This is a genomic window from Mesorhizobium sp. WSM4312, from assembly GCF_002294875.1.
Classification (GTDB): Bacteria; Pseudomonadota; Alphaproteobacteria; order Rhizobiales; family Rhizobiaceae; genus Mesorhizobium.
This window is the reverse complement of record NZ_NSFU01000005.1, coordinates 281,794-336,358: the sequence shown is the minus strand read 5'-3', so window position 1 is coordinate 336,358 and position 54,565 is coordinate 281,794. Positions and strand designations below refer to the sequence as shown.

At 64.1% G+C, this 54,565-nt stretch carries 57 protein-coding genes, 1 other RNA gene and 1 pseudogene (2 of these 59 running past the window's edge); 29 read left to right on the top strand and 30 right to left on the bottom strand.

Going from position 1 to position 54,565, the window contains the following annotated elements:
• Positions 1-245, bottom strand: partial view of a dihydrofolate reductase gene (locus tag CK228_RS10495; protein ID WP_095774005.1) — the 5' portion only. The gene continues 274 nt to the left of window position 1, outside the view; the window shows 245 of its 519 coding nt (coding positions 1-245); it begins with the start codon at positions 243-245; its stop codon lies off the left edge, out of view.
• Complete coding sequence (locus CK228_RS10490; RefSeq protein WP_095787789.1) at positions 245-1,261, bottom strand: DUF4424 domain-containing protein; 1,017 nt, start codon at positions 1,259-1,261, stop codon at positions 245-247. Before CK228_RS10490 ends, CK228_RS10495 begins: the two co-directional genes overlap by 1 nt.
• Positions 1,262-1,409: 148 nt before the next feature.
• On the opposite strand from CK228_RS10490, the gene cobF reads away from it, so the two are divergent.
• Positions 1,410-2,174 carry a precorrin-6A synthase (deacetylating) gene (gene cobF / locus CK228_RS10485; protein WP_095787788.1) on the top strand — a complete coding sequence of 255 codons (765 nt, stop codon included), beginning with the start codon at positions 1,410-1,412 and terminating at the stop codon, positions 2,172-2,174.
• 129 nt (positions 2,175-2,303) lie between these two features.
• On the opposite strand, the gene CK228_RS10480 is transcribed toward cobF, so the two are convergent.
• The 4 genes from CK228_RS10480 to modA all read right to left on the bottom strand — a co-directional run bounded on the left by CK228_RS10480 (position 2,304) and on the right by modA (position 5,365).
• Positions 2,304-2,645, bottom strand: a complete 342-nt coding sequence (locus CK228_RS10480) for a winged helix-turn-helix domain-containing protein (protein WP_010910183.1) — start codon at positions 2,643-2,645, stop codon at positions 2,304-2,306.
• A 91-nt stretch (positions 2,646-2,736) separates the two neighbouring features.
• Positions 2,737-3,849 carry a molybdenum ABC transporter ATP-binding protein gene (modC, locus tag CK228_RS10475; protein WP_095774001.1) on the bottom strand — a complete coding sequence of 371 codons (1,113 nt, stop codon included), beginning with the start codon at positions 3,847-3,849 and terminating at the stop codon, positions 2,737-2,739.
• Complete coding sequence (modB, locus tag CK228_RS10470) at positions 3,846-4,550, bottom strand: molybdate ABC transporter permease subunit (protein WP_095787787.1); 705 nt, start codon at positions 4,548-4,550, stop codon at positions 3,846-3,848. The genes modC and modB overlap by 4 nt, the downstream gene beginning before the upstream one ends.
• 20 nt (positions 4,551-4,570) lie before the next feature.
• Complete coding sequence (gene modA, locus CK228_RS10465; protein WP_095787786.1) at positions 4,571-5,365, bottom strand: molybdate ABC transporter substrate-binding protein; 795 nt, start codon at positions 5,363-5,365, stop codon at positions 4,571-4,573.
• A gap of 210 nt (positions 5,366-5,575) precedes the next feature.
• On the opposite strand from modA, the gene CK228_RS10460 reads away from it, so the two are divergent.
• Positions 5,576-5,785 (top strand): molybdopterin-binding protein, encoded by a 210-nt coding sequence (locus CK228_RS10460; RefSeq protein ID WP_095774042.1) that lies wholly within the window; start codon positions 5,576-5,578, stop codon positions 5,783-5,785.
• Between the two features lie 66 nt (positions 5,786-5,851).
• Here the strand turns inward: CK228_RS10460 and CK228_RS10455 are convergent, their stop codons facing one another.
• Together CK228_RS10455 and CK228_RS10450 are read right to left on the bottom strand one after the other, a co-directional pair.
• Complete coding sequence (locus tag CK228_RS10455; RefSeq protein WP_095773998.1) at positions 5,852-6,646, bottom strand: thymidylate synthase; 795 nt, start codon at positions 6,644-6,646, stop codon at positions 5,852-5,854.
• A 157-nt stretch (positions 6,647-6,803) separates the two neighbouring features.
• Positions 6,804-7,115: a DUF2853 family protein gene (locus tag CK228_RS10450; RefSeq protein WP_095773997.1), complete on the bottom strand. Its 312-nt coding sequence runs from the start codon at positions 7,113-7,115 to the stop codon at positions 6,804-6,806.
• A 169-nt stretch (positions 7,116-7,284) separates the two neighbouring features.
• Here CK228_RS10450 and ssrA point away from each other — a divergent pair.
• Positions 7,285-7,645, top strand: a transfer-messenger RNA (tmRNA) gene (gene ssrA, locus CK228_RS10445).
• A 110-nt stretch (positions 7,646-7,755) separates the two neighbouring features.
• Entirely contained in the window at positions 7,756-8,307 is a 552-nt protein-coding gene (locus CK228_RS10440; RefSeq protein WP_095787785.1) for an AAA family ATPase, read from the top strand.
• 45 nt (positions 8,308-8,352) lie between these two features.
• On the opposite strand, the gene CK228_RS10435 is transcribed toward CK228_RS10440, so the two are convergent.
• The gene (locus tag CK228_RS10435) at positions 8,353-9,558 is read right to left on the bottom strand and encodes a multidrug effflux MFS transporter (RefSeq protein ID WP_019859029.1); all 1,206 of its coding nucleotides are present in this window, start codon (positions 9,556-9,558) and stop codon (positions 8,353-8,355) included.
• A 187-nt stretch (positions 9,559-9,745) separates the two neighbouring features.
• Here CK228_RS10435 and CK228_RS10430 point away from each other — a divergent pair, with 187 nt between their 5' ends.
• The 4 genes from CK228_RS10430 to CK228_RS10415 all read left to right on the top strand — a co-directional run bounded on the left by CK228_RS10430 (position 9,746) and on the right by CK228_RS10415 (position 11,581).
• Positions 9,746-10,435 carry a TetR/AcrR family transcriptional regulator gene (locus tag CK228_RS10430; protein WP_095787784.1) on the top strand — a complete coding sequence of 230 codons (690 nt, stop codon included), beginning with the start codon at positions 9,746-9,748 and terminating at the stop codon, positions 10,433-10,435.
• Between the two features lie 146 nt (positions 10,436-10,581).
• Positions 10,582-11,118 (top strand): SspB family protein, encoded by a 537-nt coding sequence (locus CK228_RS10425; RefSeq protein WP_010910193.1) that lies wholly within the window; start codon positions 10,582-10,584, stop codon positions 11,116-11,118.
• A 16-nt stretch (positions 11,119-11,134) separates the two neighbouring features.
• On the top strand, positions 11,135-11,329 hold the full coding sequence (locus CK228_RS10420) for a DUF4169 family protein (RefSeq protein ID WP_019859033.1): 195 nt from the start codon (positions 11,135-11,137) through the stop codon (positions 11,327-11,329).
• Between the two features lie 24 nt (positions 11,330-11,353).
• A complete protein-coding gene (locus CK228_RS10415) occupies positions 11,354-11,581 on the top strand; it encodes a ribbon-helix-helix domain-containing protein (protein ID WP_095773992.1) in 228 nt (75 codons plus the stop codon).
• On the opposite strand, the gene CK228_RS10410 is transcribed toward CK228_RS10415, so the two are convergent.
• Positions 11,578-13,374 carry a chloride channel protein gene (locus CK228_RS10410; RefSeq protein ID WP_095787783.1) on the bottom strand — a complete coding sequence of 599 codons (1,797 nt, stop codon included), beginning with the start codon at positions 13,372-13,374 and terminating at the stop codon, positions 11,578-11,580. The genes CK228_RS10415 and CK228_RS10410 overlap by 4 nt on opposite strands.
• Before the next feature lie 150 nt (positions 13,375-13,524).
• Between CK228_RS10410 and CK228_RS10405 the strand changes: the two genes are divergently transcribed.
• From CK228_RS10405 to CK228_RS10395, 3 genes are all read left to right on the top strand, one after another.
• On the top strand, positions 13,525-13,962 hold the full coding sequence (locus tag CK228_RS10405) for a helix-turn-helix domain-containing protein (protein ID WP_095774041.1): 438 nt from the start codon (positions 13,525-13,527) through the stop codon (positions 13,960-13,962).
• Between the two features lie 127 nt (positions 13,963-14,089).
• Positions 14,090-14,395, top strand: coding sequence for a hypothetical protein (locus CK228_RS10400; protein ID WP_095773990.1), 306 nt, complete (start codon positions 14,090-14,092; stop codon positions 14,393-14,395).
• 31 nt (positions 14,396-14,426) lie between these two features.
• Positions 14,427-15,314, top strand: coding sequence for an RNA polymerase sigma factor (locus CK228_RS10395; RefSeq protein WP_095787782.1), 888 nt, complete (start codon positions 14,427-14,429; stop codon positions 15,312-15,314).
• Positions 15,315-15,356: 42 nt separating this feature from the next.
• On the opposite strand, the gene CK228_RS10390 is transcribed toward CK228_RS10395, so the two are convergent.
• Positions 15,357-19,331 (bottom strand): AsmA-like C-terminal region-containing protein, encoded by a 3,975-nt coding sequence (locus CK228_RS10390; RefSeq protein ID WP_095787781.1) that lies wholly within the window; start codon positions 19,329-19,331, stop codon positions 15,357-15,359.
• 133 nt (positions 19,332-19,464) lie between these two features.
• Here CK228_RS10390 and CK228_RS10385 point away from each other — a divergent pair, with 133 nt between their 5' ends.
• Positions 19,465-20,451 (top strand): Dyp-type peroxidase, encoded by a 987-nt coding sequence (locus CK228_RS10385; protein WP_095787780.1) that lies wholly within the window; start codon positions 19,465-19,467, stop codon positions 20,449-20,451.
• Between the two features lie 30 nt (positions 20,452-20,481).
• Here CK228_RS10385 and CK228_RS10380 read toward each other — a convergent pair whose 3' ends face one another.
• Positions 20,482-21,003: a hypothetical protein gene (locus tag CK228_RS10380; protein WP_095787779.1), complete on the bottom strand. Its 522-nt coding sequence runs from the start codon at positions 21,001-21,003 to the stop codon at positions 20,482-20,484.
• Here CK228_RS10380 and CK228_RS34660 point away from each other — a divergent pair.
• Positions 21,002-21,652, top strand: a complete 651-nt coding sequence (locus tag CK228_RS34660) for an Imm26 family immunity protein (RefSeq protein ID WP_179295868.1) — start codon at positions 21,002-21,004, stop codon at positions 21,650-21,652. The genes CK228_RS10380 and CK228_RS34660 overlap by 2 nt on opposite strands.
• A gap of 49 nt (positions 21,653-21,701) precedes the next feature.
• Here CK228_RS34660 and CK228_RS10370 read toward each other — a convergent pair whose 3' ends face one another.
• Positions 21,702-23,117, bottom strand: a complete 1,416-nt coding sequence (locus tag CK228_RS10370) for an FAD-linked oxidase C-terminal domain-containing protein (RefSeq protein ID WP_095787777.1) — start codon at positions 23,115-23,117, stop codon at positions 21,702-21,704.
• 162 nt (positions 23,118-23,279) lie between these two features.
• On the opposite strand from CK228_RS10370, the gene CK228_RS10365 reads away from it, so the two are divergent.
• Positions 23,280-23,759, top strand: coding sequence for a thioesterase family protein (locus tag CK228_RS10365; protein ID WP_095773984.1), 480 nt, complete (start codon positions 23,280-23,282; stop codon positions 23,757-23,759).
• Positions 23,760-24,005: 246 nt separating this feature from the next.
• Positions 24,006-24,203: a hypothetical protein gene (locus CK228_RS10360; RefSeq protein WP_010910205.1), complete on the top strand. Its 198-nt coding sequence runs from the start codon at positions 24,006-24,008 to the stop codon at positions 24,201-24,203.
• Between the two features lie 50 nt (positions 24,204-24,253).
• Here the strand turns inward: CK228_RS10360 and CK228_RS10355 are convergent, their stop codons facing one another.
• Positions 24,254-24,733, bottom strand: coding sequence for an Lrp/AsnC family transcriptional regulator (locus CK228_RS10355; RefSeq protein WP_095787837.1), 480 nt, complete (start codon positions 24,731-24,733; stop codon positions 24,254-24,256).
• A gap of 89 nt (positions 24,734-24,822) precedes the next feature.
• On the opposite strand from CK228_RS10355, the gene CK228_RS10350 reads away from it, so the two are divergent.
• Positions 24,823-25,734, top strand: a complete 912-nt coding sequence (locus tag CK228_RS10350; RefSeq protein WP_095787776.1) for a DMT family transporter — start codon at positions 24,823-24,825, stop codon at positions 25,732-25,734.
• Between the two features lie 10 nt (positions 25,735-25,744).
• Here CK228_RS10350 and CK228_RS10345 read toward each other — a convergent pair whose 3' ends face one another.
• Positions 25,745-26,593, bottom strand: a complete 849-nt coding sequence (locus tag CK228_RS10345; protein ID WP_095787836.1) for a dienelactone hydrolase family protein — start codon at positions 26,591-26,593, stop codon at positions 25,745-25,747.
• Between the two features lie 286 nt (positions 26,594-26,879).
• On the opposite strand from CK228_RS10345, the gene CK228_RS35220 reads away from it, so the two are divergent.
• Complete coding sequence (locus CK228_RS35220) at positions 26,880-27,029, top strand: hypothetical protein (RefSeq protein ID WP_179295855.1); 150 nt, start codon at positions 26,880-26,882, stop codon at positions 27,027-27,029.
• A gap of 9 nt (positions 27,030-27,038) precedes the next feature.
• A complete protein-coding gene (locus CK228_RS10335) occupies positions 27,039-27,476 on the top strand; it encodes a hypothetical protein (protein WP_095787774.1) in 438 nt (145 codons plus the stop codon).
• 162 nt (positions 27,477-27,638) lie between these two features.
• Here the strand turns inward: CK228_RS10335 and CK228_RS10330 are convergent, their stop codons facing one another.
• On the bottom strand, positions 27,639-29,957 hold the full coding sequence (locus CK228_RS10330) for a glucose/quinate/shikimate family membrane-bound PQQ-dependent dehydrogenase (RefSeq protein WP_095787773.1): 2,319 nt from the start codon (positions 29,955-29,957) through the stop codon (positions 27,639-27,641).
• On the opposite strand from CK228_RS10330, the gene CK228_RS10325 reads away from it, so the two are divergent.
• The 3 genes from CK228_RS10325 (at position 29,944) to CK228_RS10315 (ending at position 34,024) form a co-directional block, all read left to right on the top strand.
• Positions 29,944-30,987 (top strand): DUF2059 domain-containing protein, encoded by a 1,044-nt coding sequence (locus CK228_RS10325; protein ID WP_245438003.1) that lies wholly within the window; start codon positions 29,944-29,946, stop codon positions 30,985-30,987. The two genes, CK228_RS10330 and CK228_RS10325, sit on opposite strands and share 14 nt — an antisense overlap.
• Before the next feature lie 5 nt (positions 30,988-30,992).
• Positions 30,993-31,241 (top strand): hypothetical protein, encoded by a 249-nt coding sequence (locus tag CK228_RS10320; protein ID WP_095787771.1) that lies wholly within the window; start codon positions 30,993-30,995, stop codon positions 31,239-31,241.
• A 122-nt stretch (positions 31,242-31,363) separates the two neighbouring features.
• The gene (locus tag CK228_RS10315; RefSeq protein WP_095787770.1) at positions 31,364-34,024 is read left to right on the top strand and encodes a UvrD-helicase domain-containing protein; all 2,661 of its coding nucleotides are present in this window, start codon (positions 31,364-31,366) and stop codon (positions 34,022-34,024) included.
• 51 nt (positions 34,025-34,075) lie between these two features.
• Here the strand turns inward: CK228_RS10315 and CK228_RS10310 are convergent, their stop codons facing one another.
• From CK228_RS10310 to CK228_RS10290, 5 genes are all read right to left on the bottom strand, one after another.
• The gene (locus CK228_RS10310; RefSeq protein ID WP_095787769.1) at positions 34,076-35,122 is read right to left on the bottom strand and encodes an ABC transporter permease; all 1,047 of its coding nucleotides are present in this window, start codon (positions 35,120-35,122) and stop codon (positions 34,076-34,078) included.
• Complete coding sequence (locus tag CK228_RS10305; RefSeq protein ID WP_095774037.1) at positions 35,119-35,916, bottom strand: ATP-binding cassette domain-containing protein; 798 nt, start codon at positions 35,914-35,916, stop codon at positions 35,119-35,121. Before CK228_RS10305 ends, CK228_RS10310 begins: the two co-directional genes overlap by 4 nt.
• Before the next feature lie 85 nt (positions 35,917-36,001).
• A complete protein-coding gene (locus CK228_RS10300; protein WP_095773975.1) occupies positions 36,002-37,009 on the bottom strand; it encodes a substrate-binding domain-containing protein in 1,008 nt (335 codons plus the stop codon).
• A gap of 93 nt (positions 37,010-37,102) precedes the next feature.
• Positions 37,103-38,011 (bottom strand): sugar phosphate isomerase/epimerase, encoded by a 909-nt coding sequence (locus tag CK228_RS10295; RefSeq protein ID WP_095773974.1) that lies wholly within the window; start codon positions 38,009-38,011, stop codon positions 37,103-37,105.
• Positions 38,008-39,039 carry a Gfo/Idh/MocA family oxidoreductase gene (locus tag CK228_RS10290; protein ID WP_095787768.1) on the bottom strand — a complete coding sequence of 344 codons (1,032 nt, stop codon included), beginning with the start codon at positions 39,037-39,039 and terminating at the stop codon, positions 38,008-38,010. The genes CK228_RS10295 and CK228_RS10290 overlap by 4 nt, the downstream gene beginning before the upstream one ends.
• A 194-nt stretch (positions 39,040-39,233) precedes the next feature.
• On the opposite strand from CK228_RS10290, the gene CK228_RS10285 reads away from it, so the two are divergent.
• Entirely contained in the window at positions 39,234-40,259 is a 1,026-nt protein-coding gene (locus tag CK228_RS10285; RefSeq protein ID WP_095773972.1) for a LacI family DNA-binding transcriptional regulator, read from the top strand.
• 18 nt (positions 40,260-40,277) lie between these two features.
• Here CK228_RS10285 and CK228_RS10280 read toward each other — a convergent pair whose 3' ends face one another.
• The 3 genes and pseudogenes from CK228_RS10280 to CK228_RS10270 form a co-directional block, all read right to left on the bottom strand.
• A complete protein-coding gene (locus CK228_RS10280; RefSeq protein ID WP_095787767.1) occupies positions 40,278-40,592 on the bottom strand; it encodes a hypothetical protein in 315 nt (104 codons plus the stop codon).
• A 205-nt stretch (positions 40,593-40,797) separates the two neighbouring features.
• Positions 40,798-42,345: a trimethylamine methyltransferase family protein gene (locus CK228_RS10275; RefSeq protein ID WP_095787766.1), complete on the bottom strand. Its 1,548-nt coding sequence runs from the start codon at positions 42,343-42,345 to the stop codon at positions 40,798-40,800.
• Between the two features lie 11 nt (positions 42,346-42,356).
• Positions 42,357-42,587: pseudogene (locus tag CK228_RS10270) on the bottom strand (glycine cleavage T C-terminal barrel domain-containing protein); the annotation flags it as partial.
• A gap of 326 nt (positions 42,588-42,913) precedes the next feature.
• On the opposite strand from CK228_RS10270, the gene CK228_RS10265 reads away from it, so the two are divergent.
• Entirely contained in the window at positions 42,914-44,383 is a 1,470-nt protein-coding gene (locus CK228_RS10265; protein WP_095787765.1) for an esterase-like activity of phytase family protein, read from the top strand.
• A 74-nt stretch (positions 44,384-44,457) separates the two neighbouring features.
• Here CK228_RS10265 and CK228_RS10260 read toward each other — a convergent pair whose 3' ends face one another.
• Entirely contained in the window at positions 44,458-45,249 is a 792-nt protein-coding gene (locus CK228_RS10260) for a L,D-transpeptidase (protein WP_095787764.1), read from the bottom strand.
• A 244-nt stretch (positions 45,250-45,493) separates the two neighbouring features.
• Here CK228_RS10260 and CK228_RS10255 point away from each other — a divergent pair, with 244 nt between their 5' ends.
• Positions 45,494-46,966: an MATE family efflux transporter gene (locus CK228_RS10255; RefSeq protein ID WP_095787763.1), complete on the top strand. Its 1,473-nt coding sequence runs from the start codon at positions 45,494-45,496 to the stop codon at positions 46,964-46,966.
• A 3-nt stretch (positions 46,967-46,969) separates the two neighbouring features.
• Here CK228_RS10255 and CK228_RS10250 read toward each other — a convergent pair whose 3' ends face one another.
• Positions 46,970-48,178: an MFS transporter gene (locus CK228_RS10250; protein WP_095787762.1), complete on the bottom strand. Its 1,209-nt coding sequence runs from the start codon at positions 48,176-48,178 to the stop codon at positions 46,970-46,972.
• Between the two features lie 145 nt (positions 48,179-48,323).
• Between CK228_RS10250 and CK228_RS10245 the strand changes: the two genes are divergently transcribed.
• Positions 48,324-48,899 carry a TMEM175 family protein gene (locus tag CK228_RS10245; protein ID WP_095773966.1) on the top strand — a complete coding sequence of 192 codons (576 nt, stop codon included), beginning with the start codon at positions 48,324-48,326 and terminating at the stop codon, positions 48,897-48,899.
• 15 nt (positions 48,900-48,914) lie between these two features.
• Here the strand turns inward: CK228_RS10245 and CK228_RS10240 are convergent, their stop codons facing one another.
• The gene (locus CK228_RS10240; RefSeq protein WP_095787761.1) at positions 48,915-49,196 is read right to left on the bottom strand and encodes a hypothetical protein; all 282 of its coding nucleotides are present in this window, start codon (positions 49,194-49,196) and stop codon (positions 48,915-48,917) included.
• 134 nt (positions 49,197-49,330) lie between these two features.
• Between CK228_RS10240 and CK228_RS10235 the strand changes: the two genes are divergently transcribed.
• Positions 49,331-50,197, top strand: coding sequence for an SDR family NAD(P)-dependent oxidoreductase (locus CK228_RS10235; RefSeq protein ID WP_095787835.1), 867 nt, complete (start codon positions 49,331-49,333; stop codon positions 50,195-50,197).
• An 11-nt stretch (positions 50,198-50,208) separates the two neighbouring features.
• Here CK228_RS10235 and CK228_RS10230 read toward each other — a convergent pair whose 3' ends face one another.
• The 3 genes from CK228_RS10230 to CK228_RS10220 all read right to left on the bottom strand — a co-directional run bounded on the left by CK228_RS10230 (position 50,209) and on the right by CK228_RS10220 (position 52,282).
• Complete coding sequence (locus tag CK228_RS10230; protein ID WP_095773964.1) at positions 50,209-50,634, bottom strand: low affinity iron permease family protein; 426 nt, start codon at positions 50,632-50,634, stop codon at positions 50,209-50,211.
• A 399-nt stretch (positions 50,635-51,033) separates the two neighbouring features.
• Complete coding sequence (locus CK228_RS10225; protein WP_095787760.1) at positions 51,034-51,675, bottom strand: DapH/DapD/GlmU-related protein; 642 nt, start codon at positions 51,673-51,675, stop codon at positions 51,034-51,036.
• Positions 51,676-51,763: 88 nt separating this feature from the next.
• Positions 51,764-52,282, bottom strand: coding sequence for a CreA family protein (locus CK228_RS10220; protein WP_095787759.1), 519 nt, complete (start codon positions 52,280-52,282; stop codon positions 51,764-51,766).
• Between the two features lie 188 nt (positions 52,283-52,470).
• On the opposite strand from CK228_RS10220, the gene CK228_RS10215 reads away from it, so the two are divergent.
• The 3 genes from CK228_RS10215 to CK228_RS10205 form a co-directional block, all read left to right on the top strand.
• Positions 52,471-53,049: an SCO family protein gene (locus CK228_RS10215; protein WP_095787758.1), complete on the top strand. Its 579-nt coding sequence runs from the start codon at positions 52,471-52,473 to the stop codon at positions 53,047-53,049.
• 11 nt (positions 53,050-53,060) lie between these two features.
• Complete coding sequence (locus CK228_RS10210) at positions 53,061-53,933, top strand: 50S ribosomal protein L11 methyltransferase (protein WP_095787757.1); 873 nt, start codon at positions 53,061-53,063, stop codon at positions 53,931-53,933.
• A gap of 213 nt (positions 53,934-54,146) precedes the next feature.
• Positions 54,147-54,565, top strand: partial view of an aminopeptidase P family protein gene (locus CK228_RS10205; RefSeq protein WP_095787756.1) — the 5' portion only. 1,426 nt of this gene lie beyond the right edge of the window; the window shows 419 of its 1,845 coding nt (coding positions 1-419); it begins with the start codon at positions 54,147-54,149; the stop codon falls past the right edge of the window.

Genomic DNA, 54,565 nt, shown 5'->3' with positions numbered 1-54,565 from the left:
GCCTCCAGCGTATGCGCCACCTCGACGCCCTCGGCGCGCCAGCTCTTGTCACGGGTGACGACGATGTTGAGCCGGCCCGGCAGCGGACGGCCTATGCCTTCATAGGTTTTGCGGCCCATGATGATGGGCTTGCCCATCGTGTCGGCCTTGAAGCGCTTGAGATCGGTGGAGAGCCGCCATGGCAGTCCGCCATCCCGCCCGATCACGCCGTTCTCGGCAATGGCGACGTAGATTGCCACATGCATCAGTTCGCGTCCCCGCCATTGCTGTCCGACGGTTCGAGCAGCAGGATATCGATGTCGTGCTCTGGGTAAAAATCGTTCGCGGTCATCTCGAAACTCGTCGGCCCGACCTTTTTGACATTGTCGCCGCAGAACGAGACCAAGTCTTTCGGATTGCCCTTGTCGACGGTCAGCTTGAACTTACCGATGGTGCCCGCCGCCCAGTTGCCGCCGGTGGTCAGTATATAGGCGATGCGGCTTTCATAATATTTGGGATAGCCTTCCGGATTGTCCTTCGCCGCCTTGCGCACCGCGTTCTCGAACGTGTCGTCCATGCAGTAGCGGGTCTTGTATGTCGCATATTGCCCCTGGAACTGGCCGTCATAGAAGAAGCTGACCGACGACGTGCCGCCGACGCTCGGCTTGTAGCGATGGGAAACGTGAACGTCCTTGTTGGCCGGAAAGGTCGAGCGCCACCAGTAGGTCGAGCGCAATTGCCAGAACGGCGCATAGGAGGATTTCATGCCGCTGCCGTCATCGGCGGTGTCCTCGATGATGATGCCGCGGTTGACCCAGTCCTCGGCCACCGCTTGCGGCAGCTTCGCCAATGCCGCCTTGGCCGCATCGCCGAACGGGTTGAACGGCACATTCTGCGCCTTGAGATCGGCACCGATGTCGATGCCGAGCGCGAACACCTTCTGCTCGAGTTGAGGCTTTGCCGCGACACCATCAATCGTCACCTCGAAGCCGAGGAAATTGTCGCTTTGGTTTTCGGGGATGGCCGGCATTTCTTCGGGGTCGCCCGAGATATCGGGCATCGGGAAGGCGACGATCGCGTCGACATCCTTGTCGGTGTTGTTGTGAAAGACGTAGTCGACCGTGACCTTGTCGGGCGAGATGAAGAGATCCTCGCTTTGCATCGCGACCGCATCGCTGCGCGACAGGATCAAGCCGCCTGTGCCAAGCTCGGCAACCGAATCGTTGGCCAATGCGGGTGCCGTCGAAAGCGCCAGCGCCGCAGTCAGAACATATTGCAACATCGAAGCCCCCTCGGCAAGAATGCCCCGACGACCCTAGCCGTTTCAATGCGGCGTTTCAAAGCCCTTCCACTTGCGTGACTACGCCACACCGGCCTGGACATGCTGGCGGTCTGGACTAACAGCTTCCGATCGGGCAGGAGTTCGGCCCATGCGCAAGCTTCTCGTCATCGGCATCGGCGCCGGCAACCCCGACCACATGACGGTTCAGGCCATATCAGGCTTGAACCGTGCCGATGTGCTGTTCATCCCCGACAAGGGTGCCAAGAAGAACGACCTTGCCGAATTGCGGCGCGAGATCTGCGACCGCTTCGTCAGCAACCCGAAATCGCGCCGCGTCGAATTCGACGTGCCGGTCCGCGCCGAACCGACGTCTTCCTACCGCTCGACTGTCGACGACTGGCACGAAGCCATCGCTGCCATCTACGAAGCCCTGATCCGCGACGAGATCGCCGAGGATGGCTGCGGCGCCTTCCTGATCTGGGGCGATCCTTCGCTCTACGACAGCGCGCTGCGCATCCTCGAGCGCGTGCGCCTGAGGAACAATGTCGCCTTCGAACTGGAAGTCATCCCCGGCATCACCGCCATCCAGGCGCTTGCCGCCAGCCACAAAATGGCACTGAACCGCATCGGCGATTCGTTCCTGGTCACCACCGGCCGCAGGCTGACCGAAGAAGGTCTGGCCAGCAATGCCGGCAGCACAGTCGTCATGCTGGACGGCAAATGCGCCTTCAACACAGTCGCCGACCCGGATGTCATCATCCATTGGGGCGCCTATCTCGGCACGCCGGACGAGATCATCGTCTCCGGTCGCCTCGGCGATGTCGGCGCCGAGATCGAAAAGGTCCGCGAGCAAGCCCGCCGGCAAAAGGGCTGGATCATGGACACCTATCTGCTGCGCAAGCCGGAAGAATAGGCAGTAGGCAGTGAAATTCTAACTTAGACGCGCGTTAAGGCAGATTTGGAAACGAAAATCTCCGACGGCGAAGAGTTGGGCCGCAATCCCTACTGCCCTACTGCCCTACTGCCCTACCGCCCCCGCCTCTCAGCCCGCATCGATCTCCGCCTGCAGCGCATCCATATGCGTCGCCGCTGCCGCAGTGGCCGCACGTTCGATGGCGCGGAAACGGCTGACCACCGCCAGGCCAATGGCCGTCAGCTGCGCGCCGCCGCCCTTGCGGCCTCCGGTCTGCGCGGCGACCAGCGGCTTGCCGAACACCCGGTTCATGTCCTCCACCAGATCCCAGGCGTGCTTGTAGGACATCTCCATGCCGCGCGCGGCGGCCGAGATCGAGCCGAAGGTGGCGATCTGCTCCAGAAGCTCGATCTTGCCCGGACCGATCCGCCCGTCGGGATCGAGATTTATCCGCAAGCTCAGCGATGGCATCTTTGCTCCTCCGCGGTCGCCAGGACTCCTGCCGAAGCCACTTCAGCGATACCGTTATTCCAAATCAATATAGCGGCGAACGCCGCTTCTGTCAGCCATCGACCTCGAGCGGCAGGCCGGCGCCGGTGTTGGCCCGGTCGAAACTCACTGTCTTGACCACAGCGAAAACCTTGCCGCCGAGCCGCAATTCCAGCGCCTGCCGCGACTGTTCGGTGATGCGGGCGAGCACCGTTGCGCCATTGCAATCGATGTCGACCTCGACCGCCGGCCCTTCGCCCGGGCGGATCGCAACGATCGTGCCAGGCAGGATGTTGAGCGCACTGAGGCCTGTCGGCTTCTCCGCGGCGATCATAACATCACGGGCCCGGATGCGGACACGCACGGGAGCCCCGGCTTTCATCGCCAGACGCGGCACGCGGATCTCACCGGCGGCCGAGACGAGCACGGTCATGCCGAAAATCTCGTCGTGGCGCAGCACCTTGGTGTCCAGCACCGCACCGCCCTCGCCGCGCTCTTCCGCCGGCAGCAGGTCGAGCCTTTGCATCACCGCATCGGTCGGACCGCTGGCAACAACCTTGCCTTGCGCCAGCATCACCACGTCGCTGGCCAGCCGCGCCACCTCGGCGACCGAATGGCTGACATAGACGATCGGGATCTTCGTCTCATCGCGCAGCCGTTCGATATAGGGCAGGATCTCGGCCTTGCGCGCCTCGTCGAGCGAGGCCAGCGGCTCGTCCATGAGCAACAGCCTGGGGCTGGCGAGCAGCGCCCGGCCGATCGCCACGCGCTGCTTCTCGCCGCCCGAGAGCTTCACCGGGCGCCTGTTGAGCAGCGGGCCGATGCCGAGCAGGTCGACGACGGCATCCATGTCGGCGTAGCGCTCCTTGGCCGGCGTGAACCAGCGGCCGTAACGCAGATTGCCGGCCACGCTCATATGTGGAAACAGGCGCGCGTCCTGGAACACCATGCCGATACGGCGCCTGTGCTTCGGCACGAAAATGCCGGCATCGGTGTCGACCAGTGCACGACCCTCCACCTCGATGCGGCCCTTGTCGGGCCGGATCAGCCCGGCGATCATGTTGATGAGCGTGGTCTTGCCGGAGCCTGACGGCCCAAACAGCGCGGTGAGCCGCCCGGCGCTCTCGAAGCGTGCCTCGATGGCGAAATCGCCGAGCCGATGGCCGATGTCGACGCGGACGCTCATTCGATGTCCATTTGCCGCCCGACCCGCAGCGCCAGCACTTCCGAGGCGACCAAAGCCGCCATCGAGATGACGACCGAGATCAATGTCAGCCGCAATGCCCCCTCATCGCCGCCCGGCACCTGCGTGAAAGTGTAGATCGCCGAGGGCAGCGTCTGCGTTTCGTTGGGGATGTTGGAGACGAAGGTGATGGTCGCGCCGAACTCGCCCATCGCCTTGGCGAAGGCCAGGATGGCGCCCGCGATCAGCCCGGGCAGGATCAGCGGCAGCGTGATGGTGGCGAACACCCACAAAGGATTGGCGCCAAGCGTTCCCGCGGCCGCCTCCATCTTGCGGTCCACCGCTTCGATCGACAGCCGGATTGCCCGCACCATCAGCGGAAAGCCCATGACACCGCAGGCCAGCGCCGCACCCGTCCAGCGAAACGAGAAGACGATGCCGAAATGCTCGGCCAGGAAGGCGCCGGCCGGACCGCGCTTGCCAAACGTCAAAAGCAGGAGATAGCCGGTCACGACAGGCGGCAGGATCAGCGGCAGATGAACCACGCCGTTGAGCAGCGTCTTGCCCCAGAATTGTCCGCGGGCAAGCAGCAGCGCGATGGCTATGCCCGGCGGCAGGCTGGCGAGCATCGCCACGGTCGCCACCTTGATGGACAGCCGGACCGCATTCCATTCGTCGGGAGTGAGGTCCACCAGCCAGGTCATATTGCGCTATCGGGCCCTGTTCAGTTGCTCGGCGTGAGCACGGTAAAACCTTGTTCCTTGAAGAGCGCGCCGGCCTTGGCGGACTTCAGGCATTTCAGGAAAGCCGTCGTATCCTTGTCCTTCGAATCGGCGGTCTGGGCAACCGGGTAGATAATCGGCGGATGCGAATCCTCCGGGAAGGTGCCGATCACCTTGACGCCCTTGTCGGCATGCGCGTCGGTGGCATAGACGATGCCGAGAGCGGCCTCGCCTGTCGAAACCAGCTTGAGTGCGGCGCGCACATTCTCGGCCTGCGCCACCTTGCCCTCGACCGAGGACCAGACGCCGAGCGATTCCAGTGCCGCCTTGCCGTACTTGCCGGCCGGCACCGCCTTGATGTCGCCCATGGCGAGCCTGCCGTCGCCGACCAGCTTGGCGAGGTCGAAACCCTTCTCGATCTTGGCCTCGACCTTCGAATCCTTCGGCGCCACCAGCACGATCTCGTTGCCGAGCAGCTTCACCTCGGTGTCTGGCTTGGTCAGCTTCTTGTCGGAAAGATATTTCATCCAGTCGAGATCGGCCGAGATGAAGACGTCGGCCGGCGCCCCGCCCTCGATCTGCTTGGCCAGTGCCGAGCTTGCCGCATAGGAGACAGTCGCGGCCTCACCGACATCGGCCTCGCAGGCCTTGTTCACCGCATCGAGCGCGTCCTTGAGGCTGGCTGCGGCAAACACCACGACCTTGTCTTGCGCATGTGCTGCCGGCACCGCAGCCATCAACGTCGCCGCAAGACCGCCGATGGCGATCGCCCTCAACCCGAAACCTTTGCGCGTCATCGAAAACTCTCCCTGGTTGAAATCCGTGCGGCGCGAGGCCTGTCGATCGATATATCCGCATGAATATAACAAGGGAAGGCCCGACGGCTTGCGAAAACGCCATGCCCCGTCGATTGTTCTGGTAAGACGAGCGGCAAACCCTGATGCATGTTGCCCAAAAGCGACCTCGGTTTTGCGAGAACGGCATGCATAAAAGCAATGGAGAGCCCGATGAAGGTCAGCGCCCGCAATGTGCTCAAGGGGACGATCACCGAAATCGTCAAGGGGGCCACCACTTCGCATGTCAGGATCGACATTGGCGGCGGCGCCGTCGTCACCGCCTCGATCACCAACGAGGCGGTCGCCGATCTCAAGCTCGAAAAGGGCAAGCCGGCCTATGCCGTGGTCAAGGCCTCGGACGTGATGGTCGGCATCGACTGACGGGGGTCGAGCTCAAGGCATGTTGAGCTCCAGATGAGGTCGGCATCACCTGAATATCGAGATCCCTCAGACGGCGATCGGCGCCTTGATCGAGGCATCGGCCACGTAGTTTTCCAGGCGGAAATCCTCGAAGCGAAAGGCGAACAGGTCCTTCACCTCCGGATTGATCCACATTGTCGGCAGCGCCCTCGGCGTGCGCCGCAATTGCTCGCGCGCCTGTTCGAAATGGTTCGAATAGAGATGCGCGTCGCCCAGTGTGTGGACGAAATCGCCCGGCTTCAGCCCGGTCACTTGCGCCACCATCAGCGTCAGCAGCGCGTAGGACGCGATGTTGAACGGCACGCCGAGGAAGATGTCGGCCGAACGCTGGTAGAGCTGGCAGGACAGCCGGCCCTCGGACACGTAGAACTGGAACAGGCAGTGGCAGGGCGGCAGCGCCATCGCCTCCACTTCGGCCGGATTCCACGCCGAAACGATCAGCCGGCGCGATTGAGGATTGCGGCGTATCTCCTTGAGAAGGCCCGCGATCTGGTCGATCGACCCGCCATGGCCGTCCGGCCAGGAACGCCACTGCTTGCCGTAAACGGGGCCAAGGTCGCCATTCTCGTCGGCCCATTCGTCCCAGATGGTGACGCCGTGGTCGGTCAGGTATTTGATGTTGGTGTCGCCGGCCAGGAACCACAGGAGCTCATGGATGATCGACTTCAGGTGCAACTTCTTGGTCGTGGTGACCGGAAAGCCGCGCGCCAGGTCGAAACGCATCTGGTAGCCGAAGACGGAGCGCGTGCCGGTGCCGGTGCGGTCGGCGCGATCGGCGCCATTGTCCAGCACGTGCTGCAAGAGGTCGAGATATTGGCGCATCGGTTCCAGCTCGATTCGAGTGTGCGCATATTATAGCGACCAGTCCGGCGGTCGAACACAGCAAAACGGCGCTAATCGGACCTGCGCATTGCGTGAGCGGGGAGAAAGTGGCTGGCCGCAACGCCGGCGCCGGCCTTCGCAAATTGACGCGCGATCGTCAGAGCGCGCCGAGTTTGCCCAGATCCTTGGCCACCAGGTAGTAAAAGGTCACGCGGCTCTTGGTGTTGTCGGCGTGCATCGCCTTGCAGGTCTTCTCGATCGAGGCGTCGGCCTTCGCCCCGTCGCTGACGCCGAGCTTTTTGGCCACCCAGCTCTCCTTGACGCGCTCGAGCTCCTTCGGGTCGGTGCAGGATACCAGCGAGGAATCGCGGTTCCTCAGCGCAATGCCCAGATGCTTGACGATCTTTTCGACCGCGTCGGAGCTGGCGCCCGCGTCGTATTTCTTCACATCCGCAAGATAGTCGGCCATCAAAAATTCCCCTCGTCGGCGCCACGGATCCGATCGATGAGGGCTGTGGCGCGCTTCGCAACTTGTGCGCTAGGTCGGTAACTCCTCACCGCTCGCAAAGCTTCCGTTGAGACCGCGCCCAAGTCAACCCTTGCCGTCGCGATTTGACACAGGGGCAAAGCCTCACTCCGGCCTTTCATTTCCGGCGAACGCCCCCTATATTCGATTTGTCGGCTTGACCGACTATGGCGATAAATGGGCGATGAAATAAGCCGTTCGGACCCGGGGGCGGTACCCGGCGCCTCCACCAAAAGCCGCTGTTGACGACAGAGCGGTTTTTGCTGGGGGCGAAATAGGATCGACGAAGGTGTAAAGATCGTACTTTTGCCCGGCATTGTACCACCGTCATCGGGCTAAACTTATAGTTGCCAACGACAACTATGCGGAAGCACGTCTCGCTGCTTAATGCAGTGCGATAGCTTCAAATCAAGCCCTAGGGGTTCGCACTTCTAGGCGGGGTTCGGAGGTACCTGGCAACAGAAACCTCCACTTCTCCCCCTGCCTCAATCCACGTCACGCGCAACGGCCGTCTTTTGCCGTCCGGACTTCGTACGGCCCATTTGCCGCGAAGCATCGCGTGCCTCTTTCTCCATGGACAAGAATGCAAAACGATTCCGATCGATTCTTCGTGCTGACCGGTGGCCCGGGCTCCGGCAAGACCACTTTGATCGAAGCCCTGCGCGGGGCGGGCTTTGCGACTTCAGTCGAAGCCGGGCGCGGCATCATCCGCGATCAGTCCTCGATAGGCGGAACCGCCCTGCCCTGGAGCGACCGCGCGCTGTTCGCCGAACTCATGCTGTCGTGGGAAATGCGCTCATATCGGAACGCGGTCGAACAGAAGGGACCGGTCTTCTTCGATCGCGGCTTGCCGGACACGCTCGGCTATCTCAGGCTGAGCGGCCTGCCCGTGGCAGAACACATCAGCACCGCCATCAAGCGCTTCCGCTACAATCCGCGCGTGTTCATCGCCCCGCCCTGGCCTGGCATTTTCACGCAGGATCAAGAGCGCAAGCAGACATCAGACGAGGCCGAGCGCACTTACCATGCGCTGGCCGGCGTCTATGTGGAGCTGGGTTACGAGCTGGTTCCGCTGCCCCTGGCGCCGGTCGAGACACGGTTGCGCTTCGTATTGGCCGAGGCAGGGCTGGAATGAAAAGGCCGGGGGAACCCGGCCTTTTCGTGCGCTTGCGGGCAATGCCTATTCCGCCGGCGCTTCGACCGCCTCGCGCGAACGGCCGAGCGTGACCTTGGCCAGCGTGAAGGAAATCACCGCGCAGAGCGTGATGCCGGCGACCATCGGCAGCGGCGTGCCGTCGAAGAACACGCCGGCGACGCCCATTGCGAGCGCGCCGATGGCGAAGTGCAGCGTGCCCATCAGCGCCGAGGCCGTGCCGGCGATCTCGCCATGTTCTTCCATAGCCAGCACCGAGGTGGTCGGGATGACCAGGCCGAGGAAGCCGTAGCCGACGAACAGCAGGGCCGCCATCACGTCGAGCCGGTCGACGCCCGTCGCCATGATCGCCAGCAGCACCACCATCGTCGAGGCGTAGCCGGTGACCGCGACGCGCACCACGCGCCGCAGCCCGAAACGCTCGGCCAGCAGTCCCGTCAGCTGCGACATGCCGATGAAGGCCACCGCGTTGATCGAGAAGAACACGCTGTAGACCGAAGGCGACAGCCCGTAATGGTCGATCAGGATGAAGGACGAACTCGACAGATAGACGAAGAAGCTCGCAATGCCGAAGCCGGCGATCGCCACCAGGCCGAGGAAGTTGCGGTCGCCCATCAGGAAGCGATAGCCGGCAAGCGCAGTGCCGAAGGAAGAACCGACGCGCTCTGCCGCCGGCCGCGTTTCCTTGAGCGAGGTCGCGAGCAGGATGGTGGCAAGGGCTGCCGCACCGGTCACCGTCCAGAACACGGCGCGCCAGCCGAAATTCTCGATGATCTGGCTGCCGGTCAGCGGCGCCAGGATCGGCGACACCGAAAACACCAGCATCAGCAACGACATCAGCTTGGCCGCCTCATTGCCGGTGTGCAAGTCGCGCACGATGGCGCGCGGCACGGCCATGCCGGCGCTGGCGCCAAGGCCCTGCAGGAAGCGGAAGGCGATCAGCCACTCGATGGTCGGCGCCATTGCCGAACCGATGCCGCCGACCATGAACAGCGCAAGACCGCCATAGAGCGGCAGCTTGCGGCCGACCATGTCGGAGATCGGCCCGACGACGATCTGGCCGAAGCCCATCGACAGGAAGAAGATCAGCAGGCTCATCTGCACGGCGGCGGTGCCGGCGTGCAGATCCGCGCCGATCGACGGCAAAGCGGGAAGATACATGTCGATCGCGAAGGGGCCGATGGCGGACAACAGGCCGAGCACGACCGCGATGCGGAGGAATTTGGGACTCATGATATTGGCTTCTTTCGAAATCTGGTTGCCGCCGGCAGGCGACGTCTGACCTAGGACGTTCCATCCCGTGAGGTTCCGACACTCCAGCAGCGAATCTTGTCGTCTCCCGGCGCGAAATCTCTTAATCGCATGTCCATAAATTTAGACAGTCTTGTCTAAATCGTCAATCACCTCTATATAGATTTTGATGAGAGCCAGCGTTTCTCCTGACACTTTCCCGCCACGCGGCCATGAGGCCAAGCGCCTGTCGATCGTCGACGCCGCCGCCGGCGTGTTCTGCCGCGAAGGCTTTGCCGGCGCCAATATCGATCTGATCGCCGCGGAGGCCGGCGTCTCGCGCCAGACCGTCTACAACCACCATGGCGACAAGGAAAAGCTCTTCATGGCCGTGGTGCGCGACCTCACGGATCGCTGCAATGTCGGCATCTTCGCCACCATTGCCACCTTCCCTGACCAGCCCGGCGATCTCGAAGCGGATTTGATCGGCTTTGCCGTGCGCCTGAATCAGAACTGCATCTGCAACCGCGACGGAAAATTCCTGCGCAAGCTGATCCAGACCGAAGGCGAACGCTACCCCCAACTGTTTGCCGAATGGCGCGAACAGGGTCCGGGCACGACGTGGCCGGCAATCGCCGCCCGCTTCGCCCGCCTCGCCTATGGCGGTTACCTCACCATCGATGACCCCGACGTCGCGGCGCGCCAGTTCTTCGGCCTGGTCAATGCCGAACTGCAGACCACCTTCATGCTCGGCGGCACGCCGCGTGAGGACGAAGTGGTGCAATCGGCGACGAATGGCGTGCGCACCTTCCTGCGCGCTTTTGGCAGGCGCCCTTCCCCGGGCAACGTCAAAAAGCACACTGCGCTGGCTAATGCATAACATTTGCGGTTGCCGCAAAGCCGCCTTGCCGATCAAATCGTTGGCAATAGTCCTCGCTTCGACGCGACGGTGGGCTATATCAGGTTTACGCCGCGCTCAAGCTTGATTACAGCTATGCGGACGATTCAACGGAACCCGACCACCACATGGCCGACGACCACATCCGCTACGACATTCTGGCCCAGGAGGCGTTGCGCGGCGTCATGCGCAAGGTCCTGGCCGAGGTCGCACGCACCGGCCTCCCCGGCAACCATCATTTCTTCATCACCTTCCTGACCGGCGCGCCCGGCGTGCGCGTGTCGTCGCGCCTGCGCGAGCGCTATCCCGAGCAGATGACCATCGTCATCCAGTTCCAGTACTGGGACCTCAAGGTGACCGACACCGGCTTCGAGGTTGGCCTGTCCTTCTCCGACGTGCCGGAGAAACTTGAAATCCCGTTCTCGGCCGTGCGTGGCTTCTATGATCCCTCGGTGAATTTCGAGCTCGAGTTCGACGTCAAGACCGATGCGCAGCCTGAAGAGGAACCGGCCCAGCCGGCGTCCGAGCCGCTGACTATCGTTTCCGAGAAGAAGCCGAAGGCCGAGAAGAAGGCTGCAGCCGAGCCGGAGAAGAAGCCCGCCGCAACCGAGGCCGGCGCCAAGGGCGCCGAAGTGGTTTCGCTCGACGCCTTCCGCAAGAAATAGCTTCGCGGTCCGCGCCATGGCCGACATCGTCAATCTCCGCCAGGCTCGCAAGCAGAAGGCGCGGGACGAGAAAACGCGTGTCGCCGAACAGAACCGGGCCCTGCATGGCCGTTCCAAGGCGGACAAGCAACGCGACCGGCTGAATGCCGACAAGGCCGAAAAATTTGTCGCCGGCCATCGCCTCGACCCGTCCGGCAAGGACAAGCAGTGAGTCTCGGGCAGTGAGTCTCCGGCCGTGAGCGTCGTCGAAAAGCGTTCGGTGACCATTCGCGGCCATCGCACCAGCTATTCCCTCGAAAAGCCCTTCTATGACGACCTCGTCGCCATCGCGGCGGCGAGAAAGCTGACGCTGGCCGCACTCGTCGCCGAAGTCGATGAGACGCGGCCCCGCGACACCAACCTGTCCTCGGCGCTGCGGCTTCATGTCCTGGAATGGGCGAAGCGCGGAACTGGCTTGGGCTAGACGCCTTCGACCGCGTCCGCCTTTCTCCCGCGCCTGGTGCCGAAGCCAAGCAAGGTCGAACGGTCGCGTTCCTCGGCCTGTTTCCTCGACCGCACGCGCATCAGGTCCTTCCAGCCGACATAGCCGATCAGTTGCAGGCTTTCGCGGGTCACGACCGGTAGATGCGAGACATTGGCCATCAACAGCTTGTCGGAGAGGCCTTCGAGATACTCGTCGGGATAGGCAAGCGTCACCTTGCTTCCGGCAAGCAGGTCGCCGAGCGTCGTCGTCCTGTGCTTGCCGGCACGGCGCCAGCGCAGGATCGCCGGCGGATCGATGAGGCCGAGCACCCGCCTGTTCTCGTCGATGACCGGGAAGCTCGGATGCCGGGTTTCCGGCGCGGTCAGGAACGCCGCCGCGCCATGCAGCGTCATCGTCGCCGGCACGCTCTCGACCTGCGCCGTCATCACCTCGCGCACCCTGGTCAGCGCGAACGGGTCGACGCGGTATTCGCGCACGAGATGGTGCCCGCGCCTGGCGATCTTCTCGGTCAGGATCGACCGCTTCATCAGGAGCACGGTGACGGCGTGCGCCGCGGCACAAGCCGCGATCAGCGGCACCAGCACATGCGTGTTGCCAGTCAGTTCCACGGCAAAGAACGTCGCCGTCAGCGGCGCCCGCATCGTGCCGCCCATGGTCGCCGACATCGCCAGCAGGGCCCAGAAGCCCGGATCCGCCGCGGGCAGGATGCCGGCGAGCACCGCCCCCATTGCGCCACCCATGATCAACAGCGGCGCCAGCACGCCCCCTGATGTTCCCGAACCGAGCGCCACCGACCAGATGATGGCCTTGACCACCAGCAGCAGCAGCGCGGCGGCCGCGAGCGTGCGGCCATCCAGCATGTCGGCGATGTTGTCGTAGCCGACGCCGAGCGCCCGCGGCTCGATCAGCCCGCCAATGCCGACCACCAGGCCGCCGATCATCGGCCACCACATCCAGTGGATGGGCAGTTTCTGGAAGGCGTCCTCGCAGGCATAGACCATCTGGGTGAGCAGCCCCGACAGCAGGCCGGCGCAGATGCCGACCAGAACCCAGCCGCCAAGCCCGACGAACGAGACCGCCGTGCCGCCCTGAAACGGAAAGATCGGCCCAGGCAGATGCAGCACGGTGCGCTCGACCTCGGCAATGATCGCCGCAACCGCCACGGGAATGAAGGAACGCGGCGTCCATTCGAACAGCAGCAGTTCCACCGCCAGCATGATGGCCGCGATCGGCGTGCCGAAAACGGTGGTCATGCCCGCTGCCGCGCCAGCCACCAGCAGCGTCTTGCGTTCATTGTCGGTGACCGGCAGCATCTGCGCGATCAGCGAGCCGATCGCTCCGCCGGTCATGATGATCGGGCCCTCGGCGCCGAACGGCCCGCCTGAGCCGATCGAGATCGCCGACGACAGCGGCTTCAGGATCGCAACCTTGGCATCGAGTTTTGAGCGCCCGAGCAGGATCGCCTCGATTGCTTCGGGAATGCCATGGCCACGGATCTTCTCGCTGCCGTAGCGCGCCATCAGCCCGATGATCAGGGCGCCGATGACCGGCACCACCACCGCTGCAAGCCCAAGCGACGTATCCTGCAATTTCAGATCGGCGAACGTGAACTGGCCAAAATAGGCAATGTTGGTGGCAAGCCGGATCAGTTTCAAAAGCACGATGCAGGCGAACAGCCCAGCCGTGGCGACCACCACGGCGATGGTCGCGATGGTCAGCACCCGCGCATCGGTGGTGAAATCCCTGAGATGGTTGTTTTCGGAGAGCTTCATGGCGGGCTTTCTGGCGACGGCCGGATCTCGAATACGCGGCACGGCGAAGACGCCGGCCGGCTGTGTCGGCTCGCTATGTATCGTAACACGATATAAATTCAAGCTGGTTCTCCATCAAAACCGTTTGAGCCTTTGGCCGGAATGGAACAAATGTCGGGAATGACGCAGCCTAGGAAATCTCGCCCCACCATCGAATTGGCCGACTACCAGCGGCTGTCGGAGTTTCGCTATCTGATCCGCCGCTTCCTCGAATTCAGCCAGCTGCAGGCCGAAGACGCCGGGCTGACGCCGCGCCAGCATCAGGCCTTGCTGGCGATCAAGGGTTATCCGGGCGGCGGACCGATGACGGTCGGCGATCTGGCGGAGCGCCTGCGCATCCGCCATCACAGCGCCGTCGAGCTGGTCAACCGCCTGAGTGAAGCCGGCATGGTCGTGCGCGATCAGGACAAGGACGACCATCGCCGCGTGCTGCTGCGGCTGACCGAACGCGCCGACGATCGCCTGGCCGAACTGTCGGCGGCGCATCTCGACGAGCTTTCGCGCATCGAGCCCATGCTGAGGCGCTTGCTCGATCAGGGCCGCGAGTGACGCTTCGGCATCCTGCGCTGAATGGCAGCTTTTATTTTTCGGGCGCCCGCATCTTTTGGCTTCCCGGCATCGTCTAGGCGATGAGAGGCTCAAAGGGCGCGCAAGGCAATCGAGAGGAAGACCAGCGATGAAACGCCATCTGATACGCTACAAGATGAAGCCCGAACGAGCCGATGAGAACGAGCGGCTGATCCAGGCCGTTTTCCGGGAATTGCGCGACAAATCGCCGGACGGCGTCCGCTACCTGACGTTGCGCGCCGCCGATGGGACATTCATCCATCTGGTCGAAACGCAAACCGATGCGCATTCTGATAGCATCACCGGCCTGGCCACATTCAAGGCTTTTCAAAGCGGCTTCGGGGATCGCTGCAGCGAATCTCCGCAACGCGACGAGATGGCCGTGATAGGCAGCTACCGGATGCTGGATGCCTGATCGAGGCAGACGAGGCGCAGAACGGAGGCTCATGAACATTCCCATTCCCGGCGGCCAGCGTGGGCTCTTCGAGCGCCTGTTTGGGGAATCGCGCCCCAAGCTGCACCGCTACTGTGCTCGCATGACGGGCTCGGTCCTCGATGGCGAGGATGTGTTGCAGGAGGCGCTGGCCAAGGCGATCGAGGCCTTGCCCGGTGCCGGCCCGATCGCCAATCCGGAAGGCTGGCTGTTTCGCATAGCCCACAATACGGCGCTCGATTTCCTGCGCCGCCGCACCCGCGAACAGGCCTATTCCGACGAGGATTTGGACATGATCGTCGACCCGGCGAATCCCACCATCGATCGCCAGGCCGCTTCTGCGGGGCTGCATACCTTCATGCGCCTTCCCGTCACGCAGCGAAGCAGCGTCATCATGATGGACGTTCTGGGCTACTCCCTGCAGGAGATCAGCGCCACGCTCGATACCAGCATCCCCGCGGTCAAGGCCGCGCTGCATCGCGGCCGCGACCGGCTGCGCCAGATTGCGCACGAGCCCGACGACCGCCCTCTCCCGAGACTGAGCGCTGCCGAACGTCAGTTGCTCAACGCCTATATCGATCGCTTCAATGCCCGTGATTTCGACGCGGTGCGCGATATGCTGGCTGAAGAGGTGCGGCTGGAACTGGTGGCCAGGGCACGGCTCAACGGCAGCAAGGAAGTCGGCACCTATTTCGGCAACTATTCCAAGGTGCAGGATTGGCATCTCGTACCCGGCTTCGTTGAAGACAGGCCGGCAATCCTCGTCCGCAATCCCAACGACCCGACGGCGCGACCCGCCTATTTCATCCTGCTGGCCTGGCAGGATGGCAGGCTTGCCGCCATCCGCGATTTCCGCCACGCCCGCTATGTCGCTGACAGTGCCGAGATGCTCGTTCTCTGACACGATTTCGGAACGGGAAGGCTTCGCGCAACCGCCCTACCGCTACTGCAACGACTTCAACAAATTATCGATCGTGAACGGATTGGACTTCGGCTTGGCTGGCGGCGGGTTGTCGTTGGCTTGCGGCAACGGCGCAGGCTCGATCTTGGGCGCCTGTTCGGCGGCCTTGCGTTCGGCTTCCAGCCTGGCCTTTTCCTGCGTGGCGATGCGCATCGCCTCTTCCGCCTTCTGGCGCTCCTGCTCGGCCTGCGCCTTGGCCGCTGCGTCGGCGGCTTGCCGCTCGGCCGCGGCCTTGGCGTCGGCATCGGCTTTGGCCTTGGCGTCGGCTTTCGCCTTCGCGTCGGCATCAGCCTTGGCTTTCGCTTCCGCGTCGGCCTTCGCCTTGGCATCCGCTTCAGCCTGCGCCTGGGCGTCAGCCTCCGCTTTCGCCTTGGCATCGGCCTCGGCTTTCAGCCGCGCCGCCTCTTCCTGCTGGCGCAGTTCCTCGGCGGCCTTGTCGCGCGCGTCCTGCAGTGCCGCATAGTAGCGCACTTCGCGCCGCAGGCGTTGCTTCTCCAGCAACGCCGCCTGCATCGCCTCGACGCGCTGCTGCTCCTTCTCCAGCGCGCGCTGGGTCAGGAACTGCGCCAAAGGCTCGCTGTCGAACTGCCGTTTGACGGCGCCGAACGGCCCCTCGGCGGTGAAATTGACGACCGGCTCGGAGCCGACCAGCGCCTCATCGCCGGGCCGATAGGTAATGGCGCCCTTGGCGGAAACCGTGCTGGTATTGAGATCGGCCGTGACATCGGCGGACAAGGTCGCCTCCGGGTTTTCGAGGCTGATCGGCGGTGCCCTCAGCGTGCCGCCGGCGATCGTGAAGGCGATGTCGGCATTCCCGGCGGGGAAATTGCCATCGGCGGCGATCCCGGGCGCGAAATCAGCGGTCTTGGCCGCATCGATGTCGCGCCCGATCGCGTCCGCCTTGGCCAGCAGAGCGTTGAACGCGTCGGGATTGACGCCCGCCACCTGCAAACCCCTGAGCGTCGCCGTGCCGGAACCCGAGAGGGCGGCGATCATCGCATCGACCGACTTGCCGCTGGTCGACAGCGTCGTCGAGAAATCGCCGACGCCGCCAATGCCGGTATCTGGCAATACGGTTGCCAGATCGGCGCCCGCCAGCTTCATCTGGCCGGTGAAAAGCCCGGTGCCCTCATTGTTCTTCAACTCGAACAGTCCAGTCAGCGCCCCACCAAGAAATTTTGCCTTCAGGTCCGAAACGCGGATGCCTTCCTGGTCGAGCTTCAGCGAAAAAGCGGCGTCATAGGCGGTGGCGAACGGTCCGGCGGCAAGCGCCGCCGTCGTCAGGTCGAGAGCGGCGGTAAACGGCAGGCTGGACTTCTGGCTGAAGGGTGCTGCCGGCCAGGAGCCGCCCTTCTCGCTCGCGCTTTTGTCGGCGCCATTCTTCTCGACAAGGAAAGCGGAATCGCCGAACAGCGCCACGGCCATCGGATCGAGATCGAGCTCGTCGAGTGCCAGCGCGCCCGCCAGATGTGGCACGCCGTCCTTGGCGTCGATGTTGACGTCGCCGGACACCGCCGCCTCGTTGATCGCGCCGCTGACATTGTCCAGCACGAGCAGCCCATTGCCATAGTCGCCCTGCGCCGAAAGCGATGTCGACATGCCTGCCCCCATGCCCGGCAGGCCGATGCCCGACGTCATCAGCCACGGTTCGATGTCGGCCGCATCCAGATTGATCTTGCCCTTGGCGGCAGGCCCTTGCGGCGTGTCGGCAACGGTTCCCTCGAAGCTGGCCTTGAAGTCATTGCCGGCAAGGCTGAAAGTCGTCGCCAGCCCGCCGCCCAATGTGCCTTTGGCCTGGATGTCGGTCGTTGCCTCGCCCAGCATGCCGAGCGGCAGCGCCGGCAGGCCGTAAAGCGCCAGCAGCGCCGTCGCATCCGGGTTTTTGGCGTTGAAGGTCAATGTCACCGGCGCCTCGAGAAGCTTGTCCGGCGCGCCCTTCCCCGACAGCGAAGCCGAAAAGGCCGAGCCGCCGGCGTTGCCCTGTCCGCTCACCGCCAGGCCCGTCGTGCCATCGCCATTGTCGGCGGCACTTGCCACGAGGTCGACGCGCGCATCCTGGAACAGGTCGGGATAGGCGGCAGCGCGGCTCGCCAGTCCCTTCAGCACCGCATTGTCGGGATAATGCTGCGCGGCGACGTCGATCAGCGGCTTGAGGTCCACAGCGACAACCGATGCGTCGAGCTTGCCGGTCGGGCTCGCCGGGAAATCCTTGATCCGGCCGGTGGCGCTTATCGAGGCGCCGGCCAATCCGCCGACCGACAGCCGGTCGACTTCGAGCAAGCCGTCACGCAGCCTGAGCGCGGTATCCACCGTATCGGCGGTCAGCCCGCCGGCGCTGACGGGCCCGGCCTTGATCTGGAAATCGAGATCGCGGTCGGCAAAGCGGTTGGCGCCCTTGTCGCTGACGAAGATCGAGGCGAAGGCCGCCAGCCCGTCGACGTCGAGCTCACCGCCTTCGAGCCGCATCAGAACCGATGGCCTGGCTTCGTCAGGCTGGCTGGAATCGATGCGGCCGGAGAATTTCGCCTTGCCCAGGATCAGCTCGAGATCGCTGAAGGCCTGGCGTTTTTCCGTCAGGTCGACCTTGGCCTTGAAGCCGGCCGCGGGCAGACGGCGGATCGCCTCGTCGACATCTTTCGACAGCCAGGCGGCAAAACCGGATGGCTGCGCCACAGCCAGCAGCAGCGAGCCGGTGAAGCCGAAATGGCCCTCGACGCTGAGCATGCCGTCGGCTTCCAGCGTGGTGCGTCCGGGCAAGGTCGCGGCCAGCGATTTGACCGACCAGCCGCCTTCGGCCGGCTCGGCGGACAGATGCACGTCACGCACGGTGGTGTCGCCGGCCACCACAGCCGGCAGCTTCACCTCGACGGTGCCGGGGATGGTCGGCTTCGGCAGAGCGATCAGCGCCTGCTCGAGCCCGGCAATGCGCTGGTCGAGCGTCAGGCCGGTGCCGGCTTCTGCGCCCACCGCCTCGTCGAACTGCACCTGCGCGCCATTGGCCTCGATGGCGAAATTAGGCTTCTGGCCGAGATCGACAGAAGCCTTGCCTTCGGCGGTGTAGGGATTGTCCAGTGGCCCGGTTTCGAAACGGAATTCATCGACGCCAAGCTTCTGGTGGTCGAGCGAGAACTTGCCGTTCAGGCGAAAGCCCGGATCGGGCTTGCCGGCGCTGACCTTCACCGTCTCGCCATCGGTGCCGCGCAATTGGGCTGAATTCTTATCGGCGCCGGAGATCTTGAACTGGCCGGAATAGACGGCGGCACCATTGGCGATGCCGGCATTGCCGTCGGTTTCGATGACCAGCGGATAGGCGTCGGGATCGGCCTTCAGCCGCAGCCGCATCTGGCCGGTGCCTTCGGCCTTGCCGGTCGATGCCGCGACAGTGGTGCGCAATCCGTCAAGCCGCAACGTGCCGTCCATGCGCCACGGGCCGGCCAGAGACTTGGCCGAAATGGTCGAATTGATCTCGGAAAAGATATGGCTGCGTCCACCGGCGGCATGGCGCAGCTCGATCTGCCCTTCCGTCACCGTCAGCTTCTCGATCGAGATCTGGTTGAGGTCGAAGGGCGAGGACGGCCGCATCGCCCAGTCGACGGTGCCGTCATTGGCAATATCGATGGTCGCCTTCGGGTGCACCAGCCGCATGTCGAAGATCAGCACCTCGCCGCGCAGGAATGGCGCCAGTTCGGCATCCATCGAAAACGTCTCGACGGTCATGGCCGGCTGGCCATTGGGGCCGCCGGCGACGGCAACGTTGGAGAAGGTCACCGACGGGAACGGCAACAGCCTAGCCGTGGCGTCGCCCTGCACGGTCACCTTGCGGCCGAGGATGGCGCTTGCCTCACGCTCGAACTGGGCGCGGTAGCCTGTCCAGTCGACAAAGTACGGAACCACCAGCGCCGCGCACAGCACCAGTACGAACAGGCCACCGAAGATCACGAACAGGCGTGCGAGCATCAGCTCCGAACAGGTTGATTGAAATTCTGCCGCACTCTACCCGCATCCGCGTGTCGATAAAGAGGCAATTCATCCAGTATTGCGTCATCCCAGGCGATCTGAAACAAATCCGGCAAAAGCGGAGATTTTTCAGATGTCAGGCAAGAACTGGGACCGCGTGCCGATCGACGCGCAGAGCGTCGATGCGCCGCTTTCGCAATCGGCGATTTTTCTTGTCGTCACCGTCGCCGGCGAACAGCCCGCCCTGGCCAAGGTCTGTTCCGTGCTCGGCGAGCTTGACGATCTGGTCAAGACTGTCGGTTTCCGCGATCTTGGCGGCCGCCTGTCGTGCATTGCCGGCATCGGCCGCGATCTCTGGGATCGGCTCAGCCCCGGCCGGCGGCCGCAGGAACTGAAACCGTTCGCGCCGATCAAGGGCGCGGTCCATTCGGCGCCGTCCACACCGGGCGACCTTCTGTTCCATATCCGGGCCGAACGGTCCGACATGTGCTTCGAGTTCGAGCGTATCCTGCTCGACCGGCTTGGCCCTGATGTCACCGTCGTCGATGAAGTGACCGGCTTTCGCTATTTCGATGCCCGCGACCTGCTCGGTTTCATCGACGGCACTGCCAACCCGACCGGCCCCGACCTGCCGGCCTCGGCGCTGATCGGCGACGAGGATGGCGACTTTGCCGGCGGCTCCTATGTGGTCGTCCAGAAATACCTGCACGACATGCAGGCCTGGGCGCGCATTCCGACGCCTGAGCAGGAGGCGATCATCGGCCGCACCAAGATCGACAACATCGAGATCGACGATGACGAAGCCCCGCGCAAATCGCACAAATCGCTGGCCACGATCGAGGATGCCGAAGGCAACGAATACGACATATTGCGCGACAACATGCCGTTCGGCCGGCCCGGGCAGAATGAGTTCGGCACCTACTTCATCGGCTATTCCAGGTATCTCTGGGTCACCGAAAAGATGCTGCAGCGCATGTATGTCGGCGATCCGCCGGGCGCCTACGACCGCCTGCTCGATGTCTCGACACCGCAGACCGGCACGACATTCTTCGCGCCGACCCGCCCGATGCTGCAGGCCCTTGTCGAGGGCGTGCGGCAGCAGCTTCCCGCAGCACGGTAAAGCGGCTGCCGACAGCCCTTGTCGCAGGAATCAGCGTGCGTCGCGCTTGGCTTGCGCCACCTTGCCTGCCTTGCGCTGCCGGCCCAGTTCCGCCGGCCGGACCAGCTTCGGCGCCCGCTCGTTGGCGACGGCCCGCATGCCCTTGTGAGCCGTGCGTGAATTGTGCGCGGGACCGTCCGCCGGCGCACTTTGCTTCATCGCCAGCGCCTTGCGTGCGTTCCCGACCAGTGAAACGCGGGCCGCCAGTTGGCGCCGCCGTTCGGCCTCGCCATTGAGCCGCCGCATCGCCATCGCCAGCACCGCCAGCTTGACCTGCGAGCCGCCATCGGCCTTTGAAGCGGCAGCGCCCTTCGGCGCGCCCTTGCCGCGTATTTCACGGCGGCGGCGATGTGCTTCGGCCTGCGCCTTGTCGCGCCGCCCGCGAAGCAGCTTGACCAGTCCGGAAAGGTCGACGTCGGAAAGCTCCTGCACCACCGGATGATGCGACTTCTCCACCAGTTCCTTCTCATCGGCACTCAGTGCGCGCGCTTCTTCCTTGCGTGAAATGGCCATGACAGTTCTCCTCCGCTGGCAACGCCTGTCTTGTCAGACCTGCCGCGCAAGAAGCCTCGACCCGAATGACGGCGCGGTCAAGACGAGCTATTCGGTTGCGGTCTCAGTCAGAAAATTGTCTGCTGGCAATCCTAGACGACAGTGGACTAGCTTGGCAGCGATAAATGATCGGGGATCGAAGTTGGCGAAACGGTTGCCATATCGCGAAGGCTCGGTCTTTCGTATTCCCCTGCCTGATGGAGGCTTTGCGAGGGGGCTGGTGGCGAGAATGGCTCCGCGAGGACGAATACTTCTGGGCTATTTTTTCGGACCAAGAATGTTTTCAGCGGATACCAATGTGAGCGATCTTCTGCCAACTGAAGCTATTGTCGTCGGGCGATTTGGCGATCTGCATCTCATGGACGGCAAGTGGGAGATCTTTGGAGAGATTGTAGGCTGGAACTGGACCGATTGGCCTATCCCAGAATTCATCCATCACGACGCGCTAAGCATCTTGCCAGACATGATCGTCCGATATTCAGACGACGATATCGTCCTGGGGACCAGAGAACGGAGACCAGTGTTTCCAGCAGACCTTGCGGAAGATGGACTGATGGGTGCGGGGTTTGTCGAAATCAGATTGAGCAGGCTACTGGCCGAAAAAACGTAAATGCGGGTGGTTCGGTTGCGCACACACCAGCTTTCAAGCATCGACTAATCTACCCCACAGCCGGCAATATCTTGCCAGGATTCATGATGTTTTGCGGGTCCAGCGCCAGCTTGATGGTGCGCATGATGTCGACGCCGTGACCGAGCTCGCTGCGCATGAAACCGATCTTGCCCTGACCGATGCCGTGCTCGCCGGTGCAGGTGCCGTCCATGGCGATCGCCCGCATGTTGAGCCGCGCGACGAATTTTTCCGACAGCGCGATCTCCTTCGGATCGTCGACGTCCATCAGCACCAGCACGTGGAAATTGCCGTCGCCGGCATGGCCGACGATCGGCGCGATCAGGCCCATCTCGGCGATATCGGCCTCGGTCTCGGTGACGCATTCGGCAAAGCGCGAGATCGGCACGCAGACGTCGGTCGACAGCCCCTTGGCGCCCGGCCGCAGCGTCAGCGAGGCCCAGTAGGCATCGTGCCTGGCCTTCCACAGTTTGGTGCGTTCCTCGGCGACGCTGGTCCACAGGAACGGCCCGCCGCCATTCTCCTCGGCGATCATGCCAAAGGTCTCGGCCTGTTCGGCAACACCGGCATCGCTGCCATGGAATTCGACGAACAGGCAGGGGCTTTCGGGGTAGTCGAGCTTGGAATAATTCTTCATCGCCCGCATCTGCAGCGCGTTGACCAGTTCGATGCGCGCCACCGGAATGCCCATCTGGATCGTGGCGATGACGGCGTTGCAGGCCGCCTCGACGCTCGGGAACGGGCAGACGCCGCCGGAGATCGCCTGCGGAATGCCTTGCAGCTTCAGTGTCAGCGAGGTGATGATGCCGAGCGTGCCTTCCGAGCCGACAAGCAGCCGCGTCAGATCGTAGCCGGCCGAGCTCTTTTTCGCCCGCTTGCCGGTCGTCACCGTCTCGCCATCGGCCATGACGGCGGTCAGCGACAGCACGTTCTCACGCATCGTGCCGTAGCGCACCGCATTGGTACCGGACGCCCGCGTCGCCGCCATGCCGCCGAGCGAGGCATTGGCGCCGGGATCGATCGGGAAGAACAGGCCGGTGTCGCGCAGATGCCGGTTGAGGTCCTCGCGCGTCACGCCGGGTTCGACCGTGCAGTCGAGATCCTGCGGATTGACCGCGAGGATGCGGTTCATCCGCGACGTGTCGATCGAAATGCCACCGCCCGGTGCGTTGGTGTGGCCTTCCAGCGAGGAGCCGACGCCAAAGGCGATGACCGGCACACGATGCACGGCGCAGGCGCGCACGATTTCCTGCACCTCGGCGGCCGTCTCCGGGAAAGCGACACCATCGGGCGCCTGCGTCGGAATATACGTAGTGGTGTGCGCGTGTTGCGAGCGGATGGCCTGGCCGGTCTGAAAACGCTCGCCGAACTGCTGCTTGAGGATGCCGAGCACCGCCGCGATGCCTTCCTCGTTGCGTTCGACCGGATTGAGGTCGCTCAGAGCCATGAATTCCTCCGCGAATGGACCAGCGCCCACGCTTGTTATGCAGCTATGGATGCCTAAAGCAATTCCAGGAAAAGTGTGAAGCGGTTTTCCGTCCGGAATTGCGCCAGAACAAAAAAGTCTTCGCAGCCACAATTTGTCCAGCACCAGAACAAGGAAGTTTCGATGTCCATCCCTGCCCCCTTCGTCTCCAGGCCCATGGAAATCGAGAAGGACTGGATCGACTACAACGGCCATCTCAACATGGCCTATTACAACGTGCTGTTCGACCGCTGCTCGGACGAGGCCTTCGAGGCGATGGGCATGGGGCTGGACTATGTTAAGGGGCGCCGTCTGACCATCTACACCGCCGAGGTCCATGTCTGCTACGTCCAGGAACTGCATCTCGACCACAAGGTCCAGGTGTCCTTCCAGCTCATCGACCATGACGAGAAACGGCTCCGGGCCTTCCAGGAAATCCGCCATGTCGACGGCTGGCTCGCCGCCACCTCCGAGACGCTGTCGCTGCATGTCGACATGTCGGGGCCGAAGGTCGCGCCCTTCCCCGCCGATGTGATGGCCAAGGTCGAAGCCATGCGCGCCGCCCATTCCGTGCTGCCGATGCCGGAGCGTGCCGGCCGCTCGATCGGCATCAAACGCAAATAGGGCGAAGCCGACACCGCTCCGAACAGAGTGACGGGACCTCAAAGCCACACCGGCAATCCAAAATCGCGGAACCCCCAAATCGGCCGGCCCCAATGCTTGAAGCCGCCCGGCACCCGCATTAACCTTACCGAGGTTTTAACGGGAACAAGCCAATTGAGCCGTTGAACGACTCAGCGGAGCGGTCGAAAACGATCCGCATCGAGTTGCGATACGGACGGCGGGGCGAAGCCGGTTCGAGGGACGTGCATGAAAACCGACATCAAGATCGAGGTGGACAGGCTGGCCGCTGATCCGCGCATCACGGACTATGATTTCTGGCGTTCGCTCAAGAACGTCGACAACGAGATATTCCACATCGCCAACAACAACGAGCCGATCCCGTTCGACATGATCCGCTGGCGCAGCATCTTGAAGCGCGCCCGCCTGAAGCGCGGCCACGCATAGGCCGGCGAGACGGGTCGCGAAGACAACCGGGCAACCAATGAAACCGCCGCTTACGGCGACCGCTTCACCGCCGCCAGCGGCGAGCGCGCCACCACCGGTGACGACTGGATGATGGCCGTATTCGTCATCGCATAGGGAATGATGCGGTCGATCACTCGTTCGAGTTCGGCCACTGAGCCGACATGCGCGAGCGCGATGAAGCAATCCTCGCCGGTCACGCGGTCGCACTGCGCGATCTCCGGCGTTTCACGGATGATCTCGGCCACGACGGACAATTGCCCCGGCACCGGCCGGATGCGAAGCCATGCCGACAGCTTCAGGCCCAGTGCGGCGGGATTGATCTTGACGCAATAGGCCTCGATCACGCCGTTTTCCTGCAGCCGCTTGATGCGCTCGGCGACACTGGGCGCCGACAGGCCGACCGAACGCGCCAGCTCCGCCGTGCTGGCGCGCGCGTCCTGTTCCAGCAGCCGCAGGATCTTCATGTCGGCCGCGTCGAGATCGACATTTTCAGTTCGAAGGCGTTTCACGGATAAATCCTTGCTTTCGACAGAGATATGATCAGATAGGTCGATCGTCATCCATGTAGGTTGCGGAAAATGCCTGCGATACTGATCCGATGGACGATCAGGCGCAAGCTCCCACGGCAGGCCCTGTGCTTGCCCCCGCCTCCACCGGCTCTGGCCTTGGCCTGGCAACAAAATTGCCGCCGCATGTCTGGTTCGGCGTCAGCGCCGTCTTCCACTATCTCGGCCCGGCCTTCGCCGTGCTGCTCTTCCCCCATGTCGGCGTGCTCGGCATGGCGTGGCTGCGCATCGCCACCGCCGCGTTGATTTTTGCACCCCTGACGCACCCCTGGCGAACCCTCGCCCGCGCCGATCCTCCGACACGCCTGCTGTTGCTGGCTTTCGGCGCCTGCCTGGCAGTGATGAACTGCTCATTCTACCTGGCGCTCGACCGCTTGCCGATCTCACTGGTTGCGGCGATCGAATTCGTCGGCACCATCGGCGTCGCGCTGATCGGCCTCAGGAGCCTGCGCAATCTCGCCGCCCTTGCCGTGGCCGTCACCGGCACCTTGCTCCTCATCGACGTCAGATGGTCCAGCGATCCCGTCGGCCTGTTTTGGGCCTTCCTCAACGGCGCGCTCTTCGTCGGCTACATCGTGCTCGGCCACCGTGTCGCCCGTTCCGGCGCCGGCGACGGCATTGCCGGTCTGGGTGCCGCCATGGCGGTCGCCTTCGTCGTCGTGCTGCCGATCGGTTTCCGCGACGCGCTGCCAGCCTTTTTCTCGCCGCCCCTGCTCATCGCCGCCATCGGCGTCGGCATCTGCTCCTCGGTCATTCCCTACATCTGCGACCAGCTTGCCATGTCGCGATTGCCGCGCTCGAGTTTCGCGCTGATGCTGTCGCTGCTGCCGGTCACCGCGACGCTGATCGGCGTCATCGTGTTGCGCCAGATTCCAAGCCTTGGCGATTGCCTGGGGGTCGCGCTGGTCGTCGCCGGCGTTGCCTTCCACAAGCCGGCGCGCTGAAACAACGACTCTAGGCTAGCTTCTCCTTCAGGAAGGCGATCGTCCTGGTCCAGGCAAGATCGGCCGCTTTCTTGTCGTAGCGCGCCGCCGACGTATCGTTGTTGAAGGCATGGTTGGCGCCTTCATAGACATAGACCGTGTATTCGACATGCGCGGCATCGAGCGCCTTCTTGAACGCATCGATGCCGGCATTGGTGCGATCGTCCAGCCCGGCATAGTGCAGCAGCAGTGCGGCCTTGATCTTCGAGGCATCGGCGGCATTCGGCTGCATGCCGTAGTAGGCGACGCTGGCGGCGAGGTCGGGCGCATTGACGGCCAGCATGTTGGCCGTGCCGCCACCCCAGCAGAAGCCGATGGCGCCGACCTTGCCGTTGCCGTCCTTGTCGGCCTTGAGGAAGGCGACGGTCGCCACGCCGTTGGCGACGGTCTGCGCCGGATCGAGTTTGGTGAACATGTCGCGCGCCTTGTCCTCGTCATCAGGCGTGCCGCCAAGCGGCGACAGGAAATCCGGCGCCAGCGCCACGAACCCCTCCAGCGCCACGCGCCGGGCGACGTCACGTATATGCGGGTTGAGCCCCCGGTTTTCGTGGATGACGATGACGGTGCCGAGCTTGCCGGCCTGGTTCGCCGGCTTGACCAGATAGCCCTTCATCTCGCCGACGCTGCCGGGATAGCTGATGTCCTCGCCTTTCACGCGGGCATCATTTTCGGCAACGATCGCCGCCTGGGCGGAATTCGCCGCCAGCATCGGCGCGATCGCGGCCGCTGCCGCACCCGATCCGGCAAGCCTGGTCAGCTGTTCCATGAAGCGGCGGCGATCGAGCGTCAGATGCGTGTATTCGTCATAGGCATCGATCATCGCCTGCGTGATGACAGGTTTGTCGGCGATGGTGGATCTGGTCACGGGGGCGCTCCTCGACTTTGGTGTCCTTGCGTTCGCAAGATAGGGGCGAGGTCCGCATCGTCCAGTCACGGCTCGGTGACGCTTCCGTTCCCTGGCAAGCTGCGGCAACCATCATCACGATTTTGTCATCGGCGACAAATCTTGATGGCGCTGCCACAATAGTGGGGGAAACTGACTATCCGGCCGGTCCATGACATGGCCGCGGTTCTGAAGGGCCTGAAGGAAAGGAAAACTGATGACCATGACCTCGCCGATCCTGGCAACCGCCTCCATGCTTGCCGCGGCCGCCATTCTGGCGATGCGCACAACCATTGTGGCGGCGAACCGGACGTCCATGGTCAAGGTCCGCGGCCGCCAGCGCCATCCGGCAAACACGAAAACCCAGGGTTGAGGTGAAGTCATGGACGTACAGGATATCGTGAACACCGTCTCGCAGAAGGCCGGTCTTGACCAAGCAACGACCGAAAAAGTCGTCGGTACCATTTTCTCGGTGCTCGAGCACGAGGCGGAAGGCACCAGCGCCTCATCCTTCTTCGCCAAGATTCCCGGCGCCGATGCGCTGGCGCAGAAATATGACGTCATGGCCGCGGCTCCTGCCGGTGGCGGTGGCGGCTTCCTGTCCTCGCTGCAAGGCGCGCTTGGCGGGGTTCTCGGCGAAAAGGCGGGCGCGCTGGTCAACGGCCTCGCCGCGCTGAAGGCATCCGGCCTCGATCTGGCGCAGATCCAGAAGGCCGGCGAGACGTTGGTCGAGCAGGCCGAAGCCGCCGTCGGCCCCGATTTGACCAACCAGGTGCTGGGCTCGGTGCCCAGCCTCAAGAGCCATCTCGGGCTCGGCTAGTCTAGAGCAATTCCAGGAAAAGTGTGTGCGGTTTTCCCCGGAAAAGCGCGTAGCGCTTTGCCTTGGGAATTGCGTCAAGACAAAGAATTAGAGCAGTTCGCCGTTTCCATGAAACGGTGAACTGATCTAGCGCCGAGAACGCTGTCGGCTGGCGCGGCCCAGCTACTTCGGCAGCGCGTACGCCATCACATAATCCCCGGGCTTGGTGCCGACCGAGCCGTGGCCGCCGGCGACGATGACCACGAACTGGCGCCCGTCGGCGACCGTGTAGGTCATCGGCGTCGACTGGCCGCCTGCCGGCAATCGGGCCCGCCAGAGCTGCTTGCCTGAGGTCAGGTCATAGGCACGCAGATAATCATCGACCGCCGCGCCCAGGAAGGCGACGCCGCCGGCGGTGATCATCGGCCCGCCAATGCCGGGCACGCCGACCTTCAGCGGCAGCGGCAATGGCGTCATGTCGTAGACGGTGCCGTTGCGGTGCTTGTAGTTGATCGTGCCGGTCCTGAGGTCGACGCCGGCGACGTAACCCCAGGGCGGCGCCTGGCAAGGGATGCCGAGCGGCGACAGGAACGGTCCCATCACCACCGCATAGGGCGCGCCCTCATTGCGGTTCAGCCCCTGTTCGCTGCCCTTGGTGTTGTCACCCGGCGGCGACACGTCCGCGCGGGGAATGAGTCTGGACGTAAACGCCAAGTAGGTCGGCATGCCGAACATCACCTGCCGCACCGGATCGACCGCCACCCCGCCCCAGTTGAAGGTGCCGAAATTGCCGGGATAGACCAGCGATCCCTGCAGCGAGGGCGGCGTATAGCGGCCTTCATAGCGCAATTTGTGGAATTCGATGCGGCAGGCCAGTTGGTCGAACATGGTGATGCCCCACATATCGGCATCGGTCAGCGGCTTCGGGTTGAAGGAGAGATCGGAGACCGGCTGCGTCGGCGACGTGTGGTCGCCCTCGATGGCACCGCCGGGCGCCGGCGCTTCCTTGACCGCGATCACCGGTTCGCCGGTGCGCCGGTCAAGCACATAGAGGTCGCCCTGCTTGGTCGGCCCGACCAGCGCCGGCACGACGGAACCATCGGCCTTGGTGATGTCGATCAGGCTCGGCTGCGCCGGCACGTCCATGTCCCAGAGATCGTGGTGCACGGTCTGCCGCACCCATTTCAACTGCCCGGTGTTGAGGTCGAGCGCGGTGATCGAGGAGGAGAATTTCTCGACATTGGCGCTGCGTCCGGCGCCGAGCTGGTCCGGCGTCTGGTTGCCGAGCGGCACGTAGAGCAGGCCGAGCTTCTCGTCGGCGCTCGGCGTCGACCACATGTTGGGCGAGTTGGCGGTGTAGGTCTGGCCGGCCGGCAGCGGCGTCGACTGGTCCGGATTGCCGGAATCCCAGTTCCAGATCAGTTTGCCGGTGCTCGCATCATAGGCGCGGATGACGCCGGACGGTTCCTGCGTCGAATAATTGTCGTTGACCGCGCCGCCGACGATGATCTTGCCGCCTGATATCAGCGGCGCCGAGGTCGAGTAGTAATAGCCCGACTTCGGGTATGGCATTCCGGTCAACAGGTTGAGCGTGCCGCCCTCGGCGAAGGCGGGACAGACCTGCCCGCTGGCGGCATCGAGCGCGATCAGCCGCGCATCCGAAGTCGGCAGGTAGACGCGGGCAGCACAAGGCTGGCCGGCGGCGCCGGTGGCATCGGCATAGTAGGATACGCCGCGGCAGGTCTGGTGCTGGCGGTCCTTGTCGAGCTTGACCTTGGGATCGTAGCGCCATTTTTCCTTGCCGGTCGCGGCGTCCACCGCGATGGCGAAATTGTGCGGCGTGCAAATGTAGAGCGTGTCGCCGATCTTGAGTGGCGTCACCTGATAGGTGGTCTCGCCGATGTCGTCAGGCCCCTTCACGTCGCCGGTGCGGTAGGTCCAGGCCGGCTGCAGATTGGCGACATTGTCCGGCGTGATCTGGTCGAGCGGCGAATAGCGCTGGCCGAACTGCGTGCGCCCATAGAAGTGCCATTCGCCCGCCGGCACGTCATTGCCCAGATTGGCGTTGGGAATCACCTTGTCGGTATCGAGCGCACCGGCAATGTCCTTCGGGTCCGTCGTCATCGAATAGCCGGCCACCGCCAGCGATGCCAGCACGGCAAGGATCAGCGGTGCGCGCCCGTCAGGCCCGGCAAGGCCCCGCCTTGCCCAAGGCGTCAGCAGCCACAGCGCCACCAGCACGATGATGCCGCCGCGCGGGCCGAGCTCCCACCAGTCGAAGCCGATTTCCCAGACCGCCCAGGCCAGGGTGCCGATCACGATCGCCGCGTAGAGCCAGAGCGCCGTCGAACGGCGCCGGTAGAGCAGCCAGGCGGCGATCAGGAAGGCGAGGCCGACGACGATGTAGTACCAACTGCCCCCCAGCGACGCCAACCAGATGCCACCGCCACCAAGCGCCAGACCGAGGAGAAAGAGAACGAGAGAGGTGATGGTGACAGCCAAGATGATACTCCTTCGACTGTTGCGCGCTCACGCGGCCATGGGCAACCCGGTGCACCGCTCCTGCCCTGCGCACAGCTTTCTCCCGCCTGCCCCGCCTGTCAAGCTGCCCACACGCCAAGGTGGCAATCCATCTTGCCTGAGTCAGGGTTTTCCCGCAGTCTCCATGGATCGTCTTTCCCGTGGAGCAAGCAAAATGCCGTCACTCGTTCCGCCGCTGACGCGCATGGCGCTGATGCTCTACTGCCTCGTCCCACTCTTTGCCGGCACTGTGGCCGCGCCGGCGCAGACAATCAGGGAGATCAACAAGGCGAACGGCTTTCACGAGATGCTGATGGGCATTGGCCCGGGTTTCACCGCGGCCGTGAAATCGGCGCCGGGAACGCCGCCGCAAAAGGTCCTGGACGCCCTTGCCGCCGCCATGGAAGGTGCCTTTGACCCGGAGAAGATGGAAGCGGCGATCGAAGCCCGGATGGCGGACAGGCTCAGTGCCAAGGACCTGTCCGAACTGGCCTCATTTTATGCTTCACCCCTGGGCAAACAGGTCACCGCGCTCGAGATCCAGGCTTCGTCGCCGCAAGCAAGGGAGGCCAAGAAGATCGAGGGCGCCAAAATCCTCGGCGAGCTTCCATCCAGGGATCCGGCCAGGTTCGCATTGTACAGGAAGATGATGGACGATATCAGCGCCGTCGACACCGGAGAAGCCGTCGCCTTGAACATGGGCTACGCCATGCTTTCCGAAATGCTGGGCGCGGCCGGAAAGCCCCTGCCCGACAACCAGGTAATGGCCCTGCTGCGCAAGCAAACCGAAGGGCTTCGCCGTGACATCGACAGCGAGGCCATGGAATCTGCAGCCTATGTCTACCGGGATATGTCCATGGCCGACCTGAAGCTCTATGGTGCCTTCCTGGCCTCACCCGCCGGCAGGCGCTACTACGACCAGATGCAGGTCGCTTTGGGCGCGGTAATGACGGACGAGGCGCGCTCCTTCGGCCATCGATTCTTCGTCGCCCTTGGTTACCGCAAGGCGTGAGCTAAATGGCTGGCGATAATCGATACTCACCCATCCTAGTGGGCATCTTCCTGTTACAGATGCTTATCGGCACACTGGTCGTGGCCGTTTTCCTTTGGATGGGCAAAGCCATCATCCCGAAGCATGGCGGCGGTCTATATGTGCTTGATCGAGTGCAAGACCCCTACCTTTATTGGGGTCTGCTGGCCGGAATTTTGTTCAGCCTCGTCTTCTTGCCCGTCAGGTATCTCTACCAAGGCCCATCGAAGCGTTAAGCCCTGCCCATCTCGCGGGGCCGCCATCCGAAGCTACATTCTTGCCGCGCCGCCACTTTTACCCGGAACAAAACGTAGACAGTTCTGGTCTTTCCCTGCCGAATCACTACATTCGGGGGAAGATGTCCGGCTTTTCCGAAGACATGCCCTTTTTCGATGAACCCAATGCGCGGCCGACGGCCCCGTCGGGCATTGCCGCGCGCGCCATGGCTGCCCGCGGCGGCCAGAGCAATGCGCCCGATTATCTCAAGGGGCTGAATCCGGAACAAAGGCTGGCGGTGGAAACCACCGAAGGCCCGGTTCTGGTGCTGGCCGGCGCCGGCACCGGCAAGACGCGTGTGCTCACCACCCGCATCGCCCACATCCTTGCCACCGGCAAGGCCTTCCCGTCGCAGATCCTCGCCGTGACCTTCACCAACAAGGCCGCGCGCGAGATGAAGCAGCGCATCGGCATCCTGATCGGCGAAGGCAATGTCGAGGGCATGCCCTGGCTCGGCACCTTCCATTCGATCGGCGTGAAGCTGTTGCGCCGTCATGCCGAACTCGCCGGCCTGCGTTCCGACTTCACCATCCTCGACACCGACGACGTCGTGCGGCTGATCAAGCAGCTGATCCAGGCCGAGGGCCTCGACGACAAGCGCTGGCCGGCCAAGCAGTTCGCCCAGATGATCGACGGCTGGAAGAACAAGGGGCAAGGTCCGGCCGATATCGCCGAGGGCGACGCGCGCAGCTTCGCCAACGGCAAGGGCCGCGAACTCTACAAGGCCTATCAGGAGCGGCTGCAGACGCTGAACGCCTGCGACTTCGGCGACCTGCTCTGCCACCCCATCCGCATCTTCCGCGCCAATCCGGACGTGCTGAAGGACTATCACCGGCGCTTCAAATACATCCTCGTCGACGAGTACCAGGACACCAACACCGCCCAGTACATGTGGCTGCGCCTGCTGGCACAACGGCCGGACGCCGGGCGTTCGACGACGTCAACGGATCCGCGATCGGCCGAAGGCCGCAAGCCCGACCGGGCGTCGGCCGGCCAGGCCGCCCCCGCGGAGGCCAGCGAGCGGAGCTCGCGTGCGGCCGTGAGCGAAAACAAAGTCAACATCTGCTGTGTCGGCGACGACGACCAGTCCATCTATGGCTGGCGCGGCGCCGAGGTCGACAACATCCTGCGCTTCGACAAGGATTTCCCGGGCGCCACCATCATCAGGCTGGAGCGCAACTACCGCTCGACCGCGCACATCCTTGGCGCGGCTTCGCATCTCATCGCCCATAATGAAGGCCGCTTCGGCAAGACGCTGTTCACCGACCGCAACGACCCCGAGGATGGCAAGGTCAATGTCCACGCCGCCTGGGATTCCGAGGAGGAAGCCCGCGCCATCGGCGAGACCATCGAGGCCTATCAGCGCCAGAAGCACAATCTCAACGACATGGCGATCCTGGTGCGCGCGTCCTTCCAGATGCGCGCCTTCGAGGACCGCTTCATCACGCTCGGCCTCAACTACCGCGTCATCGGCGGCCCGCGCTTCTACGAGCGCATGGAAATCCGCGACGCGCTGGCCTTCTTCCGCGTCGTCGCCAACAGCGGCGACGACCTCGCCTTCGAGCGCATCGTGAATGTGCCCAAGCGCGGGCTGGGCGAAGCCACTATCCGCCAGATCCACGACACGGCGCGTGCGCTTCGCATTCCAATGCTTGAGGCCGCCGGTAATCTCGCCGAGAGCGACGAGCTGAAGCCGAAACCGCGCGCCGCGTTGCGCGAAGTGGCCGCCAATTTCGAGCGCTGGCAGAAGGCGCTGGAAACCAAGCCGCACACCGAGCTCGCCGAGACCATTCTCGAGGAGAGCGGCTACACCGATATGTGGAAGAACGACCGTTCGGCCGAAGCGCCGGGCCGGCTGGAGAACCTCAAGGAACTGATCCGCTCGATGGAGGAGTACGAGTCGCTGCGCTCCTTCCTCGAACATGTGGCGCTGGTGATGGATGCCGAGCAGAATGCCGGGCAGGACGCCGTCTCCATCATGACGCTGCATTCTGCCAAGGGCCTCGAATTCGAGACGGTCTTCCTGCCCGGTTGGGAAGAAGGCCTGTTCCCGCACCAGCGCGCGCTCGATGAAGGCGGCCGCTCCGGGCTGGAGGAAGAGCGCCGGCTGGCCTATGTCGGTCTCACCCGGGCCAAGAAGAACCTGCATATCTGGTTCGTCTCCAACCGCCTGATCCACGGGCTTTGGCAATCGACCATCCCGTCGCGCTTCCTCGAGGAGCTGCCGGAATCCCATGTCGAGATCGCCGAAAGCGGCAATTCCTATGGCGGCTACGGCAATCCCTATGGCGGCGGCTCCTTCGCCTCCGGCCGTGGCGGTGGGCGGCAGAACCCCTACGGCGCCTCGCGTTTCGACAGTGTCGGCGCCAACACCGAAAAATCAGGCGCCTTCTCCAACACCTATTCGACGCCCGGCTGGCAGCGCGCGCAGGCCAACCGGACCGAAGCGACCGACCGCAACTGGGGCACGCGCTCCGGCCACCAGGTCGAGCGCATCGGCTATGGTGAGACCGACTCGGGCTACGGCGCCGGCCGCACCAGCGTAAAGGGCCGCACCATCGACGGCGAACTGGTCGCCAAATCCGTCGCCGACAAGCCGTCGCCCTTCAGCGTCGGTGACCGCGTCTTCCACCAGAAATTCGGCAACGGCAACATCTCGGCCATCGAAGGCAACAAACTGACCATCGACTTCGACAAGGCCGGCCAGAAACGCGTGCTCGACGGGTTCGTCGCGGCGGTGTGAGCTGCCCTTCCGAGCAGCTCTCGCGCCGTTCCAACAACGGCAGTGCTTCCCTCACCGATACCGTGCCTGGTTCCACTTATGCCCGAGCAGCGACAGGATGATGATCAGCCCGTTGAAGAACTGCACGTAGAAGCCGCTCAGGCCTGCCGCCACCACGCCGGTCTGGATGAACGACACGGTGACCGCGCCGATGGCGCCGCCAACGACCGTGCCGATGCCGCCCCAGGTTGGCGTGCCGCCGACGAACACCGAGGCCAGCACCGGCAGGAGATAGCCGTCGCCGGCCGTCGGCCACCAGGTGAAGTTGATCATCACCGAAAACGTGCCAGCGATCGCAGCCCCTATGCCGACGAAGACGAACACCTTCACCCGCACGCGCTTGACGTCGATGCCCATCTGCTGGGCGCTGTCGGGATTGTCGCCGACCACCCTCACCTGTGCACCGAAGCGATGCCTGTTATAGAGCATTGCCGACAGCACGACGAAGGCGATGGCCCAGAAGATCTGCACCGGAACGCCGTAGATCTGGCTGGAGAAGATCTTGTAGGCCCAGCTGTTGCTGAGGCTGGTCAACGACATCGACTTGCCTTCGTTGATGATCTGGATCAGGCCGCGCAGCAGGAAATTCATGCCGAGCGTGGCGATCAGCGACGACAGCCCGCCATAGACGACCAGCGAGCCGACGAGGAAACCGAGCAGCATGCCCGTCACGAGTGCGGCCGCAATGCCGAGGAACGGGTCGTAGCCGGCCTGCACCACCAGGGCGAAAACCCAGGCGGCAAACCCCATCGTCGCCGGAAACGACAGGTCGATCTCGCCGCAGGTGACGACGAAGACCAGCGGCACCACCACGAACAGCGCCACGGGCAGCGTCGTCAGCACCGAGCTGTAGAGATACCAGGTGGTGAACACGGTCGGATTGGCGACCATGAACACGGCCATCATGACGATGAACACTGCGAGCGTGCCGAGCGAGGCGCGGTTGTCGAGGACGAAGCCGCGCAGCCAGTGATCGGACGGATGTTTCCACTCCTGGCGGGCGGACCCGGCATGAGGGCGCAGAGGGCTTTCGAGATCGGGTTCCATGGTCTTGCTCATCGCGCTTGCTGCTCCGCTTCGCCGGCCTCGCGCAGCCCAGGCAATCCGCCGGGATGCGCGACGTCCTCCATGAAATTGATCAACTCCTCCGCCGACTTGACCGCGCTGCGGTCGGCGGTCAGCGCCACCTTGCCGCGATCGAGCACCACGAAGCGGTCGGCAATGTCGAAGACATGATGGATGTTGTGGCCGATGAACAGGATCGAGCGTCCGCTCGCCCGCACCTGGCGCACGAAGTGGAACACCTTGGCGGTCTCGGTCAGCGACAGCGCCGTGGTCGGCTCGTCGAGGATGATCAGCTCGGCCTGCTTGTAGATGGCGCGCGCGATCGCCACGCCCTGGCGTTCGCCGCCCGACAGCTGGCCGACGATCGAGTGCGGCGTGAACACTTTCGAGGTGAAGCCGATCTCGCGCATCAGCCGACTCGCCTCCTCGATCTCCTTGTTGACCTTCAGCCAGCCCATGAAGCCGGTCAGTTCGCGGCCCATGAAGATGTTGCGCACGATGGTCTGCTGCACGGCCAGCGCCCGGTCCTGGAACACCGTCTCGATGCCGGCGTCGCGCGAGCGCGCCGCGCTCCAGCCGCTCACCGGCTTGTCACGCACGAGGATGTCGCCGGTGGTCGGCCTGACCACGCCGGACAGGATCTTGATCAGCGTCGACTTGCCGGCGCCATTGTCGCCGATGAGGCCGACGACCTCGCCGCGGTCGACACTGAGATTGACGCCGCCCAGCGCATAGACCTGACCGTAGGATTTCGTGATATCGCGCAGTTCGATGATGCGTTCGGCCATCGGATCCTCGCTTTCATTGACGCATGCCGGCCCTTTGCCGACGGTCCTGCCGGCCGGGTCCAACCCGGCCGGCAGCCTTGGGAGGTCAGCGCAGCGCCTGCTTGGCGAGCTCTGAGACGATCTCGTAGTTCTGCGGCGTGACGAAGCCGGCACCGGTGTCGACATTCATCGGCGCCAGCCCCAGCACCACTTGCTGGCAGAGGCTGAGGATCGGCAGATAGCCCTGCATGAATGGCTGCTGGTCGGCTGTCAGCTGCACCCAGCCGCCCTTGAAGCCCTCGACGATCTGCGGGCTGGTGTCGAAGCCGAAATTGAAGATATCGCCGGGCTTGCGCCCCGCGGCCTGCATGTAGGTCGGCACATTGCCCAGCATCTGCCCGCCGGGGTAACCGACCGCCTTGACGTTGGGATTGTTGAGCAAGGCCGCGGTGATCACCGGGATCGCAAGATTCGGATCGGCGGCCCACTCGGTTACGGAATTGATTTGCACGACGTCGACGCCGGCCTCCTTCAATGCGGCGACGGTCCCACGCTCGCGTGCGCCCCGGCTCTCATTGTCGAAGGGGCCGATCATGATCGCCTTGTCACCGGACTTCAGCCCGGCCAGCTTGAACGCCTCGGCGCCGAGCGCGCGGCCCTGCTGCTCCTGCTGCGCGCCGACATAGCCGCCGCCGAACGCCGCCGTCACCTTCGGCACCGGCACGTTCTGGTACATCATCTTGATGCCGTCCTTATGCGCCTGCTCGGCCAGCGGCATGATCGCGTCTTCGCCTGGATGGCCCATCATGGCGATGCCGTTGGGCTTGACCGCGACCGCCTCGCGCAATTGCTGCACCATCTTTTCGACGTCCCAGCCGGAGAAGATGTAGTCGACCTTGGGGCCGAGATCGGCCGCCGCCTGCTTGGCGCCATTATAGACGATGGTGCCGAAAGCGTCGCCCTCGGCGCCGCCGACGAAGAAGCGGATATGGACATCCTTGCACCACTGGGCGTCGAGCGCCCGTGCCGGCAAGGTCGAGATTGCGGCGCAAAGCGCCGTGGCGGCGGCCACGACGGTCGTGCGCAGAAGTGTCGTTCTGATCGCGATGCTCATGCACTTGTCCTCCCATTGTTTCCCTCGTCAGCCGAGGGGCTGTTGACGATTGTTTCGCCACTTACGAACCGGCTCCTCCCGCCGGCCGGGTCCTCACGTCGGATTTTGCAGGTAGCTGGCGCCTCCCCGGCATTGCTTGAGATAATCCAGCGCGCGGACCTGGCCTGACATCTCGAGATCGCCGCGATAGACCGGATCGTGCCAGCCCTCTATGTCGATGGCGCCCTTGTAGCCGGCCAGCCGCAATTCGCTGATCACCCGCGTCCAGTCGCTGTCGCCGAAGCCGGGCGTGCGCATCTGTACGAAGGGCAGCCGGCCGAACACCCCGTGCTCGCGGATGACGTCCCAGCGCACGGTGGCGTCCTTGCCATGGACATGGAAGATGCGTGGCGCCCATTTGCGGATCTGCGGGATCGGATCGATCAGATAGACGAGCTGGTGGCAGGGTTCCCATTCGAGCCCGAGAGCGTCGTCCGGCACTTCGTTGAACATCAGCTCCCAGGCGTCCGGATTGTGGGCGATGTTCCAGTCTCCGGCCGCCCAATTGCCGTCCATGGCACAGTTCTCGAAGGCGATGCGCACGCCCTTGTCGGCGGCGCGCTTGGCCAGTGGCCCCCACACTTCGCGAAAGCGCGGCAGGCTGTCCGTCAGCTTCTTGCCGCGGATGCGCCCGGTGAAGCCGCTGACCATCGAAGCGCCGAACAGATGCGCATTGTCGATGACCGTCTCCCAGGCCGCGAGCACGCCGCGATCGACCTCGCCGCTCTCCAGCGGATTGCCGAACACGCCGAGGGAAGACACGACGACATCGGCATCGCCGATCGCCTCGCGGATTTCGCCGGCAAGGCGCGGAAGATCCTTGCCGCCCAGCGTCTGCCAGAAGAAGGGCTGGATGCTCTCGAAGCCGAGCGGCAGGATCTGCTTGATATACGCCGCCGGGTCGTCGAGGTTGGCCCGCACCATGGTGCCGATCCTGATGTCGAGAAGCGGGTTTGGCATCATGGTGTTCCCTGTGAAATCGCCACGCGGCGTCCGGTTTCGGCGCTCTCGATGGCGCTGAAAACCATGGCCAGGCTTTTGATGTTGTCGGTGCCGCGCGTCTCCGGCTCGGTGCCGGTCTCGATGGCGTGCATGAAATCCCTGATGATGCCGAGATGACCGCCGACGCGGTCGGCTGGATCGAGCGGCGGGACCTCGATCGGCTGGGTCTTGGCGAACAGCCCATCGCGGCCCGTCGCGACCACCTCCGACGTCAAGAGGTCATGGCCATCCCAGATGAGGCTGCCGCGCTCGGCGACGATGCGCCAGCTGCCTTCCCAGCTGGTGCGAAAACCGTCGGCGCACCAGGAGCCGGCATAGGTGAAGACCTTGCCGCCGCCGAGATCGAAGACCGCACTTGCCGACGAGCCCTGCCGGTACCAGGAATTGGCCGGTTCCCATTCCTGGCAGTAGACGCCGGCCGGCTCGCCGCCGGCCATGTAGCGGGCGGCGTCGAAAGTGTGGATCGCCATGTCGAGCAGCAAGACATGCGCCATCTCCTCGCGAAAGCCGCCGAAATGCGGCGCGACGAAGAAATCGGCATGGATGCTGGTCGTCGCGCCAATGGCGCCGGAGTCCAGGAAGCGGCGGATGCGCCTGACATTGGCGACGTAGCGGCGATTCTGCACGACGGCATGGATGCGCCCGGCCCGGCGGGCCGCCTCGACGATGGCGCGCGCGTTTTCAGGACTGTCGGCCAGCGGCTTTTCGGTCAGGAGATGGCAATTGTGGGCGAAGGCCGAAAGCGCGACTTCGCGCCGGGCGGCGGGAACCACGACATCGAACACGGCGTCGGGCCTGGTCTGGTCGAGCACCGCGTCGAGGCTGGTGCCGATGACAATGCCGGTGAGGTCGTATTCGTGCGCCCTCGCCTTCGCCCGCTCGGCGTCGAGGTCGACAAGGCCGACAATGGCAAGCCCATCGATCTGCCTCGCGGCATCGAGCCATTGCCTGCTCATCGCGCCGCAGCCGACGAGGACGACATTCATCATCCGGCGTTCCTCCTCCGCTCGGTCCCTCCAGACCGATCGTCACGGCATCCACGGCATCACCGTAAACGTTTTTCCGTAAACGTTTACGAGAACACACCCGATAGCGTAGAATGTCAATTGGCCGCTCACGAAAATCGTCTTTCGCCTTGGCCTCGGCACCGGCCAATGCTAGCGAAGCTCGGGGGAGAAAGTCTTTGGCGTCCAGCATCCACGACCTAGCGCGTCACCTGAACATTTCGATCGGCACCGTATCGCGGGCGCTGAACGGCCGCGCCGACGTCAATGCCGACACGCGCCAGCGCGTGCTCGACGCCGCCAAGAAGCTGAACTATTCACCCAACCAGTCCGGCCGCAGTCTCAGGCAAGGCGCGACCCACTCGATCGCCTTCATGCTGCAGCCGCATCCCGGCGACCAGCAATATGGCGAACCGTTCTTCATTCCCTTCCTGATCGGGCTGCAAGGCCGCCTTGCCGAAAGCGGACTCGACCTGACCGTGGTGATGGGCGCGCCGGGCGACTATCAGCAGGAGCGACTGCGCCGCGTCGTCGAGACCCGCCGCGCCGATGCCGTGCTGCTGGCCTGGACGCGGCGCGAGGACGAACGCATCGATTATCTCACACAGGTCGGCTTCCCCTTCGCCACGCTCGGCCGCAGCCGCAGCGGCGGCAAGGCCTATCCCTCGCTCGACCTGGATTTCGAGAAGGCGGGCAGCGATGCGGTCGACCGCTTGGTGGCGCGCGGCCACCGCCATATCGCCGCCATCCGCCCTTCCCTCAATCTCAATTTCGGCCATCTGTTTCTGAACGGCTACCGCAAAGCCCTGAAACGGCACGGCATCGAGGCCGACCCCGCGCTGATCGCCGACGGCTTCATCAACGAGGCCGGCGGCTACCAGGTGACGCCGCGCGTGATGCTGGCAAAGGACCGGCCGACGGCCATCATCTTCAACAACGACGCCATGGCCCTCGGCGGCTGCAAGGCGCTGGCCGAGATGGGCATCCGGCCGGGCCACGACATCGCGGTGACCGTGATCGTGGACACGCCGCTCTGCCGGTATTTTTCCCCGGCGCTGACCGCCTTCCGCCCGGCGCTGGAGCCGATGGGCCGGCGCCTGGCCGAAATGCTGCTGGCCTCGCTTCCCGCCTTCGCCGGCCCGGAAGGCCCGCGTATCATTCACGAAGTCTGGCCGCTGGAATTGGTCGCGCGCGACAGCGATTGATGGCGCTCGTAAAGCCTATCAATCCACCTTCTTCTCGCCCCGCTCGCCGGCCTTGACGATGTCGCCAGTGGTGAACAGGATTTCCTTCAACTCCGCCCGCCAGTCCTTCTTCTGGCGCAGCAGGAATTCCAGGTCCATGCCGAAATGCTTGAACTCCTCGCCTTGCGCGTTCTGCATGATGGCCCGCGCTTGCGCATCCTTCTCCACCGAGATGCGCTGTTCGTACCAGCCGATCGCTTCCGCCTCCTCGATCAGCGAGGTGATCATGCGGGCAAAGGTCCGCACCTTCTGCGACATTTCTTCAGGCGGTTCGTGATACTGGTCGAAACCCATGTCGTCCTCCGTGGTTCATTCCCATGAATGCCCGGGAATGCCGCCGGTTCCGCATCACCGCTGCAATTCCGCCAGCGCCCGCTCCAGCGGCGCCGGCGAAATCTGGATGGGTCCGGAGAACGGCACCGCTTGCCAATGACCCCGGCACCGATCACGCGGCGAACGTCGCGGCAAAGGCCAGGTGTCTCGCGCGAAAACTCGCCGCTCACGAAACCGGCGCCGCGCCGCCCTCTTGCGTGCGGCGCGCGATGAATTCGTCGAGCACTCCGGCGGTCGCCGCAGCTGAAGCGGGCGGCTCGAAATCGGCAAGAATGCGTTTCCAGATACCGGTGGCGCGCTCGCTGGCGGTCTTTGATCCGCTTTGCGTCCAGTTGCCGAAATTCGACCAGTCGGCCACCAGTGGCTCATAGAATGCGGTGCGGTAGCGCGCCATCGTGTGGCCGGCCGAGAAGAAATGCCCGCCCGGCTGCACTTCGGCGATGGCCTCGAAACCGATCGCATCGTCGTCGCCAGGCGTTGCCGCGCAAAGCTCGGCAATCGACTGCACAGCCTCGATGTCGGTGATCAGCTTCTCGAAGGAGACGCTCAGGCCGCCCTCCAGCCAGCCCGCGGCGTGGACGCAGACGGTGGCGCCGGCAAGCACCGAGCCCCAAAGGGCGAACTGCGACTCATGGGCGGCCTGCGCATCGGAAATGTTGGCGGCACTGCCGGCGCCCGAACGCCAGGGAAGGCCGATGAAGCGTGCCAATTGGCCGGCCCCCAGTGTCGCCTTGACGTGCTCGGGCGTGCCGAACGCCGGAGCGCCCGACTTCATGTCGACATTGGAGGAGAAGGAACCGTAGAGCACGGGTGCGCCCGGACGCACGATCTGCGCCAGTGCCAGACCGGCCAGCGCCTCGGCATGCTGCAGCGTCAGCGCGCCGGCGACCGTGATCGGCGCCATCGCGCCTGCCAGGCAGAACGGCGTGATGACCAGGACCTGCCCGGCGCGGGCGAAGTCGATGATGCCTTGCGCCATCGGAATGTCGAGCTGGCGCGGTGAATTGGTGTTGATGATGGTGTAGCAATGGGCGCCAGCGCGGAATTCATCCTCCGACAGCCCGCGCGTCAGCCGGATCATCTCGAAGCCATCCTCGACCTGCGGCGTGCCGCGCGCGAAGACAAAGGGGAACTTGTCGGACAGCGTCAACTGCGCGCGGTTGACGGCATAGTGGCGAAAACGGTTGTCGACATCCTGCGGCTCGATGCAGGGGCAAAGCATGTGCAGTACGTCGAAATGCTGGATGAGCTTGGTCAATTCCTCGAAGGCGCCGAGCGTTCCCGGCCGGCGGCCGCGTTCGAGATCGGTGACGTTCGGCGCGCCAGCGCCGGCGAGGAACGTCATCGAGCCGAGTTCGAGCAAAAGATCGCGGCTGCGGTCGCCCGCCAGCGCTGGAATTGATTTTGGCGCCGAGGCCAATGCCGCGGCCACGATGTCGCGGCCGATGCGCACCATGTCGGTGTCCGGCTCCACAAGCGCACCGGCGCGGGCGAAAATCTCCCGCGCCTGTGGCAAGAGCACCTTGATGCCGAGTTCCTCCAGCACACGCAGCGCCGTGTCGTGGATGGAAGCCACCTGGTCATCCGAAAAGATCGGCTGCGGCAAGAACGGGTTCTTCAGAGACCGGTAGTTGGGCCGGCGGCTGCTTTCGCTGCCGGCTTCGCCCGTGCGTCCACGCCGGCGCTCGCGCCTGCTGTCTCGTGCCTCGATCATCGAAATCCTCCTCATTGCCGCATCGCCTTGCCCGAGGGATCGTAGGGCGCCGGCGCGACGACGCGAGCCGGCCGTTCGACGCCGACAATGTGCACCGAAAGCGCCGTCCCCTCCTCGGTAAAATCGGCGTCGACCAACGCCAGCGCGACGCTCCTGCCGATCGTGTAGCCAAAGCCGCCCGACGTGACGAAGCCGACGCGCCGGCCATCGCGCCAGACCGGCTCGAAGCCGCCGGCGTCGGCCCGATGACGACTGCGCGGTTGTGCGACTTGAAGGCCTCCCTCCCGGTCTGTCAGAAGCACACCATATGCACACTAGACATAAGTGTCCAGTATTGCGCTTGCGCACCCGAACGATGCGTGGGATCATCCATTCTTCCGCCAGAGCGCGTGTTTTTCTCGGCCTGTGAACACGCCGGCGTTCAGGCATGCCGCACTGTCACGCAAGCATCATGTTCGCGCCGTAGACCGCTTTTCGGGGGCGGCGCGCGGCAGCATCGATGTACCGCCTCTTTCAGCTTTTTCGCTCTTCGGCCGCTCCGGCGCATCTGTCACAAAGAGGATCATCCATGAAACATCTCCACCGAACCGCCTGGATCGGCGTCGCGCTGGCCTTGTTCACCGCGCTCACGCCGGCGCTTGCCGACGGCACCGCGACCGTCGGCGGCCTCGTCAACAAGGGCCTGGTCGGCGTCGGCCGCATCCCGGCCGCACAGCGCGACAAATTCGGCGAGACGTTCGGCTCGGGTTCCGGCATGGCGATCGACACATCGAGCTGGACGCGTGATGCGGGCACCTACAAGGGTTCGCTCTGGCTGCTGCCGGATCGCGGCTACAATGTCGCCGGCACCACCGACTACCGACCGCGCCTCAACACGATCGGCATCGAGTTCACGCCGGCAGCAGCAGGCGCCGCTGGCCAGCAACAGACCGAAGTCAAGGCGACGCTCACCGACACCATGCTTCTCACCGACGACAAGGGCGCCGATGCCACCGGGCTCGATCCGCTGTCGGATGTGCGTGCCGCCGCAGGCGACATGCCGATGCTGCCCGCCGCCACCAATGGCAAGCTCGCCCTCGACAACGAAGCGATCGTGCGCCTGCCGGACGGCTCGATGTTCATCTCCGACGAATATGGCCCCAACATCTACCGCTTCTCGGCGCAGGGCCGCCTGCTGTCGGCGACCCAGCCGCCGGCGGCCCTGGTGCCGATGCGCAAGGGCGCGCCCAACTTCTCCTCGGACAATCCGGGTCCAGGTGCCGCCGAGCCCGATCCGAAGGATCCCGAGACCGGCCGCCAGAACAACCAGGGCCTCGAAGGCATGGCAATGACGCCGGACGGCAAGTTCCTGATCGCGGTGCTGCAGTCGGCGACCCGGCAGGATGGCGGCGATTCAGGTTCGACCCGGCAAAACACCAGGGCGCTGGTCTATGACGCTTCCGACCTCGCCCATCTCAAGCTGGCGCATGAATATGTCGTGCCGCTGCCGGTGTTCAAGGACGCCAAGGGCAAGACCAAGGTCGCCGCGCAAAGCGAGATCGTGGCGCTGTCGGACACGTCCTTCCTGATGCTGACGCGCGACAGCGGCAACGGCCAGGGCGTCAAGAGCGACAGCTCGCTTCTGCGCCAGATCTTTGTCGTCGACGTTTCGGCCGCAACCGACATCGCGGGCAGCCCTTTCGACGCCGCCGACAAGCCGGTCGCGCCCAAGGGCGTGCTCGATCCGTCGGTGACGCCGGCCAGGCTGACGCCGTTCATCGACATCAACGACAATGCGCAGCTCAACCGCTTCGGCCTGCACAATGGCGCGCCGAACGACCACAACAACCTGTCCGAGAAGTGGGAAGCAATGTCGCTGGCCAGCGTGCTCGATCCACAGCTGCCCGACGACTATTTCCTGTTCGTCGCCAATGACAACGACTTCCTCGCCCAGGACGGTTTCCAGGTCGGCGCCCCCTACAAGGCCGATGACGGCGCCAATGTCGACACCATGTTCCTGGTCTATCAGGTCACGCTTCCCGGCCTCGCCAGGAAATAATCAGTACGATCCAGGCGGACGCGCATGGCGCGTCCGCCTGAGTATTCCGGTCGAACCGTCGATCGTGAAGGTACTTACTTCAAGAACTCCGCGTCCTTCGGCACGCCGGCATCGATCGGCTCAGCCGTCCTGCTCGACACCGCCATGATCTTGCCGGCGGCCGACAGGTTGGGCCGCACGAAGACCTGCGCGGGACCGTTGACGCGGCTGTAGAGGTCGATGATGTCCTGGTTCATGAAGCGCACACAGCCCGACGAGGCATTCTTGCCGATGGAATCCCATTCTGGCGTGCCATGCAGCCGGTACATCGTGTCCTTGCCGTCGCGGAACAGATAGAGCGCGCGGGCGCCGAGCGGGCTCTGCGGGCCTGGCGGCATGCCGTCCTTGAATTTCGCCAGTTCCGGCCGGCGCTGGATCATTTCCGGCGGCGGCGTCCACACCGGCCACTTCTTCCGCGCCTGGACCACGGCGCTGCCGGTCCAGCCGAAGCCGGCCTTGCCAAGGCTGACGCCATAGCGGATGGCCTTGCCGCCGTCGCGCACCAGATAGAGGAAGTGCTCCGCGACATCGACGACGATGGTGCCGGGCTTTTCTCCGGTCGGGTCGGCCACGATCTGGCGGACGAACTTCGGATCGAGCTTGGCCACCGGGATCGCCGGCAGTTGATAGCCCTCGTCGGTGCGCGCCGCGTACATGGTTGCGGCGTCGCCGAGTGCCGGCTCGCTTGGCGCCGGCGCCACTGGCGGCGGCGGCGCCATATCAGTTGTGGTGCACGCCGAAACAACCACCGAGGCCGCGCTCAAAGCGGATGCCCCGAGAAAAGAGCGCCGGTTCAGGCGCTCGGAAAAAAGCGGAATATCGGACATGATCCCCCCGGCTTATCCATAAGATCTAGTAAGGAATGCGGGCCCCACGCCCCCGGGATCAATATCCCATTCCGTGAGCTTTGAGAACATGATTGGATCAAGGTCCATCACAATCCTGGCGGGCACGTTCCGCGCCCGTCCGCGATAGCCGCCCCGTGGACTACTGCTCCACGGCGCAGGGTGCATCTCGATCGGGCCTCCGATATCGTCGCGGGCCAGATTCACATTTGTCGAGTCGCCAGTCATGGACGAAAAAATGCCCGCGCGCCGGCGCACCGGCGACCTGACCAGCGGCCCGATCCCGCGCACGCTGCTGCTGTTTGCCCTGCCGGTGCTGGGTTCCAACGTGCTGCAGTCGCTCAACGGGTCGATCAATGCCGTCTGGGTCGGCCGTTTTCTCGGTGAATCGGCGCTGACCGCCACCTCCAACGCCAACCTCGTCCTGTTCCTGATCCTGGGCACCGTGTTCGGCATCGGCATGGCGGCGACCATCCTGGTGGCGCAGTCGGTCGGCGCCCGCGACCTGCCCGAGGCGCGCCGGATCGTCGGCACCAGCGCCACCTTCTTCTTCTTCGTTTCGGTGGTCTTCGCCGTCTGCGGCTGGATCTGGGTCGACGCCGTCCTGGGCACGCTTGGCACGCCGGCCGACGCCTTGCCGCTGGCGCGTTCCTATCTGCGCATCATCTTCGTCGCCGTGCCGATGATGAACCTCCTGTCCTTCGTCATGACGGTACTGCGCGGTGCGGGCGATTCACGCACGCCCTTCATCTTCATGGCGCTGGCGGTCGTCCTCGACATCGTGCTCAACCCGCTGCTGATCCGCGGCATCGGCCCCTTCCCCGAGCTTGGCATCGCCGGCTCCGCCACCGCGACGCTGATCGGCCAGACGGTGAGCGTCATCGCCATCCTCGTCGTGCTCTACGCGCGCAAGCACCCGCTGCGGCTGGCCGGCGCCAATCTCACCCTGCTGCGGCCCGACCCCGCCTTGCTGCGCATCGTCGTCTTCAAGGGCGTGCCGATGGGCCTGCAGATGATCGTCATTTCGGCGGCGGCCCTGACGGTGATGGGCATCGTCAATTCCTACGGTTCGCAGGTCGCCGCCGCCTATGGCATCGCCGCGCAGCTGTGGACCTACATCCAGATGCCGGCGCTGGCCATCGGTGCCGCGGTCTCCTCGATGGCTGCACAGAATGTCGGCGCCGGCCGTTGGGACCGGATCGGCCGCGTCGCCGCCTCCGGCGTCGGCTTCAACCTCGTCCTGACCGGCGCCCTGGTCGCGATGCTGTGGCTCTTCGACCGCCCGATCCTCGGCCTGTTCCTGAGCAGCGACAGCGCGGCGATCGACATCGCCGCCCACATCAACACGGCCGCGTCCTGGTCGTTCATCCTGTTCGGCATCACCATCGTGCTGTTCGCCACCGTGCGCGCCACCGGCGCGGTGATGCCGCCGCTGATCATCCTGGTGATTTCGGTGCTCATCGTGCGCACCGGCTTCGCCTATTTCATGCGCGGCGTGATCGGCGAGGAAGCGTTGTGGTGGAGTTTCCCGGCCGGCTCGATCACCTCGCTTGTGCTGGCCGCGGCCTACTACCGCTTCGGCGGCTGGCGCACATTGCACATGATCGAGAACAGGCCGGCGGCCGGCGAGCCGCCGGACACCGGGCTCGGCGTACCGCGCGGCCGCGCCAACATGGCGCCCGAGACGCCGAATGGTTGAAGCTCAGCGGGTGAATTTCGCGCCGAACCCCACCGCCACCAGCGAGAAGACGGTGATCATGCCGGCGAAAGCCAGGCTCGCCACCGTGGCGCTCGCCCAGCTCGACAGGATGCCGATGCCGATGACCGGCAGTGCATTGCCGCAGAAGCAGCAGATGAAGAAGGCCGACGCCACCTCGGCCCGGCGATCCGCCGGCGCAATCTGGTTCACTGCCTGCAGGCCGCCGCGATAGCCGAGCGCCGCCGCCACCCCGCAGAAGGCGGTGGCGACAATCATGGTGGCCATGGACGCGAAGAATTGCGCGGCCACGATCAGCGCTGCCGTCGGGATCATCAGCACCAGGGCCGCCAGCATGGTGAAACGGCTGGACAGGCTCGCCGTCACCACGATGGTCGCGGCAGCCACCAGCGACAATTCGAAAAACAGCGCGCCGGCTCCGGCATGGTTGGTCGCGTGCAGCTGCTGCGCCAGGATGCTTGGCGCCAGCGCAGCGTAGAAGCCGACCAGCGCCATGGCGCCGAAGCCCGTCACCGCGGGTGCAACGAAGCGCGTTCGGATGCTGACGGGAACCGAGAGGCGTGGCCGCATCGAGACATCGGTCAGCCGCCCCGGCCGCGACACGGTTTCCCGCGTGCGCCAAATCAGCAGCGTGACGAGGGCAAGCAAAGCCAGATAGACAGCGAATGTCAGCCGAAGTGGCCAGGGCGCGTATTGCGCCAGCAGTCCCGCCACAAGCGCGCCAAGCCCGAGCCCGACGAAATTGATGCTGGTGGCGATGATGGCCGCGCGCGATTTGTCCTCGCCTTCGATCAGCTCGGCCAGCCAGGCGGTTCCGGTTCCCGCGCCCACTCCGATCCCAAGACCGCTGAGTATCCGCGCAAGGTCGAGCCAAGCCACGTTTTCCGCAAACAGGAAAATCATCGCACTGACCACGGCAATGGCCATCGCCGCCAGCGCGGCTGGACGGCGGCCGACGACATCAGAGAGACGTCCGAAGAGGATAAGCGCGCCCAGATTGCCGATGACGTAGACGGCGTAGACCAGTGTCAGCGTGATCTGCGAGAAACCGAAGGCCTGCTTGTAGATGACATAGAGTGGCGTCAACGCCGTGCTGCCGGCGAAAAGGGCTGCAATCATGGCGGCGACGGCGGCCGTCGCCGCACGGCCACCGAGTTCGTTGTCGCGAGTCATGGTCTGAGCGTTGATGGTCATGCCGGCATCTTCTTTTGGGAAACTCCTGCCCAACGTCTACCTGGCGACGGCGGTTCCCGTTTCCGTCCAAAGCTCCTGACAAGATTGTCAGTATGGCGCGGCACCACATCCTCTCGTAACGTTCGCCTGTTCGAGAGGGAGAATCATGGGCAAAGGCAGGGTCGAGGCATTCACCGACGGCGTGGTGGCCATCATCATCACCATCATGGTGCTGGAGCTGAAGGTGCCGGAGGGCGAGAACTTCGCGGCCCTGGTGCCGCAATTGCCGGTCTTCCTGTGCTACGTGCTGTCATTCATCAATGTCGGCATCTACTGGAACAATCTGCACAACATGTTCCACACCGTGCAGCGCGTCGACGGCGGGGTCTTGTGGGCAAACCTGCATCTGTTGTTCTGGCTGTCCCTGATGCCTGTAACGACCGCCTTCATGGGCGAGAACCATTTCGCCACGGTTCCCGTCGCGGTCTACGGCTTCGATCTCGCAATGTGCGCGACCGCCTATGCCATCCTGGTCCTGGCACTGCGCCGGCTGCATGGTCAGGGCACCGCCTTCGCCAAGGCAATCGGCACTGACCGCAAGGGAAGGATTTCGCTTGCCGTCTATATAGCGGCCGTTGCGCTTGCCTTCCTCAACCGGTGGATCGGTGTGGGCCTCTATGTTGCCGTCGCCCTGGTGTGGCTTATACCGGACACGCGTTTTTCCCGCGTTCTCGAAAAATAGCTCCAAAAAGCCGCTCTATTTGCGCATCGCTTTCAGCTTTTCGGCGACCGACGCCGCAAGATCGGCGTAGCGCTCCTCCAGCCGTTCGGCTGCCTTGATGATCGAGAAATCATGGCCGAATTTCTCCAGCGCCATGCGCAGCTTCTCGACGAACTCGGCCTGTTTTTCCAGCGCGGAGAACAGTGTCTTCACTTGGGCTTCGCTGATATTAGGGTTGGCCAGCATCTGCGGCACCTCGCGCCCCATTTGGTCACCGGTGGCGGTCTGCTCTTTCAGAATTGCGATCCAGTCCGTCAATCGAAAATCTCCATTTGTGGGCAGCATGCGCAGTCGCGGCCCGACTGGTCAACCCGAACACGTGCTGACGAAGGCTTGCGCAAGCCCGTCCCGGCGCTAAGTTCGGCGCCATCGAGAAAAGGATGCTGTTGCTCATGATCACCGACGCTGAAATCCAGATCGCCCTGCCCGCGCTTGGCCCCGGCAACGCCGCCGTCATCACTGGCGCGGCCAGCGGCATAGGCCTGGCAGCCGCCAAGCGGCTTGCGCTGATGGGCATGAAGATCGTGCTCGCCGACATTGGCAGCGCGCGCCTTGACGATGCCTCCCGCGCCGTCTCGGCCATTGCCGGCGATGATGCGGTGCTTGCCGTCGCCGCTGATGTTTCGAAGGCCGATGAGGTCGATCGTCTCGCCGACCGCGCATTCGGCGCCTTCGGCGAGGTCTCGCTGCTGATGAACAATGCCGGCGTCGGCGACAATCCGGGAAAACCCTGGGAAAACCGCGATGGCTGGAAACGGCTGCTCGACATCAATTTCTGGGGCGTCGTGCATGGCGTCGAAGCCTTCGCGCCGCGCATGCTGGCGTCGGCCAAGCCGGGCCTGATCGTCAACACCGGTTCCAAGCAAGGCATCACCACGCCGCCCGGCAACCTCGCCTACAATGTCTCCAAGGCCGGCGTGAAGACATTCACCGAAGGCCTGGCGCACGCATTGCGCAACGAACCCGGCGCCCGCCTGTCGGCGCATCTGCTCATTCCCGGCTTCACCTATACCGGCCTCACCGAAGGGGCGACGGAAAAGCCCGCCGGCGCCTGGACCGGCGAACAGGTCATTGATTTCATGCTGGAATCTCTGGTCAGGGGCGACTTCTACATCCTGTGCCCGGACAATGAAGCAGCGCGCCCGCTGGATGAAAAGCGCATGGCCTGGGCCATCGGCGACATCATCGAAAACCGCCCCGCCCTGTCGCGCTGGCACCCGGACCACAAGGACGCCTTCGCGGCCTTCATCAAAGGCTGATCAGCAAGCTCTCAAGCCGCGTGCTTTTTCGGGCCTCGCTTTTGCGCGACGGCCTTCTTGGCGGCCATGGCGGCGATCTTTTCGTCATGCCGCCGCGCCGCCCGCTCGCACTTGTCGCGGATTTCCTCGACCTCGGATTCCGTCAGGTGCTCGATGCCGATGAAATGGTTGTGGCCCCTGCCGACCCGGATCAGTTCATCGAGCTTAGCCTGGATCGCGGCACTATCGCGATTCTGGGTGTTCTGGATCAGGAACACCATTAGGAAGGTGATGATTGTCGTGCCGGTGTTGATCACCAATTGCCAGGTGTCCGAGAAGCCAAAGAATGGCCCGCTCACCGCCCAGACAACGATAATCATACAGCAGACGGCGAATGTCAGCGGCAGCCCCGTCATGTGGGCTACCCAATTGGCAATCTTGGTAAAGACCTTTTCCATCTGTCGAGATCTCTCAATGGCTGCGGCGATGAGAAACAACCGGAGACCCGCTCGGGTTCCAGTCGGCAACAAATACATCAGGTGCAATTGGACACACGCAAGGCGCGCATGCGGCGGAAAACACACCTTATCGGTCTAATGTCATAGTAACCGTGCAGGCAAAAGTGCCTGTTCCTTCCGCTCCACAGCGGTTTACCTCCGGCCCCTTCCGCCGCGCCACCCCCGCATGGCGGAAGGGGTTTCAGTCCGGAGCGCGGAGCATGGTTTGCCGAAAGCGCCGACCGACGCTCGGCCAGACGGTCGCTCCACTTCCCGCAGCCGGCTTGCCAGCGCCGCTCTTGGCCTGATGATGGCCTGCGCGGCAGTGACGGCCAGGGCCAACCCATTGTCAGCGGAAGCCTAGGCGGCGTCGTTTTCCCAACGATCAAGGAAGGCCAAGATCGGCATGGACTGGATATCGGGAACCGCCCTGGCGAGTTTCTCGACCGGCCAGTCCCACCAGGCGAGCGCTTCGATCCGCGCCGCTATGTCGGGAGCAAAGCGCGGCCGGAGCGGCTTTGCCGGCACGCCGGCGGCGATCATGTAGGACGGCACGTCCTGCGTCACCACCGCATTGGCGCCGATGACCGCGCCATTGCCGATCGTGACGCCGGGCATGATCACCGCGCCGTGGCCGACCCAGACGTCGTGGCCGATGGTCACGGCCTTCGCCTGCCGCCGCTCGCGGAACGCCGCATCGACACCCAGCCAGCGGAAATATTCGTTCGGACGATAGCTGACCTTGTGCTGGGTCAACCGCTCGATCGGATGTTCAAGCGCGTTGATGCGGCTGTTGGCGGCAATCGAGCAGAATTTGCCGATGCTCGTATAGATCGCCTCGGCATGGCGCTCGAAATAGGAGAAATCCCCGACGCTCACCTCGCGCAGCACCACCCTCTCGCCGATCGAAGCGTAACGGCCGAGCTTGCACGCCTTCAACTCCGCGGTCGGATGGATGCGCGGCTCGGGATCTTTCAGGACGAGGTTTTCGGTGCGGTCCATGCGCGCGGCTTTACGCCCGAGCAATTGCTCCTGCAAGGCAGGAGCAATGGTCCGTGGCGCCAATCAGCACAAAAAGACGCCCATCCACCTATTTCGGCTTGCCCTTGCTCCACACCACGTTCTGGCCATAGAGCGGCACCGTGGTCACCGACATTTTGGCCGAGCCGTTCTGCACCTGGCGCGAATGCGAGAGATAGATCAGCGTCTCGTTGGTCTTGTCGTAGATGCGGTTCACCACCTGCTTCTTCCAGATCAAGCTGAGGCCCTGCTTGAACACCTCCTCACCGCCCTCGCCCGTGTCGATGTCGCCGATGGTGATCGGGCCGGTCTGACGGCAGGAGATCGACGAATCGGAGGGATCCTCGAACCAGTTGCCCTTGTGCAGGCGGTCGATGATGCTGCGGTCGAAATAGGAGACATGGCAGGTCACGCCATCCACCTTGGGATCCTTGATCGCTTCGACGATGATGTCATTGCCGACCCAGTCGACGCCGACCTTGCCGACTTCCTCGGCGACGGCGCCGCCGGCGCCAAGCACGACGCACGCGGCCAAGGCGCCGCCGATCAGTTTTCGCCCAATCCGTTCGCGCCCAACCAGTTCGAGCAAAGGAGCCTCCTGCGGTTCGAGTTGCCGGTATCAGGTGGGACGCGGCGTGCGGCTTTGCAAGCGGATGCGTCAACACCACCACGGTTGCGGCATCGCGGCACTTTGCCTGCGCAGGGCCAAACCGCTAAGACTGTCGCACCGGCGCGGCATTGAGCCGGCGCGATGATTTCTGCGGACGGACTTTTGTGATGATGCGTTCTATCCTGGTCGGCATTCTCGTCCTGATGGCGGCCGGCATCGGCTGGCTGACCTTCGACTGGTATCGCGGCCATTATGGCGGCGAACCGTTCGGCGCACCCTTCACCCTCGTCGACCAGAAAGGCGCGCCGATCACCGAAGCCGCCTTCCGGGGCCAGCCCAGCGTCATCTTCTTCGGCTTCACCCACTGCCCCGAAGTCTGCCCGACCACACTGTTCGAACTCTCCGGCTGGCTGAAGACGCTCGGCGACGACGGCAAGACCTTGCATGCCTATTTCGTCTCGGTCGACCCGGAGCGTGACACGCCGGCGGTGATGAACGCCTATGTCAGCAATTTCTCGGACCGCATCACCGGCATCACCGGCGACCCTGACAAGGTCCATGCCATGGCCAAGTCGTTCGGCATCTACTGGAAGAAGGTCGATACAGGCGACGGCGACTATACGATGGACCACACCGCCTCGGTGCTGCTGCTCAACTCCAGGGGCGACTTTGCCGGCACGATCGCCTATGGCGAAAGCGCCAGCACGGCCGTGGAGAAGCTGAAGCGCCTCGCGGCCAAGGGTTGATAAGTATCCATATGACCCAGACGCGGCTTCATTTCACCACCGGCAAGATCGAGGCAGAGCGCGTCTTCGCGGCGCTTGAGCTGGCCTTCGAGGATGAAGGCCTGCCGATCGCCGTGCTCGAGGTCGACGAAGACCAGGACATCCACGAGGTTTCGCTCTACGCCGATGGCGACGTCGATGCGATTGAAGCGCGGGTGAAGGACATTCTCGCCGGGCTTGCTCAGTCGAAGCCGGTCGAGCGCGAAGTGCTGCCCGACATCGACTGGGTGGCGCGTTCGCTGGAGGGCCTGAAGCCGGTGCGCGCCGGCCGTTTCTTCGTTCACGGCGCGCATGACCGCAGGAAGCGCCACAGCGGCGAACTCGCCATCGAGATCGAGGCCGGCCTTGCCTTCGGCACCGGCCATCACGGTACCACCGCCGGCTGCCTGGAAATGCTGGAGAAAGTGGTGCGGCGCGAGCACCCGCGCAATGCGCTCGACCTCGGCACCGGCAGCGCCGTGCTGGCCATCGCCGTCGCCAAGCTGGCGCATATTTCGGTGCTCGCCACCGACATCGACCCGGTGGCGGCGAAGGTCGCCGCCGTCAATGCGCGGCTCAATCACGTCAAGGCGCTCATCGAAACGGTCACCGCACCGGGCTTTCACCATCCGATCTTCGGCAAGCGTGCCCCTTTCGACCTGATCGTCGCCAACATATTGGCGCGGCCGCTGATGCGGCTGGCGCCGCAAATGGCCGGGCACATCGCACTTGGCGGCTCGATCGTCCTGTCAGGCATCCTCGAGCGCCAGCGCGACGCCGTCATCTCGGCCTATGTCGGCCAGAACTTCCGGCACATCAGCACCTTGCACCGCGAAGGCTGGGTTACGATCCACCTCAAGCGCTGAGATCGGCAACGCAACTGCCGATCCTCGACAGTCGCAACTTAGAACTTTGATGGGCCGTGGCATGGATTTCTCCGGAAAGCTGATCGTACCGCGGCTGGACCAGCCCCATTTGGTTGTCAGCCAGCCGGCGCTGTAGCAGTTTGCGCCAACCGGAAATCGATTCCGATTTCCGGACCCATAGGCTACGGTCACGCCGACATCAGGAGGCCCATCATGTTCCAGACCTTCGATTCCGCGGGCGACCCTTCGGTTGGCAAGCCGCGCGTGGCGCTGCTGCGCCAATGGCTGGCCGCCAATGGCCTCGACGGTTTTATCGTTCCGCGCGCGGACGAGCACCAGGGCGAATATGTCGCCGATCGATCGGCACGGCTGAAATGGTTGACCGGCTTCAGCGGCTCGGCCGGCGTCGCCATCGTGCTGCGCGACCGCGCCTTCATCTTCGTCGACGGACGCTACACGCTGCAGGTGCGCAGCGAGGTCGATCTCGACATCTTTGCCGTTGAAAGCCTGGTCGACAACCCGCCCGCCGTCTGGCTCAAGGACAATATCGGCAAGGGCGCGCGGCTGGGCTTCGATCCATGGCTGCACACGATTGGCGAGGTCAAGGCGTTGCAGGCCTCGGCCGACAAGAC

Excerpts from the sequence above, each read along its gene's own strand:
- CK228_RS10490 (WP_095787789.1), bottom strand. The coding sequence starts at position 1,261 with ATGTTGCAATATGTTCTGACTGCGGCGCTGGCGCTTTCGACGGCACCC.
- cobF (WP_095787788.1), top strand. The coding sequence starts at position 1,410 with ATGCGCAAGCTTCTCGTCATCGGCATCGGCGCCGGCAACCCCGACCAC.
- CK228_RS10480 (WP_010910183.1), bottom strand. The coding sequence starts at position 2,645 with ATGCCATCGCTGAGCTTGCGGATAAATCTCGATCCCGACGGGCGGATC.
- modC (WP_095774001.1), bottom strand. The coding sequence starts at position 3,849 with ATGAGCGTCCGCGTCGACATCGGCCATCGGCTCGGCGATTTCGCCATC.
- modB (WP_095787787.1), bottom strand. The coding sequence starts at position 4,550 with ATGACCTGGCTGGTGGACCTCACTCCCGACGAATGGAATGCGGTCCGG.
- modA (WP_095787786.1), bottom strand. The coding sequence starts at position 5,365 with ATGACGCGCAAAGGTTTCGGGTTGAGGGCGATCGCCATCGGCGGTCTT.
- CK228_RS10460 (WP_095774042.1), top strand. The coding sequence starts at position 5,576 with ATGAAGGTCAGCGCCCGCAATGTGCTCAAGGGGACGATCACCGAAATC.
- CK228_RS10455 (WP_095773998.1), bottom strand. The coding sequence starts at position 6,646 with ATGCGCCAATATCTCGACCTCTTGCAGCACGTGCTGGACAATGGCGCC.
- CK228_RS10450 (WP_095773997.1), bottom strand. The coding sequence starts at position 7,115 with ATGGCCGACTATCTTGCGGATGTGAAGAAATACGACGCGGGCGCCAGC.
- CK228_RS10440 (WP_095787785.1), top strand. The coding sequence starts at position 7,756 with ATGCAAAACGATTCCGATCGATTCTTCGTGCTGACCGGTGGCCCGGGC.
- CK228_RS10435 (WP_019859029.1), bottom strand. The coding sequence starts at position 9,558 with ATGAGTCCCAAATTCCTCCGCATCGCGGTCGTGCTCGGCCTGTTGTCC.
- CK228_RS10430 (WP_095787784.1), top strand. The coding sequence starts at position 9,746 with ATGAGAGCCAGCGTTTCTCCTGACACTTTCCCGCCACGCGGCCATGAG.
- CK228_RS10425 (WP_010910193.1), top strand. The coding sequence starts at position 10,582 with ATGGCCGACGACCACATCCGCTACGACATTCTGGCCCAGGAGGCGTTG.
- CK228_RS10420 (WP_019859033.1), top strand. The coding sequence starts at position 11,135 with ATGGCCGACATCGTCAATCTCCGCCAGGCTCGCAAGCAGAAGGCGCGG.
- CK228_RS10410 (WP_095787783.1), bottom strand. The coding sequence starts at position 13,374 with ATGAAGCTCTCCGAAAACAACCATCTCAGGGATTTCACCACCGATGCG.
- CK228_RS10405 (WP_095774041.1), top strand. The coding sequence starts at position 13,525 with ATGTCGGGAATGACGCAGCCTAGGAAATCTCGCCCCACCATCGAATTG.
- CK228_RS10400 (WP_095773990.1), top strand. The coding sequence starts at position 14,090 with ATGAAACGCCATCTGATACGCTACAAGATGAAGCCCGAACGAGCCGAT.
- CK228_RS10395 (WP_095787782.1), top strand. The coding sequence starts at position 14,427 with ATGAACATTCCCATTCCCGGCGGCCAGCGTGGGCTCTTCGAGCGCCTG.
- CK228_RS10390 (WP_095787781.1), bottom strand. The coding sequence starts at position 19,331 with ATGCTCGCACGCCTGTTCGTGATCTTCGGTGGCCTGTTCGTACTGGTG.
- CK228_RS10385 (WP_095787780.1), top strand. The coding sequence starts at position 19,465 with ATGTCAGGCAAGAACTGGGACCGCGTGCCGATCGACGCGCAGAGCGTC.
- CK228_RS34660 (WP_179295868.1), top strand. The coding sequence starts at position 21,002 with ATGACAGTTCTCCTCCGCTGGCAACGCCTGTCTTGTCAGACCTGCCGC.
- CK228_RS10380 (WP_095787779.1), bottom strand. The coding sequence starts at position 21,003 with ATGGCCATTTCACGCAAGGAAGAAGCGCGCGCACTGAGTGCCGATGAG.
- CK228_RS10370 (WP_095787777.1), bottom strand. The coding sequence starts at position 23,117 with ATGGCTCTGAGCGACCTCAATCCGGTCGAACGCAACGAGGAAGGCATC.
- CK228_RS10365 (WP_095773984.1), top strand. The coding sequence starts at position 23,280 with ATGTCCATCCCTGCCCCCTTCGTCTCCAGGCCCATGGAAATCGAGAAG.
- CK228_RS10360 (WP_010910205.1), top strand. The coding sequence starts at position 24,006 with ATGAAAACCGACATCAAGATCGAGGTGGACAGGCTGGCCGCTGATCCG.
- CK228_RS10350 (WP_095787776.1), top strand. The coding sequence starts at position 24,823 with ATGGACGATCAGGCGCAAGCTCCCACGGCAGGCCCTGTGCTTGCCCCC.
- CK228_RS10345 (WP_095787836.1), bottom strand. The coding sequence starts at position 26,593 with ATGATCGATGCCTATGACGAATACACGCATCTGACGCTCGATCGCCGC.
- CK228_RS35220 (WP_179295855.1), top strand. The coding sequence starts at position 26,880 with ATGACCTCGCCGATCCTGGCAACCGCCTCCATGCTTGCCGCGGCCGCC.
- CK228_RS10335 (WP_095787774.1), top strand. The coding sequence starts at position 27,039 with ATGGACGTACAGGATATCGTGAACACCGTCTCGCAGAAGGCCGGTCTT.
- CK228_RS10325 (WP_245438003.1), top strand. The coding sequence starts at position 29,944 with ATGGTGACAGCCAAGATGATACTCCTTCGACTGTTGCGCGCTCACGCG.
- CK228_RS10320 (WP_095787771.1), top strand. The coding sequence starts at position 30,993 with ATGGCTGGCGATAATCGATACTCACCCATCCTAGTGGGCATCTTCCTG.
- CK228_RS10315 (WP_095787770.1), top strand. The coding sequence starts at position 31,364 with ATGTCCGGCTTTTCCGAAGACATGCCCTTTTTCGATGAACCCAATGCG.
- CK228_RS10310 (WP_095787769.1), bottom strand. The coding sequence starts at position 35,122 with ATGAGCAAGACCATGGAACCCGATCTCGAAAGCCCTCTGCGCCCTCAT.
- CK228_RS10305 (WP_095774037.1), bottom strand. The coding sequence starts at position 35,916 with ATGGCCGAACGCATCATCGAACTGCGCGATATCACGAAATCCTACGGT.
- CK228_RS10300 (WP_095773975.1), bottom strand. The coding sequence starts at position 37,009 with ATGAGCATCGCGATCAGAACGACACTTCTGCGCACGACCGTCGTGGCC.
- CK228_RS10295 (WP_095773974.1), bottom strand. The coding sequence starts at position 38,011 with ATGATGCCAAACCCGCTTCTCGACATCAGGATCGGCACCATGGTGCGG.
- CK228_RS10290 (WP_095787768.1), bottom strand. The coding sequence starts at position 39,039 with ATGATGAATGTCGTCCTCGTCGGCTGCGGCGCGATGAGCAGGCAATGG.
- CK228_RS10280 (WP_095787767.1), bottom strand. The coding sequence starts at position 40,592 with ATGGGTTTCGACCAGTATCACGAACCGCCTGAAGAAATGTCGCAGAAG.
- CK228_RS10275 (WP_095787766.1), bottom strand. The coding sequence starts at position 42,345 with ATGATCGAGGCACGAGACAGCAGGCGCGAGCGCCGGCGTGGACGCACG.
- CK228_RS10265 (WP_095787765.1), top strand. The coding sequence starts at position 42,914 with ATGAAACATCTCCACCGAACCGCCTGGATCGGCGTCGCGCTGGCCTTG.
- CK228_RS10260 (WP_095787764.1), bottom strand. The coding sequence starts at position 45,249 with ATGTCCGATATTCCGCTTTTTTCCGAGCGCCTGAACCGGCGCTCTTTT.
- CK228_RS10255 (WP_095787763.1), top strand. The coding sequence starts at position 45,494 with ATGGACGAAAAAATGCCCGCGCGCCGGCGCACCGGCGACCTGACCAGC.
- CK228_RS10250 (WP_095787762.1), bottom strand. The coding sequence starts at position 48,178 with ATGACCATCAACGCTCAGACCATGACTCGCGACAACGAACTCGGTGGC.
- CK228_RS10245 (WP_095773966.1), top strand. The coding sequence starts at position 48,324 with ATGGGCAAAGGCAGGGTCGAGGCATTCACCGACGGCGTGGTGGCCATC.
- CK228_RS10235 (WP_095787835.1), top strand. The coding sequence starts at position 49,331 with ATGATCACCGACGCTGAAATCCAGATCGCCCTGCCCGCGCTTGGCCCC.
- CK228_RS10230 (WP_095773964.1), bottom strand. The coding sequence starts at position 50,634 with ATGGAAAAGGTCTTTACCAAGATTGCCAATTGGGTAGCCCACATGACG.
- CK228_RS10225 (WP_095787760.1), bottom strand. The coding sequence starts at position 51,675 with ATGGACCGCACCGAAAACCTCGTCCTGAAAGATCCCGAGCCGCGCATC.
- CK228_RS10215 (WP_095787758.1), top strand. The coding sequence starts at position 52,471 with ATGATGCGTTCTATCCTGGTCGGCATTCTCGTCCTGATGGCGGCCGGC.
- CK228_RS10210 (WP_095787757.1), top strand. The coding sequence starts at position 53,061 with ATGACCCAGACGCGGCTTCATTTCACCACCGGCAAGATCGAGGCAGAG.